At 69.7% G+C, this 55,564-nt stretch carries 53 protein-coding genes and 1 pseudogene (2 of these 54 only partly in view); 29 read left to right on the forward strand and 25 right to left on the reverse strand.

Annotated elements, in window-relative coordinates; translation table 11 throughout:
* Positions 1 to 89, reverse strand: the start of a protein-coding gene (mraZ, locus tag ACIA5C_RS05605; protein WP_396051558.1) for a division/cell wall cluster transcriptional repressor MraZ. It extends 343 nt beyond the left edge of the window; only the first 89 of its 432 coding nucleotides appear in the window; its start codon is at positions 87 to 89; its stop codon lies beyond the left edge, outside the window.
* Positions 90 to 551: 462 nt separating this feature from the next.
* Between mraZ and ACIA5C_RS05610 the strand changes: the two genes are divergently transcribed.
* The 4 genes from ACIA5C_RS05610 (at position 552) to ACIA5C_RS05625 (ending at position 5,715) form a co-directional block, all read left to right on the forward strand.
* Positions 552 to 1,541: a TolB family protein gene (locus ACIA5C_RS05610; protein WP_396051560.1), complete on the forward strand. Its 990-nt coding sequence runs from the start codon at positions 552 to 554 to the stop codon at positions 1,539 to 1,541.
* Positions 1,542 to 1,628: 87 nt separating this feature from the next.
* Positions 1,629 to 2,021, forward strand: a complete 393-nt coding sequence (locus ACIA5C_RS05615) for a hypothetical protein (protein WP_396051562.1) — start codon at positions 1,629 to 1,631, stop codon at positions 2,019 to 2,021.
* Positions 2,022 to 2,039: 18 nt separating this feature from the next.
* Positions 2,040 to 2,705: a tRNA (guanosine(46)-N7)-methyltransferase TrmB gene (trmB, locus tag ACIA5C_RS05620; RefSeq protein WP_396051564.1), complete on the forward strand. Its 666-nt coding sequence runs from the start codon at positions 2,040 to 2,042 to the stop codon at positions 2,703 to 2,705.
* A 1,006-nt stretch (positions 2,706 to 3,711) separates the two neighbouring features.
* Positions 3,712 to 5,715, forward strand: coding sequence for an ATP-binding protein (locus tag ACIA5C_RS05625; protein WP_396051566.1), 2,004 nt, complete (start codon positions 3,712 to 3,714; stop codon positions 5,713 to 5,715).
* 69 nt (positions 5,716 to 5,784) lie between these two features.
* On the opposite strand, the gene ACIA5C_RS05630 is transcribed toward ACIA5C_RS05625, so the two are convergent.
* Positions 5,785 to 6,006, reverse strand: coding sequence for a hypothetical protein (locus tag ACIA5C_RS05630; RefSeq protein WP_396052066.1), 222 nt, complete (start codon positions 6,004 to 6,006; stop codon positions 5,785 to 5,787).
* On the opposite strand from ACIA5C_RS05630, the pseudogene ACIA5C_RS05635 reads away from it, so the two are divergent.
* Positions 5,918 to 6,483, forward strand: a pseudogene (locus tag ACIA5C_RS05635) (methyl-accepting chemotaxis protein); the annotation flags it as partial. The gene ACIA5C_RS05630 and the pseudogene ACIA5C_RS05635 sit on opposite strands and share 89 nt — an antisense overlap.
* Before the next feature lie 271 nt (positions 6,484 to 6,754).
* Here ACIA5C_RS05635 and ACIA5C_RS05640 read toward each other — a convergent pair.
* Positions 6,755 to 7,522: an abortive infection system antitoxin AbiGi family protein gene (locus ACIA5C_RS05640; protein ID WP_396051568.1), complete on the reverse strand. Its 768-nt coding sequence runs from the start codon at positions 7,520 to 7,522 to the stop codon at positions 6,755 to 6,757.
* Between the two features lie 207 nt (positions 7,523 to 7,729).
* On the opposite strand from ACIA5C_RS05640, the gene ACIA5C_RS05645 reads away from it, so the two are divergent.
* The 3 genes from ACIA5C_RS05645 (at position 7,730) to ACIA5C_RS05655 (ending at position 9,206) form a co-directional block, all read left to right on the forward strand.
* The gene (locus tag ACIA5C_RS05645) at positions 7,730 to 8,284 is read left to right on the forward strand and encodes a Uma2 family endonuclease (RefSeq protein ID WP_396051570.1); all 555 of its coding nucleotides are present in this window, start codon (positions 7,730 to 7,732) and stop codon (positions 8,282 to 8,284) included.
* 215 nt (positions 8,285 to 8,499) lie between these two features.
* Entirely contained in the window at positions 8,500 to 8,895 is a 396-nt protein-coding gene (locus ACIA5C_RS05650; RefSeq protein WP_396051572.1) for a type II toxin-antitoxin system RelE/ParE family toxin, read from the forward strand.
* Positions 8,892 to 9,206 (forward strand): helix-turn-helix transcriptional regulator, encoded by a 315-nt coding sequence (locus tag ACIA5C_RS05655; RefSeq protein WP_364098406.1) that lies wholly within the window; start codon positions 8,892 to 8,894, stop codon positions 9,204 to 9,206. The genes ACIA5C_RS05650 and ACIA5C_RS05655 overlap by 4 nt, the downstream gene beginning before the upstream one ends.
* Before the next feature lie 257 nt (positions 9,207 to 9,463).
* On the opposite strand, the gene ACIA5C_RS05660 is transcribed toward ACIA5C_RS05655, so the two are convergent.
* Genes ACIA5C_RS05660 through ACIA5C_RS05670 form a run of 3 tightly spaced genes read right to left on the reverse strand, consistent with a single transcriptional unit; the run spans position 9,464 to position 11,413 of the window.
* Entirely contained in the window at positions 9,464 to 9,790 is a 327-nt protein-coding gene (locus ACIA5C_RS05660) for a hypothetical protein (RefSeq protein WP_396051573.1), read from the reverse strand.
* Positions 9,783 to 10,166 carry a hypothetical protein gene (locus ACIA5C_RS05665; protein ID WP_396051575.1) on the reverse strand — a complete coding sequence of 128 codons (384 nt, stop codon included), beginning with the start codon at positions 10,164 to 10,166 and terminating at the stop codon, positions 9,783 to 9,785. Before ACIA5C_RS05665 ends, ACIA5C_RS05660 begins: the two co-directional genes overlap by 8 nt.
* A gap of 11 nt (positions 10,167 to 10,177) precedes the next feature.
* The gene (locus ACIA5C_RS05670) at positions 10,178 to 11,413 is read right to left on the reverse strand and encodes a putative T7SS-secreted protein (RefSeq protein ID WP_396051576.1); all 1,236 of its coding nucleotides are present in this window, start codon (positions 11,411 to 11,413) and stop codon (positions 10,178 to 10,180) included.
* 295 nt (positions 11,414 to 11,708) lie between these two features.
* Here ACIA5C_RS05670 and ACIA5C_RS05675 point away from each other — a divergent pair, with 295 nt between their 5' ends.
* The 3 genes from ACIA5C_RS05675 (at position 11,709) to ACIA5C_RS05685 (ending at position 13,769) form a co-directional block, all read left to right on the forward strand.
* Positions 11,709 to 12,005: a type II toxin-antitoxin system Phd/YefM family antitoxin gene (locus ACIA5C_RS05675; RefSeq protein ID WP_396051578.1), complete on the forward strand. Its 297-nt coding sequence runs from the start codon at positions 11,709 to 11,711 to the stop codon at positions 12,003 to 12,005.
* Positions 12,002 to 12,403, forward strand: a complete 402-nt coding sequence (locus ACIA5C_RS05680; RefSeq protein WP_396051580.1) for a type II toxin-antitoxin system VapC family toxin — start codon at positions 12,002 to 12,004, stop codon at positions 12,401 to 12,403. The genes ACIA5C_RS05675 and ACIA5C_RS05680 overlap by 4 nt, the downstream gene beginning before the upstream one ends.
* A 634-nt stretch (positions 12,404 to 13,037) precedes the next feature.
* Positions 13,038 to 13,769 carry an Ltp family lipoprotein gene (locus ACIA5C_RS05685; RefSeq protein WP_396051582.1) on the forward strand — a complete coding sequence of 244 codons (732 nt, stop codon included), beginning with the start codon at positions 13,038 to 13,040 and terminating at the stop codon, positions 13,767 to 13,769.
* A 200-nt stretch (positions 13,770 to 13,969) separates the two neighbouring features.
* Here the strand turns inward: ACIA5C_RS05685 and ACIA5C_RS05690 are convergent, their stop codons facing one another.
* Positions 13,970 to 15,274 (reverse strand): ATP-binding protein, encoded by a 1,305-nt coding sequence (locus ACIA5C_RS05690; RefSeq protein ID WP_396051584.1) that lies wholly within the window; start codon positions 15,272 to 15,274, stop codon positions 13,970 to 13,972.
* 294 nt (positions 15,275 to 15,568) lie between these two features.
* Here ACIA5C_RS05690 and ACIA5C_RS05695 point away from each other — a divergent pair, with 294 nt between their 5' ends.
* The 5 genes from ACIA5C_RS05695 (at position 15,569) to ACIA5C_RS05715 (ending at position 21,883) form a co-directional block, all read left to right on the forward strand.
* Entirely contained in the window at positions 15,569 to 16,513 is a 945-nt protein-coding gene (locus ACIA5C_RS05695) for a sodium:calcium antiporter (RefSeq protein WP_396051586.1), read from the forward strand.
* A 44-nt stretch (positions 16,514 to 16,557) separates the two neighbouring features.
* Entirely contained in the window at positions 16,558 to 17,898 is a 1,341-nt protein-coding gene (locus ACIA5C_RS05700; protein ID WP_396051589.1) for a DUF2254 domain-containing protein, read from the forward strand.
* Positions 17,899 to 18,046: 148 nt separating this feature from the next.
* Positions 18,047 to 19,702 carry a serine/threonine-protein kinase gene (locus tag ACIA5C_RS05705; protein ID WP_396051591.1) on the forward strand — a complete coding sequence of 552 codons (1,656 nt, stop codon included), beginning with the start codon at positions 18,047 to 18,049 and terminating at the stop codon, positions 19,700 to 19,702.
* Between the two features lie 53 nt (positions 19,703 to 19,755).
* Positions 19,756 to 20,433: a hypothetical protein gene (locus tag ACIA5C_RS05710; protein WP_396051593.1), complete on the forward strand. Its 678-nt coding sequence runs from the start codon at positions 19,756 to 19,758 to the stop codon at positions 20,431 to 20,433.
* Positions 20,434 to 20,539: 106 nt separating this feature from the next.
* A complete protein-coding gene (locus ACIA5C_RS05715) occupies positions 20,540 to 21,883 on the forward strand; it encodes a carboxypeptidase regulatory-like domain-containing protein (RefSeq protein ID WP_396051596.1) in 1,344 nt (447 codons plus the stop codon).
* Positions 21,884 to 21,913: 30 nt separating this feature from the next.
* Here ACIA5C_RS05715 and ACIA5C_RS05720 read toward each other — a convergent pair whose 3' ends face one another.
* On the reverse strand, positions 21,914 to 25,090 hold the full coding sequence (locus ACIA5C_RS05720; RefSeq protein ID WP_396051598.1) for an ATP-binding protein: 3,177 nt from the start codon (positions 25,088 to 25,090) through the stop codon (positions 21,914 to 21,916).
* Positions 25,087 to 25,710, reverse strand: coding sequence for a hypothetical protein (locus ACIA5C_RS05725; protein WP_396051600.1), 624 nt, complete (start codon positions 25,708 to 25,710; stop codon positions 25,087 to 25,089). The genes ACIA5C_RS05720 and ACIA5C_RS05725 overlap by 4 nt, the downstream gene beginning before the upstream one ends.
* Before the next feature lie 347 nt (positions 25,711 to 26,057).
* Between ACIA5C_RS05725 and ACIA5C_RS05730 the strand changes: the two genes are divergently transcribed.
* Both ACIA5C_RS05730 and ACIA5C_RS05735 read left to right on the forward strand, forming a co-directional pair.
* Positions 26,058 to 26,552, forward strand: a complete 495-nt coding sequence (locus tag ACIA5C_RS05730) for a DUF2975 domain-containing protein (RefSeq protein WP_396051602.1) — start codon at positions 26,058 to 26,060, stop codon at positions 26,550 to 26,552.
* Complete coding sequence (locus tag ACIA5C_RS05735; protein ID WP_396051604.1) at positions 26,552 to 26,770, forward strand: helix-turn-helix domain-containing protein; 219 nt, start codon at positions 26,552 to 26,554, stop codon at positions 26,768 to 26,770. The genes ACIA5C_RS05730 and ACIA5C_RS05735 overlap by 1 nt, the downstream gene beginning before the upstream one ends.
* A 42-nt stretch (positions 26,771 to 26,812) precedes the next feature.
* Here ACIA5C_RS05735 and ACIA5C_RS05740 read toward each other — a convergent pair whose 3' ends face one another.
* Positions 26,813 to 28,573 carry a CocE/NonD family hydrolase gene (locus tag ACIA5C_RS05740; RefSeq protein WP_396051606.1) on the reverse strand — a complete coding sequence of 587 codons (1,761 nt, stop codon included), beginning with the start codon at positions 28,571 to 28,573 and terminating at the stop codon, positions 26,813 to 26,815.
* Positions 28,574 to 28,727: 154 nt separating this feature from the next.
* Here ACIA5C_RS05740 and ACIA5C_RS05745 point away from each other — a divergent pair, with 154 nt between their 5' ends.
* Positions 28,728 to 29,372 (forward strand): DedA family protein, encoded by a 645-nt coding sequence (locus ACIA5C_RS05745; protein ID WP_396051608.1) that lies wholly within the window; start codon positions 28,728 to 28,730, stop codon positions 29,370 to 29,372.
* Between the two features lie 42 nt (positions 29,373 to 29,414).
* On the opposite strand, the gene ACIA5C_RS05750 is transcribed toward ACIA5C_RS05745, so the two are convergent.
* The 4 genes from ACIA5C_RS05750 to ACIA5C_RS05765 all read right to left on the reverse strand — a co-directional run bounded on the left by ACIA5C_RS05750 (position 29,415) and on the right by ACIA5C_RS05765 (position 36,512).
* Positions 29,415 to 31,199 (reverse strand): gamma-glutamyltransferase family protein, encoded by a 1,785-nt coding sequence (locus tag ACIA5C_RS05750; RefSeq protein ID WP_396051610.1) that lies wholly within the window; start codon positions 31,197 to 31,199, stop codon positions 29,415 to 29,417.
* A 53-nt stretch (positions 31,200 to 31,252) separates the two neighbouring features.
* Positions 31,253 to 33,175: an ABC transporter ATP-binding protein gene (locus tag ACIA5C_RS05755; protein ID WP_396052038.1), complete on the reverse strand. Its 1,923-nt coding sequence runs from the start codon at positions 33,173 to 33,175 to the stop codon at positions 31,253 to 31,255.
* A gap of 2 nt (positions 33,176 to 33,177) precedes the next feature.
* A complete protein-coding gene (locus tag ACIA5C_RS05760; RefSeq protein ID WP_396051612.1) occupies positions 33,178 to 34,956 on the reverse strand; it encodes an ABC transporter ATP-binding protein in 1,779 nt (592 codons plus the stop codon).
* 92 nt (positions 34,957 to 35,048) lie between these two features.
* Positions 35,049 to 36,512, reverse strand: coding sequence for an alpha/beta hydrolase (locus ACIA5C_RS05765; RefSeq protein WP_396051614.1), 1,464 nt, complete (start codon positions 36,510 to 36,512; stop codon positions 35,049 to 35,051).
* Between the two features lie 260 nt (positions 36,513 to 36,772).
* Between ACIA5C_RS05765 and ACIA5C_RS05770 the strand changes: the two genes are divergently transcribed.
* Positions 36,773 to 37,888 (forward strand): PQQ-dependent sugar dehydrogenase, encoded by a 1,116-nt coding sequence (locus ACIA5C_RS05770; protein WP_396051616.1) that lies wholly within the window; start codon positions 36,773 to 36,775, stop codon positions 37,886 to 37,888.
* Positions 37,889 to 37,930: 42 nt separating this feature from the next.
* Here the strand turns inward: ACIA5C_RS05770 and ACIA5C_RS05775 are convergent, their stop codons facing one another.
* From ACIA5C_RS05775 to ACIA5C_RS05790, 4 genes are all read right to left on the reverse strand, one after another.
* On the reverse strand, positions 37,931 to 38,113 hold the full coding sequence (locus ACIA5C_RS05775) for a hypothetical protein (protein ID WP_396051619.1): 183 nt from the start codon (positions 38,111 to 38,113) through the stop codon (positions 37,931 to 37,933).
* Between the two features lie 153 nt (positions 38,114 to 38,266).
* Positions 38,267 to 38,545: a hypothetical protein gene (locus tag ACIA5C_RS05780; protein WP_396051621.1), complete on the reverse strand. Its 279-nt coding sequence runs from the start codon at positions 38,543 to 38,545 to the stop codon at positions 38,267 to 38,269.
* 10 nt (positions 38,546 to 38,555) lie between these two features.
* The gene (locus ACIA5C_RS05785) at positions 38,556 to 40,229 is read right to left on the reverse strand and encodes a sodium:solute symporter family protein (protein WP_396051622.1); all 1,674 of its coding nucleotides are present in this window, start codon (positions 40,227 to 40,229) and stop codon (positions 38,556 to 38,558) included.
* 76 nt (positions 40,230 to 40,305) lie between these two features.
* Positions 40,306 to 40,965, reverse strand: coding sequence for a TetR/AcrR family transcriptional regulator (locus ACIA5C_RS05790; RefSeq protein ID WP_396051624.1), 660 nt, complete (start codon positions 40,963 to 40,965; stop codon positions 40,306 to 40,308).
* 72 nt (positions 40,966 to 41,037) lie between these two features.
* On the opposite strand from ACIA5C_RS05790, the gene ACIA5C_RS05795 reads away from it, so the two are divergent.
* Positions 41,038 to 42,207 (forward strand): FAD-dependent monooxygenase, encoded by a 1,170-nt coding sequence (locus ACIA5C_RS05795; protein ID WP_396051626.1) that lies wholly within the window; start codon positions 41,038 to 41,040, stop codon positions 42,205 to 42,207.
* Positions 42,208 to 42,302: 95 nt separating this feature from the next.
* Here the strand turns inward: ACIA5C_RS05795 and ACIA5C_RS05800 are convergent, their stop codons facing one another.
* Positions 42,303 to 42,956 (reverse strand): HAD family hydrolase, encoded by a 654-nt coding sequence (locus tag ACIA5C_RS05800; RefSeq protein ID WP_396051628.1) that lies wholly within the window; start codon positions 42,954 to 42,956, stop codon positions 42,303 to 42,305.
* Positions 42,953 to 43,825 (reverse strand): LLM class F420-dependent oxidoreductase, encoded by an 873-nt coding sequence (locus ACIA5C_RS05805; protein ID WP_396051631.1) that lies wholly within the window; start codon positions 43,823 to 43,825, stop codon positions 42,953 to 42,955. The genes ACIA5C_RS05800 and ACIA5C_RS05805 overlap by 4 nt, the downstream gene beginning before the upstream one ends.
* Positions 43,826 to 44,058: 233 nt before the next feature.
* Between ACIA5C_RS05805 and ACIA5C_RS05810 the strand changes: the two genes are divergently transcribed.
* Complete coding sequence (locus ACIA5C_RS05810) at positions 44,059 to 45,423, forward strand: glycosyltransferase (RefSeq protein ID WP_396051633.1); 1,365 nt, start codon at positions 44,059 to 44,061, stop codon at positions 45,421 to 45,423.
* A 6-nt stretch (positions 45,424 to 45,429) separates the two neighbouring features.
* Here the strand turns inward: ACIA5C_RS05810 and fgd are convergent, their stop codons facing one another.
* Together fgd and ACIA5C_RS05820 are read right to left on the reverse strand one after the other, a co-directional pair.
* Positions 45,430 to 46,428: a glucose-6-phosphate dehydrogenase (coenzyme-F420) gene (gene fgd, locus ACIA5C_RS05815; protein ID WP_396051635.1), complete on the reverse strand. Its 999-nt coding sequence runs from the start codon at positions 46,426 to 46,428 to the stop codon at positions 45,430 to 45,432.
* A gap of 10 nt (positions 46,429 to 46,438) precedes the next feature.
* Positions 46,439 to 48,253 (reverse strand): sigma-70 family RNA polymerase sigma factor, encoded by a 1,815-nt coding sequence (locus ACIA5C_RS05820; RefSeq protein ID WP_396051637.1) that lies wholly within the window; start codon positions 48,251 to 48,253, stop codon positions 46,439 to 46,441.
* 215 nt (positions 48,254 to 48,468) lie between these two features.
* On the opposite strand from ACIA5C_RS05820, the gene ACIA5C_RS05825 reads away from it, so the two are divergent.
* Both ACIA5C_RS05825 and ACIA5C_RS05830 read left to right on the forward strand, forming a co-directional pair.
* Positions 48,469 to 49,611 carry a PP2C family protein-serine/threonine phosphatase gene (locus tag ACIA5C_RS05825; protein ID WP_396051640.1) on the forward strand — a complete coding sequence of 381 codons (1,143 nt, stop codon included), beginning with the start codon at positions 48,469 to 48,471 and terminating at the stop codon, positions 49,609 to 49,611.
* Positions 49,612 to 49,671: 60 nt separating this feature from the next.
* Positions 49,672 to 50,139, forward strand: coding sequence for a MarR family winged helix-turn-helix transcriptional regulator (locus ACIA5C_RS05830; RefSeq protein WP_396051643.1), 468 nt, complete (start codon positions 49,672 to 49,674; stop codon positions 50,137 to 50,139).
* A gap of 19 nt (positions 50,140 to 50,158) precedes the next feature.
* Here the strand turns inward: ACIA5C_RS05830 and ACIA5C_RS05835 are convergent, their stop codons facing one another.
* Positions 50,159 to 50,506: an Lsr2 family protein gene (locus tag ACIA5C_RS05835; RefSeq protein WP_396052040.1), complete on the reverse strand. Its 348-nt coding sequence runs from the start codon at positions 50,504 to 50,506 to the stop codon at positions 50,159 to 50,161.
* Positions 50,507 to 50,704: 198 nt separating this feature from the next.
* Between ACIA5C_RS05835 and ACIA5C_RS05840 the strand changes: the two genes are divergently transcribed.
* Positions 50,705 to 51,136, forward strand: a complete 432-nt coding sequence (locus ACIA5C_RS05840; protein ID WP_396051645.1) for a hypothetical protein — start codon at positions 50,705 to 50,707, stop codon at positions 51,134 to 51,136.
* Positions 51,127 to 52,443, forward strand: a complete 1,317-nt coding sequence (locus tag ACIA5C_RS05845; RefSeq protein WP_396051647.1) for a D-alanyl-D-alanine carboxypeptidase family protein — start codon at positions 51,127 to 51,129, stop codon at positions 52,441 to 52,443. Before ACIA5C_RS05840 ends, ACIA5C_RS05845 begins: the two co-directional genes overlap by 10 nt.
* Here the strand turns inward: ACIA5C_RS05845 and ACIA5C_RS05850 are convergent.
* Positions 52,388 to 52,876, reverse strand: a complete 489-nt coding sequence (locus ACIA5C_RS05850; protein WP_396051649.1) for a DUF456 domain-containing protein — start codon at positions 52,874 to 52,876, stop codon at positions 52,388 to 52,390. The genes ACIA5C_RS05845 and ACIA5C_RS05850 overlap by 56 nt on opposite strands.
* A gap of 190 nt (positions 52,877 to 53,066) precedes the next feature.
* On the opposite strand from ACIA5C_RS05850, the gene ACIA5C_RS05855 reads away from it, so the two are divergent.
* On the forward strand, positions 53,067 to 53,984 hold the full coding sequence (locus tag ACIA5C_RS05855) for a sigma-70 family RNA polymerase sigma factor (protein ID WP_396051652.1): 918 nt from the start codon (positions 53,067 to 53,069) through the stop codon (positions 53,982 to 53,984).
* A 276-nt stretch (positions 53,985 to 54,260) separates the two neighbouring features.
* On the opposite strand, the gene ACIA5C_RS05860 is transcribed toward ACIA5C_RS05855, so the two are convergent.
* Positions 54,261 to 54,449, reverse strand: coding sequence for a hypothetical protein (locus ACIA5C_RS05860; protein WP_396051654.1), 189 nt, complete (start codon positions 54,447 to 54,449; stop codon positions 54,261 to 54,263).
* Positions 54,450 to 54,703: 254 nt separating this feature from the next.
* On the opposite strand from ACIA5C_RS05860, the gene ACIA5C_RS05865 reads away from it, so the two are divergent.
* Complete coding sequence (locus ACIA5C_RS05865; protein ID WP_396051656.1) at positions 54,704 to 55,546, forward strand: helix-turn-helix domain-containing protein; 843 nt, start codon at positions 54,704 to 54,706, stop codon at positions 55,544 to 55,546.
* Positions 55,536 to 55,564 carry the beginning of a DUF397 domain-containing protein gene (locus tag ACIA5C_RS05870; protein ID WP_396051658.1) on the forward strand. 217 nt of this gene lie beyond the right edge of the window, so only the first 29 of its 246 coding nucleotides appear in the window; its start codon is at positions 55,536 to 55,538; its stop codon lies off the right edge, out of view. The genes ACIA5C_RS05865 and ACIA5C_RS05870 overlap by 11 nt, the downstream gene beginning before the upstream one ends.

Genomic DNA, 55,564 nt, shown 5'->3' on the forward strand with positions numbered 1-55,564 from the left:
ACACCTCCCGCCAGTTCGTCGCGGAACTTGGCCGGAAGGATCAGCCGCCCCTTGTCGTCCAGGCGCGGGGTATGAGTGCCGAGGAACATCGGCCCAACCCCCCTGCCCCGGCGGCTCGCGGTGCCGCCTTGTCAACTCGGGCCGGCAGGCCCCCTGGTCCAGCTCCTGTTTCGCCAGATCAAACTTGACCCTGCCACTGCGCTCCACTCTACTCCACTTCCCTCCACCCGCAACCCGAATGGACGCTCTCGCGAACCGGATTCGCAGATGAAATCCCTGTTCAAGGCGGGTGACCGCAGAGTGGAGCGGTCCACCATGATCAACGACGTCCGGTTTCCGACATCCTCTGACCGCCTGCCGCAAAATGGTGTGAAACACACCCAAAACTCCAGTGAGCAAATCGTGTCAAGGCCCGCCGGGGAGGAAAGTGGAGAGCGCGGATGCCGGTTTCCGTAACGGAAGTTCTTAGGTGCAGGTTGGTTGCACCGATCTGCTCGGTGACACGCGGTCCACGGGGGCGGACCGGGTCGACGGCGCGGGGGGCGTTCGGGATGAAAGCGTTCGGTCGGTGGTTCGGTCTGGTCGGCATCGTCGCCGGCGGAATGGGTTTCGCGACGCCCGCCGCCGCGGCGGCGGCATCCGGGGGTACGGCGGTGGCCGCGGCGCTGCCGAGCCTCGTCGCCTACGTACGCGGCGGCGACATATATGTGAGCCGCGGCGCGAGCGAGAAGCGGCTGACCACGGGCGGCGGCTACGCCCGGCCGCGCTGGTCGCCCGACGGCAAGCAGATGGCGGTGCTGCACAACGGCCAGCTGTGGACCATGCGGGCGGACGGCAGCGCCAAACGCCGGCTGACCACCCGCCCGGCCGCCGGACCGTCCTGGTCACCGGACGGTAAGTGGCTGGCCTTCTCCTCTCTCTCCTGCACCGGCGGCCCCGGCGTCTACCGGATCGCGGCGACCACGGCCACGGCCACACCCGAGGTGCTGTTCCCGCGCGACTGCCGCGGCCAGGACCTGCCCACCGAGCAGCCGGTCGCGCCGAAGCAGAGCGGATCGCTCACCGACCGCCTGCGGGTCGACGACGCGGTGGCCTGGTCCCCGGACGGCAGCAAGGTGGCGTTCCGGGGCGGCGACTGCGACTCGGTCTACGACGCGTGCCTGAGCATCGGGACGGTCGCGACCGGCGGCGAGAAGACGGTCGCGGCGTACGGCGGCGGCAGCCTGGAGACCAGCGGCTTCGCGGTCGTGCCGAACTGGCGCCCGGACGGGGCCCGGCTCACCTTCACCGCCTACCAGAAAGGTGAGACCACGGCCGACGACCAGCCGGTCCACCAGGTCGAATACGACCCGGCGACCGGCACGAAACGCACGGTCGGCGGGACCCTGGACCGCGAGATGGCGTACGTCGACACGGCCCGCGGCGTCCTCACCGGCCAGCACGCCGGCGGGTCGTGGATCGTGGCGGTCGGCCTGGCCGACGGCACACGCACGCTGCTGCACGCCGGCTCGCAGCCCAGCGTGCAGCCGCCCCAGGGCTAAGCCGAGCCCAAAAGTCTGCCGATAAAGGTTCCAGAGGGTGGCAAGACGGTTGCCATCCCGAGCCTTCCTTCCTCGGGGAGACACGAGATGACCGTTTCCGGCCTGGGCACCTCTTATCCCACCGTCGTCCCGCACCCGCCGGCCGCGCCACCGGCGCGCCACGAGCGGGCGGACCGCACCCGCACCGGCTTCGACCAGCTCACCGAAGCGGACCGGAACCTGATCCAGCACGTCACCGGCCAGCGCATCACCGCCGGCTTCGACCCGGCCAAGGAGCCGGTCACCGCCTTCGCCGCCACCCTGGCGGCCGAACGCGCGGCCGACCGCCTCTCCCCCGGCCAGGAGGTCACGCCGGTCTACCTAAAGGACCTCGACCGCCGCCTGCAGCGGACCGGCCGCAACCCGATCGGCCCGTACCTCGACAAGGCCGTCAGCTTCCTGCAGGGCGCGGGCCCGAACCACTTCGACGTCTCGGCGTGACCGTATCCTGGGGTCGCCATGGAGACCCACCCGCCGATCCGCACCTTCCACCCCCGCCGCGGCCGCATGAGCAGCCGGCACCACGATGCGCATGAGGCGCTCTGGCCCGCGTACGGCATAACCGTGACCGACGGCGACCGCGACCCGCTCGATCTGCCGGGGTTGTTCGGGCGCTCGGCGCCCGTCGTGCTCGAGATCGGCTTCGGCATGGGCGACCTGACCGCGACCATGGCGGCCGCCGACCCGGACCGCGACTTCCTCGCCGTCGAAGTACACACGCCGGGCATCGGCAACCTGCTCGCCCTGATCGGCGACGCCGGCCTCACCAACGTACGCGTCGCCCACGGCGACGCCATGCAACTGGTGCACCGCCTGGCGCCCGGCTCACTCGACGCCGTGCACGTCTTCTTCCCCGACCCGTGGCCGAAAGCCCGGCACCACAAGCGCCGGCTGATCAGCCCCGGCAACGTCACCCTGCTGCGCGAACGCCTCCGCCCCGGCGGCCGGCTGCACTGCGCAACCGACTGGCCGGCCTACGCCGAGGCGATGCGGGAGACCCTCGAGGCGGACCCCGGCCTGCGACACACGACCGACAGCCGCGAAGGCCGCCCAGAGACAAAATTCGAGCGCCGCGGAACGGCGGCGGGGCGCCCGATCACGGACCTTATTTACGTACGCGCGTGAGCAGGCGGCGCGTGGGCGCACGGCCAAGAGCACCCGGCCACGCCACCTGGCACCCGGCAGCCGGCACCCGGCATCCGGCAGCCGGCACCCGGCATCCGGCAGCCGGCACCCGGCATCCGGCAGCTGTCAGCTGGCAGCTGGCAGCTGGCAGCTGGCAGCTGGCACTCGGCAGCTGGCACTCGGCAGCTGGCACTCGGCACCCCGGCAGCTGGCATTCGGCACGGCCTCCCCGACACCCAGCGCTCAACACCCGGCAACCGGCCCCAGCACCCGGCCAGCCCTCAACGCCCAGCACCCGGCTACCCAACCCGGCACCGGCCATCCCCAGCAGCCAACACCCGGTGCGCGCGTAAGCGCGCTCGCCGTCGGTGCGCATGAGGGTGACCCTTGCTGAAAAGGCCGGGACGGGGGCCGTGCGGTTGGGGACTGCTTGCCCGCGTACCTCTTGTTTTGGCGGTTTTTGGTTTTTGCCCCCTTTACCCTTATAGGTGGAGGTCAAGGCATGCGGCGGAACGACCCCGGGCTGGATGCCGGGCGGGTGCGGAGCGACCGGGGCGCGGGCGGCCGGACCGGCTCCGCGGGGACTCCTGTGCGCCCTCCGCAAAGCCCGAGGCCCGAGCGACCTGTCCGGTCCGAGCCAACTCCCGGATCCGACACGCCTGGGGCCGACGCTCCCGGATTCGACTCGACCGGCCCTCAAGCGCCACGGTCTACCGCGCAAGGAGCCGACGGGCACGGCGTCGACGCACCTCAAGCGGTTGCGGGCAGAGCCGACAAGCTACACGCCAACCCGCCGGCAAGCGACGGGCCCGCAGCCGACGCGAGCCGGGACGACACGGGCCCGGACGACACCGGCCCGGACGACACGGGCCCGGACGACGCGGGCCCGGACGACGCGGGCTGGGGGGCGTCTGGCGAGGGGACTGAGCCTCGGGACGGGCGGCCGCCGGCTGGGATTTTGCGGTGGCGGCCGGGGCTTGGTGACGGCAGTGAACTGCATCGGGGGGTGCTGACCTCGGGGGCTGCCGATCAGCTGGCGGCGCTCGTGGCCCGGGCTGCCGACGCCCCGGCCGGGCTCATTCATTTTGCGCAAGGGGACCGGCTGCGGCTTTACGGGGGGTGGGGGCTTTCGATCCCGTGGGACACCGTGGCTGACGTGCCGGTCGGTGACGCGCTGGCCGGCGTTGTGCTGCGGACCGATGCGCCGCTGATTATCAACGATGTTGCCTCCGACGCTCGGGTGCCGGGGGGCTGGGCGGCCCGGTCGGAGAGCTCGCGGGGCGCCTACCTGGGGCACCCGGTCCGCGACCAGACCGGGGCGGTGCTCGGCATCTGCTGCGCGTTCGACCCGCTCCCCCGCGAGTGGTCGGGTGCCCAGATCGCCGCGGTCGCCGAGGCGGCGCAGGTGGCCACGTTGCTGATCAATGAGCAGCTGGCGCGGCATGAGATCGACCAGCAGCGGCGGTTCCTCGACGCGGTGCTCGACAGTCTGCACGACGGCGTGACCGCCTGCGACGCCGACGGCAAGGTCGTCTTCGTCAACGAGCGGATGCGGCGGATGCTACGGGCGAACGGGCAGACCGGTGACCAGCTCGACGGGGTGACCGACTCGGCCGGCAATCCGATCAAAGGCGATCAGCTGGGCCTGTTCCGGGCGCTGCGTGGTGAACATATCCGCGACGAGGAAGTCGTCTGGCACGGGCGGGGGCGGTCCCGGCACTACCTGGTCGACGCGCAGCCGATCGCCGGGCCCGGCGGGCGCACCGCCGGGGCCGTGCAGGCCGTGCAGGACGTGACCCGGCGGCGGCGGGTCGAAGGGTTCCGGATCTGCGAGCTGACCGTGGCGGCCGCGCTGGCCGAGGCGCCGAGCATCGAGGCGGCCGGGCCGCGGGTGCTCGAAGCCGTCGTCAGCACCCTCGAGTGGGCGCACGCCGAGCTGTGGCTGGTCGACGAAGCGGCCGGGGTGGTACGCCCGGTCGCGCGGTGGAGCGCGCCCGGCGCCAACGCGGTCGAGATCCCGGACGACCTGCCGTTCGGGCAGGGGCTGGCCGGCCGCGCCTGGCAGGTGGGCAAGCCGCTGTGGATCCGGGACGTGGGCCGCCCGCAGAGCCTGATCTCCCGGGAGACCGCCGAAAGCACCGACCTGCACGCGGCGCTCGCCATCCCCGTACGGGAAGGTTTTGAGACCCTCGGGGTTCTGACCGCCTTCTCGGACGGGATCGAAGGTGCGGAGGACGAGGTGCTCGCCCTGATGGCGGGCATCGCCGCGCACATCGGGCAGTACCTGGAGCGCAGCCGGATCGCCGACCTGGAACGGCAGCTCGACCGGAGCAAGAACGAGTACCTGGCGCTGGTCGGGCACGAACTGCGCACGCCGCTCACGTCGATCAGCGCCTACACCGAGCTGCTCCGCGAGGCCGACGAGAAGACGCTGGTCGCCGACGGCCCCCGGCTGATCGAGGTGATCGAGCGGAACACCACCCAGCTGCGAGCGATCATCAACGAGCTGATGGAGCTGTCGGCGCTCGAAGCCGGGCACGCCGACGTGCAGATCAGCCCGATGGATCTGGCCGCGGTGGTGCGCGACTCGGTCGACAAGACCCGCGACGCGATCCACGGCGCGCCGGTGGTGATCGACGCCGAGATGCCGGCGGAACTGGTGCTGCCGGGCGACCGCAAGCGACTGCGCCAGGTCGTCGACAACCTGCTCGGCAACGCCGTCAAGTACAGCCCGGACGGCGGCCACATCGGTGTCACGCTGCGGGCCAGCGGGCGGGCGGCCGAGCTGGCAGTCTCCGACACCGGCCGGAACGTTTCGACCGACGAGCGGGAGAAACTGTTCACCGGCTTTTACCGTACGAGCCGGGCCGCCGACCGCGCGATTCCCGGCAGCGGCCTCGGGCTGACGCTCAGCCGGGCCGTGGTGAGCCGGCATCACGGCAGCATCGAACTGGTCGAGGAGGGCGCGGGCACGACCATTCTCGTGCGGCTGCCGATGGACGCTCGTTGATGAGGACGGCGATCGCCCTCACCGCCTGAGCCGGGGCGCGTTCCCTCATGTCGGGTTCTCTACTGACGATCAAGGACGCACCTGCCGCCCCCTCGCCGACCTCAGCGTACGTACCAAGATCTTGTCCCGCGCCGCCATCGGCGGCGCCGCCGCCGCGACCATCGGCATCACCGGCCTGGCCGGCCTCGCCAAGGCCAGCGACTCCGCCGACGCGGTCACCCTCACCACCAGTACGTCGACCACAATGAGCGCCCTCGGCACCTCGTCCTCCGAAATCAGCGACGTCATCAAGACGATCACCGCGATCGCGGCGCAGACCAACCTGCTCGCTCAACGCGACCATCGAGGCGGCCCGCGCCGGCGAAGCGGGCAAGAGGTTCGCGGTCGTCGCCTCCGAGATGAAAGAACTGGCCCAGGAGACGGCCCGGGCCACCGAGGACATCTCACGGCGGGTCGAGGCCATCCAGGCCGGTACGACCGGCGCGGTCACGGCAATCGAAGAGATCTCCCGGGTCATCTCCCCCATCAGCGACTTCCAGACGACGATCGCGTCCGCGGTCGAGGAGCAGACAGCACGACGAGCGAGATGAATCGCGGCGTGGGTGAGGCAGCGGCGGGCACCAGAGACATCTCGTCCAACATCACGGGTGTCGCCGATGCTGCTCGATCGACCAGCGAGGGGGTGGCCAAGCCCAGCAGTCCAGCGGAGATCTGAGCCGGATGGCGCATGAGCTGTCGGATCTGGTCGCCGGGTTCCGGGTCAGCTGAACGGGCCGTCGCGGGCTTCCTGCGGGTGGCGGGGTGGAAGCCTGGGCGAGGGAGCTTGGTGGTCGTCGGTTCGGCTTTCTTGTTTGGGGTTTTCCCAGCGCCGCGGCGGCGTCGACGCTACGGAGGCACATCGGGTTCGAGTCCCGCTCGGCCCACCATGCTTTCCTGGGGGCGACCCCCAGACCCCACGTTAGGGTGGTGGCGCTGGGCGGCCCGCCGCCGGGCCGCCGTTGTTCGCGTTTCCGACGGTTTCGGGCTTTCAACTCGTCGCTCAGTCGGCATTCGGGAAAGGCGTTGCGTCTCCCTTTCTTACGCCGGCCAGTGCAGCGATCGTCCGTTCCAGGCCCCAACGCGGGTCGATGATCGCCCGCTCACCCCACTCCTCGTCTATGCCGACCAACTCGCTAAGAAGATCGTCATGATCCGTTTCGGGTGCCAGGACGGCAACAATCCGCGGAATCTTGATCCAGTAACCGCCGATATGACGCCACTCGCGTTCCCACCAGAATTCCTTACGGCGGCCGTTACCGATCGGTCCCATCTGTTCGAAGTACGGTGTGAGGCGAAAGATTGGATCCGCAGAAAGGATGTCGGCGTCGATCTTCCCTCCCGCGGTCGTGGCTCGCCGCACCGCGTCCTCGACCATCATGTTGATGACCTTCGCCGGCCAAGTGCGCCCACGCACAGTGATGTCGGTATACCAGACGGGGTTGCAGCCGGTCTTGCGAGCGGTCGCCTTGGTGATGGCAAATCCGTATGGCCTAAAGCGGACCGCGCGGCCGCTAATATTCTCCAGCATCATCCATGCGTGCTCTAAAGGCGTTTCGGTAAAGCAAACACTCTTCTGAGACGCCGCACCTGTCAGAAACGGCTCGTATTGTGCAGCTGACCCGAATGGCGTCCGAGCCTCGATGAACAGATTCTCGGACATGGCCAGCAAGTTTTCTCGTGCCGTGCCGTGTGGGCTGTTGCGCGTCAGATGAACGAGGAAGGTCGACAGGTCTGTCCGGCGGCGGAGTAGATCGTCGATCGTGGTCATCAGCTGCCACCTCCGGCCAGGGCGGAGTGTTTGCGCCGCTGAGGGGTTGCGGCAGCGCACTCCAACGATGCTCATGTATCGACCTTATGGCTACATAGGGAACTCAAACAACTACTTAGAGTCGCATCCGTGCTTGCCTCGCCTGGCGGTGTCGGTACGGCGCCATGAACCTTCCTGGCCCAGCGCATGTTCTCGTACGATGGGCGCATGAGCGCGGAGACCGTTGGCATGCACATGCCCGCCATGGTGACGCTCGACGACCTGGCGGCGATGAACGCCTCAGATCCGAACGGCCACCGTTACGAGACCAGCCCTGAGGGAGTGCTGTCCGTCATGCCCCCCGCGGACTCGGAACACGCTCAGATCGCCAGCCGCCTTTTCGCTTGGTTGCTCATGGCGGGCTGGCCGGCCGAGCAAATACTTCAAGTTGCAGGCATCCGCGTTCCGGGCACCGGCCGAGACGGAGGCCGGATTCCCGACATCAGCGTGTGGGGCAAAGCTCCGTCGCGCGCGGTCTGGTTGGCTGTCGCCGAACTGCTCCTGGTCATTGAGATCGTTTCGCCCGGCTCGGAGGCGATGGACGAGGTCACCAAGCGTCGCGAATACGCGGCCGCAGGCATTCCTCAATACTGGGTTGTCGACCGCGACGACGCTCAGACGGTGACGCTGTATCAGCTCGCCTCGGAAGCTACCTATGCCGAGCGCGCGAAGATGCCGCTGGCCTGGCTGCTACAGACCAGCCCCGGCGACCACCTCGACTGACAAGTCTGCCGGCCGCGGGGCCTCACAGGCATCTGCGCCCTCGCCTGCGGGAATATGCCGAGCGCCGGGGCAATGGATGACCGGTGACCGTTACCCAGCGGTTCGCATGGTGCAACGTCCGGTCCACCTTCATGCTGGCCAGCGGAGGTGTCTCCGGCGATAGGTGCAGTGCGCGAACCGCTGTCGTTCATGTTTAGCCCGAGCTATAGTCGGTCATGCCTCAGGATGCACCTCGTCGCTGGTCGATCAAGACCACGTCTGACGTGCGATCCTGGCTACGAGCGTTGCGTCAGGCCGATCCGGATGTATTTCGGTCGGTCAACGTCGCCATCGACATGCTTGCGGAGACCGGCCCGGCGCTTGGCCGCCCGATGGTCGACACGCTTCAGGGGTCGGTGATCGGCAACCTCAAGGAGTTGCGGCCTCGTTCGGGCCGGGACATCGCGATCAGGGTGTTGTTCGTGTTCGATCCCTGGTCGCAGGCGATCCTGTTGGTGGCGGGAAACAAGGCCGGCGATTGGAGCCGGTGGTACAAGACGGCGATCCCGGTCGCCGAGGGCGCCTACGAGAAGTGGCTGGCCGAGGAGCGTAAGCGGAGGGAGGACTCGTGAGCGAGTTCGAGGACTGGGAGGACCTCCGTGCGGAGCTGCACGACGGGGACGATGACGCCTTGGCGGCGGAGCGGGCGCGGACCGAGGCGTGGATAAGCGCCTACCATCTGGCCGAGGAGCGGAAACGGCTGGGCATGACACAACGGCAGGTCGCCGAGCTGATGGGCGTCTCGCCCGGCCGGGTCAGCCAGATTGAGAACGGCGATCTCGACGTAAACGAGGTCGCGACTCTGAGCCGGTACGCGCGGGCGCTCGGTGCTCGGATGCGGATCATCTTCGACTACGGCAACGACCTTCGACAGATCGCCTGACCGACCGAACCGGCTCACCGCGCAGCCGATAGCCGAAGTCTGGCCATCATTTTCGCCGCGAACTGGCCAGATGTCCGGGCAACGGCATCCCGGCGACGATCGCCGAGCGGTTCGCATGGTGCAACGTTCGGCCCACTCCACTTACCTGGGGGCGACCCCCAGACCCCACGGTGCGGTGGTCGCGCTGGGCGGTCTGCTCACGGCCTGTCGCGCTCGGCCGCAGGAGATGCGATGGCTGGCAGCACAAGCCGTAGCCCTCAGTGCTCAGCGGGATCGAGGCCGGTCGGCTTGGCGTAGACGCCGTCCAAGCGCCCCTTGGCCGCCTCGTCGGCGGTCACGTAGGCGCGGACGCTGTCGGTTAGTCGTTGCGCAATCTCCGTGCCGTCCTTGACCAGGTGCTCGACGCCGATCTCCCAGCGGTCACAGAAGTCTTTGACCGTCTTGGTCAGGTGGTCGTGGCCGTAGTCGTCGGTCTGTCCGGCCAGCTTGTCGACTTTGGTTTTTCGGATGGCGTTGATCGTGAAATTCACCCCGGTTGCGGCGTCCTCCAGCGCACCGAGGTCGACGCTGAAGCCGTCAGTCATGGGAGCCACCTGGGGCGGTCGGAATACGGTCGACGGCCGCGCGGATCTCCTCGAAGTCGAGCCCGGTACGGTAGTAGAGCTCTTTTGGGCTATTACCCTTGATTACCATTTCCGCGACCGGTTTCCACCAGCGCAGCACGGCCGGGGCGAGCGGGCGCTGACCATCTCCTACCGGTTCGCCAGGCTCGACGAATGCAAAGCAGACCCCGGTCGGCGGAACCGGCTTCAGCCGCAGGGCCGTGACCAGTTTCCGCACGTCACCCTCCGTGCATCCGTACGGCTCGAGTCGTGCCGCGCCAAACTGGTTCGCCTCGCCGGTGATCTGCCTGAGAATTTTCAACTCGTCCGGGGCGAAACACACGACCCTGGGGTTCATCCGGCCTCCGTTCATTCCAGTTCGTCGTCGAAATAGGCCTTGCCGTCCTTGGGGGTGAAGACCGTACCGCCGTCGCCGTCCTCGATCACGACAGCCGCCTTGTCCGGATCCCAGTACGCGACCCGGCCCCTGTCCAGATACCGCACATCGAGATTGGGCACCTGACCGTCGATGACACCGTCAACATACTCGGCCAGGGCATTCGGGTTGACACGCCGGACGTAGTGCGTGCCGTTCCCGTCCGGGCGCACGGCTTCCTCGTTCGCATGTTTCGCAATGTTGCGAGAAACGTCGTCCGTTAAGTCCGGGCCCGGATCGGTGGAGCCGTCGCCCGCGGTGTGATCGGTGGATGCCGGGGACACCTCGTCGTCGCCTCCGGCGTGCGCGCTCACGTCGCGGGCGCCCGCCATTGCCATCGTGGCTCCGGCGCCGACCCCGAGTACGGAGACTCCGCCGAGCGCGACGCCGGCCGGCGAAAGCACGACGGTGGCGTCCAGCAGGCCGCTGGCCCCGACACCGACCACACCGGCCGCAGCCAAAAGCGCGCCGCCGGCCATCTCGGCGACATCTCCTGGGTGGTGCAGCATCGCGTTTCCGACCGATGCCAGCGCGTTGACGACCTCCCCGCCGGCGTTCTCCAAGTCAGCGCCGATCTCGTCTGCGACGTGGCCGACCTTGCTCCAGAACCCCGGCTTCTCGGGCGCCCGATCGCGGGCCGTGCCGACCGTCGCGGCCGCGGTGTTGCCCGCGTTCTCCAGGTTGGTCCGCGCGTTGTCCAGGATCTTCTTGGCCGCGGCCCGCCCGATCTCGCCCGGGTCCTGGAACGGCTGCGTACCTCCCTGCTGCTGGTACGTCTGATATTGCGCCTGTGCGTTCTTAGTCGCCGTCTGCGCGGTGTTCCACGCGTCGATCGCCTGCTGGGCCTGCCCTTGGGCCCAGGTCAGGGTCGACGCGTACGTGTCCAGTGCGGTCGCCGCGTCCAAGAAGGAGTCGCCTGCGGTCAACCAGCTGCTCGGCTGACCGTGGAACTTGCTCCGGAACGCGTCACCGGCCGGGCCGCTCCACCCGTCGGTGGTGTCGATCCGGGACAGACCGACGCCCGCCTGCTCCAACTCGCCGGCCCGGGTGCGCAGAGCCTGAGCCGTGGCGGTGATGTTGGCGGCGTTGCCGGGCACCAATTGATTGGGGTCAGCGGTCTCACCGAGCTCGGCCATGCGGATCCCCGATCGCGTGGCTTCTGACGTCATGAGCGGAATGTGCGTGACTTTCTCGAACGCTAACCCCTCGGCGCAAGCCAGCCGAGTGGTGTGCACATGCTGTGCTCCACGACTATCGGCGACCGCACCGACACAAGCTCACCGGGCCCGCGAACGGGTCAAACGCCCTGGTAGTGGCCTACCGGAGACGAACGCGAGGCGGTTCGCATGGTGCAACGTTCGGCCCACCGGCGAAGCCATGGTGGAGACCGTGGATCGGAGCAGCCCAATCCAGCGTCATAGGAGCCCATCGTGTTGTGTCACAAATTTGTGATACCTTTCCGGTGTGACGACTCTGAGTGAGCACTCTGTGGGCCTTCGGGAGCTGCGGCACAACACCAGCGAAGTGCTTGCTCGGGTGCGCCACGGAGAAACGATCGACGTGACGGAGTACGGAAGGCTGGTCGCACGGATCGTGCCGGTTGACGATCGTCAACCGACGCCCGCGCTGGACCGCTTGGTAGAGGAGGGGCGGGCGCGCTTGGCGGTCCGTCCCGGGTTCCGGCCGCGGATGCGCACTGCGGACGGAACGGACCGGCTCGGTGACGCCCTTGCGGCGCTGCGCGACGAGGAGCGGTGGTGAGCCTTTACTACGTCGACACCTCTGCCGCACTCAAGTTGCTGGCCGAGGAGAGCCACTCTCGCGCGTTCGCCAAGTTCTACGACGACAGTGCGGGGGCTTCGTGGGTCAGTTCGACGTTGCTGCGCATCGAGGTGATCCGGGCTGTCAGTCGGGCCATGCCGGCAGCCCTGCCGGACGCGAGGTCTCTGCTGCAAGCCTTCAGTTACGTGAGCATCGATGACGAGGTCGTGGATGCCGCGATGAACGAGCCCGATCGGATGCTGCGTTCACTCGACGCCATCCACCTCGCGACCGCACGGGTGCTCGGCCCGGATGTGGACGGCCTCGCCACGTATGACGATCGGCTCGCCGCTGCGGCCAAGGACGCGGGGATCACGGTGATTGACCCACGAGATTGACCTGGCGTCGGCCCAGGCGCCGCGAGGCTTCCTCATCCGCCGATCGGCCGCGCGTCGGTCAAACTTCCGTACCCGGAACGGTCGTTGAGTGGTTCGCATGGTGCAGCGTTCGGCCCGCCCATAGTTTGGGCTGAGCAAACGTAAGACTGCTGTTGGCGGTGCGCGGACCTCGTCGGTCGATGGGCGACCCCACCGCACGGATTCCGTCGGTCGCGATGCGCTCGTCCCAGCCCCCCGACGTCAGCGCGGAGCTGCCACAGTTCGCCGACGCGGTCGCGCGGGAAGCGATCGACGTACGGGCGCCGCTCGCCGAGGCCACCCAGGCGTGGACCGCCGACGGACGATCGGATCGTCCTTATGCCGTAGGCGCCCAAGCTACGACGCCCGCGTCGACGAGGGGTTACCGGCAGCCACCGTCGCTTAAGGAGCGAGGGCAATGAGTGGACGGTTGCCGGCGGTCGCCAATCGACTGCGAATGGTGTCTTAAGTCCTGATAGGACTGGCCGGCGAGAGCATGGAAGTGGCCGAATGGCTCACCCGTACCGACTGTTGATTCGCTTAAATCTTGAAGCGGCGATGACTGCGGACGGTGGTCCGGCGTCACGCGAGATGTGTTTCCGTCGGAAGGATGACGATGTCTTACCCGGGCCCGTCCGCGAACGAGCAGCCATTCGACCCCGACCGCCCCAACCCGCAGCCGCCGCCCGGCTGGTCACCGCCGCCTGCCGGGTACCAGCCGGCCGGGGTGCCCGGTCAATCGGTGCCGCCCGGCTACACGACTTTCCCGCCGCCGGTCGCGCCGCCGAAGAAGAACACCGGAAAAATCGTGCTGGCGGTCGTGGGCGGGCTGGTCGGACTCTGTTGTATCGGTGCGGTGGCCACCCTGGGCCACGACGACGCGACGAAGGACACCGCCGCCACGACGACGGCGACGAGCGCGACGACTGCGACGAGTGCGACGACGACTGTAGCCACGAAGGAGCCGACCACCGGACCCGCGGCCGGGGTCGCCACCAAGGCCGCTACGGAGGCGACCAAGGCCCCGGTGAAGGCGACCACCAAGGCCGCCAAGAAGCTGACCGTCTCCCAGGAGAACGCCGTGGAAAAGGCAGCCGACTACCTGGACTACAGCGCCTTCTCCCGCTCTGGACTGATCAAGCAGCTGAAGTACGAAGGCTTCTCCACCAAGGACGCCACCGTCGGCGTGGATGCGCAGAAGGCCGACTGGAAGGAACAGGCCGCCGAGAAGGCCAAGGAATACTTGGACTACAGCTCGTTCTCCCGTTCAGGTCTGATCAAGCAGCTCGAGTACGAAGGATTTACCGTCGCGCAGGCCACCTACGGTGCCACGAAAGTCGGTCTATAGCTCGCACGTCGAGTCCCTGGAAGGGGCTTAACGGACATCTTTGGTCGCCCTCCTGCGCTGGCGAAACGTACTGGCAAGGGGTCCTCGCGAACGGGGATATGGCGGTTCGCATGGTGCGACGTTCGGCCCACGATGGGGCGACCCTGGGATACCCCACGGTGCGTGGTCGCGCTCGGCGCGGCGTTCCATGGTGGCTTTCGTCAGTGGTTCTTGTTGGTTTGGGACGGTTCGCTGATCTGGGTCCAGAGCCGGTCGATGGGCATGATGTGGATGCGGTCCTCGTAGGTGAACGAACGTAGTCCGGTGCTCAGGGCGACGCCGGCGATGAGTCTGTCGCCGAGGGCGTCGCGTAGAACTCGAAGGCCCTTGAGGTCGGCGCCGGAGACGCGCTCGTTGGCTTTGACCTCGAAGGCGAGGACGCGGCCGTCGTCGAACTCGATGACGTAGTCGACCTCGTCGCCGTCGTGGGTGCGCCAGTGCCCGGTGGTGACCTGCTCATCCAGCCACGACACCTGCTTGCGTAACTCGCCGACGACGAACGATTCGAGCAGGTGGCCGAACTCCGAGAGCGAGGTCGGTTCGAGGGTGGCCAGCTTGGCGGCTGAGACGCGCATGAGCCGGGCAGCGACTCCGGTGTCGACGACGTGCACTTTCGGCGATGCCGCGGCTCGCGCCCGCAGGGTTTTGCCCCAGGCGGGTAGGCGGTCGAGGAGGAAGAGATCCTCGAGGAGGCGGACGTATTCCTCGATCGTCTTGCGTTCACCGGTCAGGCCTTCGGACACTTTCGTCAGGTTCAGCACCTGCGCGGTGCGCCCGGCCAGGCGACCCAGCAACTCGCGCAGCATGGTGCGCTGGCGTATGCGGACGAGTTCTACGGCGTCGCGTTCCAGGGATTGGCGGATGTAGTCGTCGAACCACCGATCTCGGGCGGTGCCCCGGCGGCGCAGCGCCAACGGAAATCCGCCCGCGCAGAGCCGCTCGACGTAGTCCTTCCGGGAGGTTGTCGAGGTGGGCCGGGCCGCGACAGCTGCGTCGGGTTCGGCCCGGAGCGCGGGGAGGAAGTCCTCGATGACGCCGCCGATTTCGCCTTGGGACAAGGGCCAGATGGTCATGGTGTGCAATCGGCCGGTGAGTGCTTGCGCGGTGCGGCGCAGCGCGTCCTGCCGGGTCGACCCGGTCAGTACGGCCGTACCGGCGAGGGTGCCTTCGCGATTGAGCCGGGCCTTCAGCGCGTCGAGGATAAGTGGAGCGTGCTGGTATTCGTCCACGCATAGCAGGCCCGGCGTCGCGACTGCGGTCTGCGGGTTGGCCTCTACCGCGTCCCGGGTGCCTACGTCGTCCAGATCCAGAACGGGTACCCCTCGGGCTTCGGCCAGGGCACGTAGCACCGTGGACTTGCCGACCGAACGCGGGCCGTGCAGCGCGATGACCGGCTCCGTCGAAAGCAGATCATCGAGCAGGGCAGAAACACGCCGTGTCGCAATCCCCGCGAGCGGTTCCGCCACGCTTGCCTCCGTACCGGTCCTGAAAGGGATAGATCAGAACACCCAAACTACCAAAATCAGAGAGTCTCAACTACCAGATTTTGAGCATACTAGGTGACCAATCCCGAGCGGGGATCGTCGCGGACCCGCCATGGCGGTTGGGCCGGCCGGGTCGGCCCTCACCACCGCCGTGGCTGCCATTCGGCGCCGAGCCACTGGGCGGGCACCGCGGTGAGCTCGGACCAGATATGGTGGTCGATGGAGTGCCGGGAAGCCTGGTCGGCGTGATGATGCGCCGTGGGCTGGGGGCCTTCCGTGATTGTTCATCTTCTGCTCGCCGCCGTCGGATTGGCTCTGCTGACTTGGGCGGCACATCATCTGGTCCTTGGTTCGTCCCGGCTCGGTCGCTTGTTGCGGGTCAGCCCGGTGGTGATCGGGATCGTCGTGATCGGGCTCGGCACGTCCCTGCCTGAGTTCCTGGTGTCCGGTCTCGCCGCGGCCCGGGGTGACACCGGGCTCGCGATGGGCAACATCGTGGGGTCGAACATCCTCAATCTGAGCCTTCTCCTCGGCGTCGCCGCCTTGATCGCCCCGGTTCCGGTTGCCGCCTCGGTGATTCGCCGGGAGGTCCCGCTGGCGGTCGGTGCCGTACTGCTGTTCGGTCTGCTCGCCCTCTTCGGCCTCGGCGTTCCCGCCGCTGCCGGGCTGGCTGCCGCCTGTGCCGCCGCGCTGTGGCTGCTGATCCGGTGGGCGCGATCGAACCCGCCGGATCCGGTGCTGGCCGCGGAGGTACGAGAAATGACCGGCGCTCCCGGACGGTGGTGGATCGAAGCGATTCGTGCCCTGGTCGGTTTGGCCGGTGTGCTGGCGGGCGCCCAGATTCTCGTGGTCGGCGCCTCCACGGTGGCGGCCGCGCTCGGTGTGTCACAAGCCGTCATCGGCTTCACGCTGGTGGCGATCGGCACCTCGCTACCGGAACTGATGACGACCGTACAGGCGCAGCGCCGAGGCGAATCGGACCTGGTGATCGGGAACCTGTTCGGCAGCAACATGTTCAACAGCCTGGTCGGCGGTGCAGTGATCGGGTTCGCCGACCGTGCCGGGCCGGCACGGGGCGGGACGGTTCTCATTGTCGTCATGGTGTTGGGTGCGCTTCTCGCCGGAGGTCTGCTCCTCGACGGTCGTCGCCTCACCCGGCGGCACGGCGTCCTGCTCGGCCTGGCCTACGTGGCGACCATTCCCCTGCTCTTTTCCGCCTGAGCGGCACCGACCGTGGCGGCGGTCCGGCGGATAGGGTCCCGGTCGTGGACCAGGACACCGAGGAAAGTATCGCGCCGTCGGTACGAAAGCTCAGGCAACGTGCGATCAGCGACCGGCTGCGGGAGAGCCTGCTCTTCCTCCCGGTGGTGCTGCTGGCCGGCGGCGTGGTCCTGGAGGCCGCCGCCCGGGAGATCGATCAACACGGGCGGCTGGGCTGGCTCGGCCTGTTCGCGATGAGCTCGGACGCCGCGGTGACCCTGCTCTCCACGATCGCGGGAGCCACCATCACCACCGCCGGGGTCGTGTTCTCCCTGCTCGTGGTGTCGCTTCAGCTAGCCAGCGGCCAGTTCTCCCCGCGTGTGCTGCGGACCTTCTGGCGGGACCGGGCCGGCCAGATCCTGATCGGGCTGCTGCTGGCGACGTTCGCGTTCTGCGTGCTCGCGCTCGGTCACGTCGACAACCAGGGCGCGCAGGCGCCACGGCTGACCATGACTGTCGCGATCGTCCTCACGCTGGCCTCGGTGCTGGCCATCGTCGTCTTCCTCAACCGGATCACCCGGCAGCAGTACGTGGGCCGGATCATGGAGAGGATCCAGGGTGAGGCGATCGAGCTGATCGAGGACCTGCCGTACGGATCCCGCATGGGAGGTCGGGTCGGCGAACCCGTCGCCGCCCCCGACATCTCGGAGTTCGGCACCGCGCTGGTGATCCGGGCCCCGTCCGACGGTTGGGTTCAGCAGATCAGCCAGCACGCGATCCTGGCCGCGGTGCCATCCGGCAGCACCGTTCGTCTGGAGACGCGCGTCGGCGCGTACCTGATCCGCGACGAACCTCTCGCCCGGATCTGGCCGCGGCCCGATGCCGCGACCGGGCGCGAAGCGGCCCGGCTGATCGCGGAGGCCGCCATCATCGGGGCGACCCGCACGATGCAGCAGGACATCGACTTCGCGCTTCGCCAGCTCAACGACATCGGGTTGCGCGCACTGTCGCCGGCGGTCAACGACCCGACCACGGCCATCGAGTCGATCCTGCGGGTCTCGTCCATCCTGCGGCCGCTGCTGCAGGCCGAACTTCCGGCGCAGGCCCATCGCGACGACCGGAACCGGACCCTGCTCACGCCGTGGGACCTCGACCACGCGGAGTACGTCCGTCACGCGTACGGCCAGATCCGCCTCTACTCCGGCAGCCATCCGCAGGTGGCTCTCACGCTGGTCCGGGTGCTGCGGATGCTGCGCGACACGCTCGACGACCGCGCCGACCGTGCGGTGACGCTCGAGGAGATCGACCGGCAGCGGGACGCGGTCATCGACGACGCGCTGCGGGCCGGCCTGCCCGACTCAGAACTGGCGCCGCTTCGCGAGGCGGCCCGGCTGCCGCAGGAATAGCCGCTGCTGAGCAGCGGTTTCCCCCGAATTCCGACACATCCGGCGGCCGTCACATCGGCGATCGCCCATCCGGTCGGTGAGAGCAGCCGTTGCGGGGATGCCCGGCAGTTGCGGCGCGACCAGAATGGTCGGTCGTGGAGTGCCTCGAATGAGCGGCTGGCAGCCGTCCGGCTACACGCCTGTTCGTCCGCTCGGCGCCGGCGCGTCGGGCAGCGTCGTGCTCGCCACCCACGACGGGACCGGAACTCCCGTCGCGATCAAATATCTCGTACGCGACCTCGGGGACGACGCTTCGTTCCGCGCTGCCTTCCGGGAGGAGGCGCGGCTGCTCGGGGAGATCGACGACCCGAACGTCTGCCGGCTGTACGAATACGTCGAGTCCGCCGACGGCGCGGCGATCGTGATGGAGTTGGTCAACGGGGTGACGCTGCGGCAGGTGCTGCGCGAGCACGGTCCGACCACCCCCGAGTCGGCGCTCTGTGTGCTGAAGGGTTCCCTCGCCGGGCTCGGCGCGGCGCACGCTCACGGTGTCGTGCACCGCGACTACAAGCCAGAGAACGTGCTGGTCACGGAAGTAGGGCTGAGCAAGCTGGCCGACTTCGGCATCGCCGTGCCGGTCGGCCGGGGAGCTGACACCATCGTCTCCGGCACGCCCCGCTACATGGCCCCCGAGCAATGGACGGGCGCCCCGGCGACGCCGGCCTGCGATATCTACGCCGCCACTGCGACCTTCTTCGAGTGCCTCACCGGCAAGCCGCCGTACGACGGACCGAACCTGTTCGCCCTGCACGAGCAGCATGTCAACGCGCCCATTCCGACCGACCCGGCCCCGGTGCCGGTGCACGACCTGCTCCGGCGCGGGATGGCCAAGCAGCCCGCCGACCGGCCCCAGCACGCCCTTGCCTTCCTCGACATCCTCCAGCGGGTCGCCGACGAGGCGTACGGCGCGGACTGGGAGGACCGCGGGCTGCAGGACCTGGCGCGCCGGGCCGCCCTGCTCGCCGCGCTGTGGCCGTTTCCGGACGGCACCTCGGGTGCCACCAGCCTCGCGTCGACGACGTTCGGCGACTCCGCGCCGGGCGGTCGCGGCGGCTTTCTCCGTGGTCGCAAGCGGACCGCGCTGACCGGTGCCGCCCTCGTCGTGGCCCTGCTGATCGGCGGGGTGGGTTATCGCTTCGCCGCCGCGGACGAACCCGCGGCCGTCGCGGCAGGCGAAGCGAGCCCGCTCACTGCCGGTCCGCCGGCGGCCGGGTCGTCCGGCGGGATTCCCACGGCAACGCCGGCCGCCTCGACGACAACGCCGGCCCCGCCGACCCCGACCGGCTCGGTGACGCCGACCGCGACGACCGGCCCGACGCGGCCGGCGAATCCCGGTCAGTCCCCGTCCGCCTCGTCCACCAAGACGCCCTCCGCGACACCGTCGACCAGTACCTCGCCGACGTCTCCGCCCGATACCAGCGCCCCCGCGGTCGGCGCCGTCAGCGCGAGCCAGTCGTCGTTGGAGGCGGAAGGCTGCCGGTACGGCTATCGCACCAGCAACATCACGGCCACCGTCACCGACGACCGGAGCGGCCCGGCCGCGCTGAAGGTCAGTTTCCGCTATGTCCTGGGCGGCACCACTTCGACCGTCACGATGAGCGCGGCCGGGAAGGGCGTCTTTGCGGGAACGCTCGGCCCGCTGCCGATGCCTCAGACGACCACCCGCATTCCGGTCTCCGTCGTTGCCGCCGATGCCGCCGGCAACTCGGCCAAGTCGGCGTCACCGGCGTACGTGTCCCTCCAAAACTTCTGTACCCCCGGTTAGGAGCACACCGTGCTTGCTGCACAGAGGCACATGTCGGCGCGGGGACGGCCGGCGTGACCGGGCCGGGGGAACCCGTCGACGACCGGGCGCTGCCGCCGCCCGCCGATCCGTGGGCGACCATCGACCGCCCCGCCGCCACCGTGCACCTCGGGGGTCCGGACACGACCGTCAACTTCGGGCCGGCCGACCGGACCGCGCGTCTGGGTTCACCGGGGCCGACCGTACGCGTCCACGATCAGCTGCGCTTCGGGCCCGGCGTGCCGGTGCCCGCGGCGGCCGCCCCCGGCTGGCCGGCCACCACCACGGCCGGACGCCCGCGCCGGCGGTGGCGCCGGCTGGTGTCGTTGCTCTCCGGCCTGCTGACCCTCGCGCTGCTCGTGGTGGCCGGCCTCTACCTCTGGCAGCGGCTCAGCCCTCTCGTGGTGGAAGGCGCCCAGGTCGCCGTACCCCGGCCGGCCGGTAACCGTTGCAACGTCACCGTCGACGTGGTCGCGACCGTACGCACCAACGGCCGGAGCGGCGTCATCCGCTACCAGTGGTTCCGCTCGGACGCGTCGCCCGGCGCCATCCTCACCGAGCAGGTCGGCCGGGGTCAGCGCACCGCCACCCTGACCCTCAAATGGGCCTTCAGCGGTGTCGGCACCACCACCGAGACGGCCACCGTCAACATCACTGAACCGACGCCGGTCCAGGCCGGCACGCAGGTCGCCTACCGCTGCCGGCGAGGCTGACCGCCCTGACGGCCCGATGGGCCGGCCGGGCGGAAAAGCTTATGGCCAAATGCCGTACGGAACTGTGATACTCCTCGAATCAATCCGGTCCAGAGTGGAGTGACGCATGCGTGCACGGGGGCGTTGGTTGGTTGCCGTGGTTCTGTCGGCGGCCGTGATGGGCTGGCCGTCGGCGGCTACCGCCGGGGCGCGAGGAGGTTCGCCGGGCACGGCGCCGGACCGCCCGGCGCAGCAATCGTCGGACGGGACCGCTTGCGGAACCGGCGCGGCACGGCCGTACGTGCTGACGACGACACCTACCCTGGCGGCCCGGCAGTCCGACCCGGATGCCGGCCGGCAGAACCTGACCACCACGTTCGCCTGGTGGCGGATCGACGGAACCCCGGGCGGCGCGGGCCGGGCCACCCAGTCCTCGGGCAATCCCTCGGCGGTCTCGGCCGTCATCCCGGCCGGCCTGCTGGCCGACGGAGGCACGTACGCCTGGCGGGCGCGGACGTTCGACGGCACCCGGTACGGTCCGTGGTCGGTCCGGTGCGAGTTCACCGTGGACACCACGGCGCCGGAACCGCCGGCGGGTGTCACGTCCACCGACTACCCGGCCGACGGCCCGCACGGTGGCCCCGGTGTGCCGGGCGAGTTCGTGATCAGTCCGCCGCAGGTGCGGCCGGAAGAGGTCATCGCGTACGCCTGGACCGTTGACGGCGGGATCGGGCCGGCGAGCGCCGACGTCGTACCCGCCGACCCGAGCACCCACGGGGCGACGCTGACCTTCGCGCCGGCCCGCGACGGAATCCTCACGCTGCACGTCTGGTCCAAGGACCGGGCGGGCCGCTTCTCGACCCCGGTGACCTGGACCTTCTTCGTCAAGGCGGCGACTCAACCGCAACCCGTGCGGCCGCTGACCCCGTCGATCTCGTTCCCGGACGGGAACACCACGGTCCAGGGCGGCACGTTGTCCCTGCGGCTGGACGCCAACGGCGACGAGAGCGTCACGCAGTTCCGCTACAGCGTTCGTTCCGCCGCCCTCAACTTGACCGCCACTCCGAACCAGCCGGGCGGGTTCGCGATCGTGCAGATCCCGGTCGGAACCCTCAGCGGCACGTCCAACGTGTACGCCGTGGCGAACAACGGCACCACGGACAGCCTCATCACGGTGGGCAGCTTCGAGGTCCAGAGCCTCACGAGCCTGACCGGACTGGTGCTTGACGGAGAGACGTTCCTCCCGGTCGGGGGTGCGACGGTGCGGGTGGAGCCGGGCGGACACCAGACCACGACCACCGCCACGGGCGAGTTCTCGTTCCCGGCGGGCGACCTGCCCATCGGGGACTACACGGTCAGTGCCTCGTACGGTGCCTGCTCCGCGGAACAGCCGGTCTCGGTCTCCGGTGGGGGCGACTACGTCGAGCTGTACTTCTTCCCGGGCGGATGCGGGACCGGCACGGATCAATAGGTCGGCCGCTCGTCTCGGCCCCGCGCAGGTTCACGCCCGGGCGCGAGCCAGCACCTCTTCGGCGCTCAGAGCGCTCGTCGGGTGGTACGACAGGCACATCGGGACGGAGACCTTGCGGAACGGAGTTCCCTCGCCGACCGTGTAGAACTGGCCGGCCTCCAGGCGGGAGATCTCGAGTACCGCACTGCCCTTGGCGGCGGCCACCTCGCGCGCCGCCGCGATCTGGACCGGGCTGTTCAGGAAACCGTAGAACTGGGTCGCGGCATTGCCGATGATGCGGTTGTGGATGCCCTTCGGCGCCTGAGTCGCGAAGATCAGGCCCAGTCCGTACTTGCGGGCCTGGCTGGCCAGGGCGAGGGTGCTCTCGGTGCAGGCGGTCAGCGGCCCGGACGGGACGAAGGTCTGTGCCTCATCCATCACGAACAGCCCGCCGAGCGGACGGTCACCCGCGGGGTGCCGTTTGATCCAGGCGAACAGCGCCATCTGGAGCTGGTTGACGAAACTCTGCCGGTGTTCGTCGTTCGGAAGACCGATGAGGCTGATGACCGAGATCCGGGCGCGCTTGCCGGCTGCCGGCGTCAGCAGTACGGCCGGGTCGAGCGTTTCGCCGGCACCCCCGAACATCGGGTCGTTGACCATCGCGGCGCGCAGCGTCTCGGCCATGTCGGCGGCCAGTTCGTGCGCCCGGCCGAGCGACGCCGCGCCCTCCGGCAGGTTGCCGAGCATGCTGACGAAGCCGGCCAGGTCGTTGTTACGGGTCCGCGCGAAGTAGTCCAGCGCCTGGCGGAGGACGGCACGCCCGCGGTCGGCCTTCGCGGTGTTCCCGGCCATTCGCGCACGCGGGGCGAGCGCCGCGACGGCGGTGTCCAGGGCGAGGCCGAACTCGTCCGGCTCGTCCAGCACCGCCGCGAAGTCCGGCAGCGGCTGGAAGCTGACCGGCCGCCCGGCGGTCCGTCGCGGGGTCCAGACCACCACGTCCGTTCCGTCCAGGTAGGTCTTGGCGAGCGCGGCGTCGCCCGGCCGCCACGTCGCCGGCGGTTCCGGCCATGCGTCGCCGAGCCGCGCGAGGTCGTTGTTCGGATCGAGCACGATCGCGGAGACGCCGTTCAGCGCGCACTCCTCGATCAACCGCCGGATCAGGACGGTCTTGCCCGAGCCGGAGCCGGCGAAGATCACCGCGTGCTTGCGGAGGGACACCAGCGGCACGCGTACGGATTCGCCGGACTCCACCGCGGTCCCGAGGCCGAGGCTCGGGGTCTCCGGCCCGGCTTCCGCCTCGCCTTCCGTCTCGACTGGCACCGACGAGCCGGCCGGTCCGTCCGGTCCGGCCGCCTCGTCGGGCTCGGACTCCCGGATCGGCCCGTCGTTCGGCGGTGGCCCGAAGATGGTGGCGAAGAGCGCCGTGTTGCCGGCCGGACGCCGCGCCCGCAGCCAGTCAGGCAGCGCCGGATCGTGCTCGTCGAGCAATGCCGCAAGTGCGGCGAAGGTGCGCAGATCGTCGGCCGACACCGTCGTGAGGATCCCTCCGCGGTCGAGGAAGTCCTGCCTCATGCGCTCGCTGACCTTGCCGTTCGGCCACGGTGAGTTGCGCAGGAGCACCGCGCGGCGCTTCGGGATCGCCGGGTCGAGGTTGACGAAGCTGAGCAGCCGCCGCACCCGGGCCTGGACGGCCAGCGGGTGGGAGTGCGACAGGGCCCGTATCGACCAGTGGGCCTCGTCCTCGGTGTCCTCGTCCAGGGTCTCCCGCAGCCACGCGTGCATCGAGGGGTTCCCGTTGCCACCGTCCTGAACGTTGTACCGGCCGCGGCGGTCGCCCTGCTCGATGATCCAGGCCCGCAGACCCGCGACCAGCAGGCGAGACATCGCTTTGTCCTCGGTCGCCGGCGTCAGCGCCGCCTCGACCGCCGCCTGCTCATCCACCTGCTCATGCAGCCGGGCCAGACGGTCGTCGAGCACGGTCAGGCGGCCGGCCGGCGGGGGCGGAACCGGGCGTACGGGTGCGGGCCGCGTCTCGGCCAAGTCGGTGAGCGGCACGATCTCGTCCGCCTCGAGGCACACCCGGACGTGCTCGTCGACCCGTTGCAACAGGCCGCGCGGAGTGAACCCGGTGGCGTCGCGGAACGCCTCGGGAACGACCGGCCAGGTCGGGTACGGCGGCGTGAATTCGGCGATTTCGAAGAACGGCTCGAACCGTGCGGTGATCAACTCGGCGGCGACCTCCGCGGACGGGATCCGGAAGAGCCGGGTCTCGGTGCGGAACCGTCCGGCCGCGGAGGCGACGGCGTTCCGCTCGATGAGGGTCCAGGAGTTGGACAAGCACGCCACGACCGTGACGGTGCGGCTCAGCACCTCCCGTAGCTGCATCAGACCGCCACCGAGGTCGGCGGCGAGCTCGACCGGCTCGTGCACCGTCACACCGGAGCCGTCGTCGACCGTGGAGGTGCGGGCCTGCGCGAAGACCGGGTCGATCTGGTCGACGGCGAAGAGTGTGGCCCCGGTGCAGGCGATCAGGCGGGAAAGCTCAGCGGCCACCTGTTGCGGGTGCTTCACCGTGGCCGGAATGCCCCAGCGCTCCAGCCCGACCGAGGTCTCTTCCTGCGCCGACGACAGCCAGTTCTCGGCGAGGTCGTTCGCGTACTCCTCGGACGAGGCCAGCATGACCAGGGCGCGCAGCGTGTGCCGGCATTCGCGGGCCACCTCGGGTGCCGCCCGGCGGAATGCGGAAATGAATTGATCCAGAGCTTCGGGCGTCAGCGGGTTGTCGCCGCGCACCCGCAGGCGGAGATCATTGGATATTCCGGCGATCTCGACGAGCCGCTCCAGCAGCACCGCGAGCTGCGGATGCCGATAAGATCCGGATCTGTGCAGACCGCGCAGAAATGCGGAGACCACGTTCGGCCAGAATGATTTGCCGTCGGCGATTCCCATCAGGAAGAAATAGCCGTGGTGGCGCTGCTGGACCTGTTCGCGGGCCCACCGGATCATGTGCGTCTTCCCCGCCCCGTGCCGGCCGTGAATGACCAGACCGACGGGGCTGCCACCGGCGCTGTTCTCCGCGGTCTCGTAGGCCCGGACGATCGCGGCGCCGACTTCCCCGTTCAGCCCTTCGATGTGGAAGTCGAGCCGGGACCAGACGTCGTCCTGGGTCGGCGCCCAGTCCAGCCGGCGCAGTTCGCCGAGCGCACGCCGCTCGTGCGGCTCGATCATGAGCGACCGATCGTGATCAGATGCATGTCCTCTCCGCCGAGCGGGATCGCGGCCGCCTTCGCACGGTCGCTCAGAGCTATCCGGTGCGGGTCGGGTTCCAGCTGGATCGCGCGTTGGCGGTCCAGCTCGAGCAGGGCGTCGTCGAGGCTCTTGCGCGGGATGTCCGGCAGTTCGTCGCGGAGCCGGGCCAGGCTGACCAGCTCACCGGGTTCGCGCGCCAGTTCGCCGTACGCCTGCCGGATCCGGTCGGAGGTGGAGAGCGGGCCGGGGTCCTGACGGGCGAACACGTCGGCGAGCTGATAGCCGTTTTGGATCATCAGGCCGTGTAGGTGACGGAACGTGCCGTAGAGCAGGTGCCAGGCGGCGCCGACGCCCTCCGGCGGCGCCAGCGTCAACTCGTCCCGGCCACGGACCCAGCCCTCGTCGGTCAGCTCGTGGAAGATCGCGCCGCGTAGCCCCTTTTTCCAGGTGATCAGCTTCTCGCGAGTCAATTGATCACGCGCGGACTTCTCGATCGAGACGTGATACAGCTTTCGAAGATCGGGATTAGAGGCCTCGGTAACGTGCAGCATCAAGGCGACGAGGGCCTGCCGGGCCGACGTACTCAGGACAACAGACATGGCGATGATCTTCCGAGTCGGGAGTGCGGTCCGGACGCCGCAAGAGCATCATTGCCGGATCGGTGAATTCGCGCGAGCCCCCGAAAAGGCCTGGCATTCCCGAGTCGATGTCTGGTAACCGATATTCGCGGGATCCGCGCCAAGCCCGGCATCGGACGGCACCTGGAGAACGGCCGGACGGCGAGGCGGTCCGCGCGTACCGCAACCAGACCGGCGTCGGCCTGGTCGAGGCCGGACAAGCGGTCGACCGCATCGCCGCCCAGCCCGGGATTCCCCACGGCAGGCTTGCTCGTTCGATCGCAAAACGATAGCTTCCTGTCGTAAGTCGATCGGCCGGGTGAGGGGCTATGGGGAAATTCGCGGTACTTGCGCTGCGGGTGGTGCTGGTGGCACTGCTCGCCGGATCTCTGTTCGTTCAGACGGTGATGGTGGTGCTCCTGAGCCGCGACCTCGAGGACATCCCGGAGCTCGCGTACGGGCCCGGCCCGATCCTGGTGATCGTCGTGCTGGGCATCCTCGCGGCTCAGGTGGTGCTGGCCTGCGTCTGGCAGCTGGTCAGCATGGTGCGGCGCGGGACCGTGTTCTCGCCCGCCGCCTTCCGGTACGTCCACGTCATGATCGGCGGGTTCGTGGCGGCGGCGCTGCTGGCGTTCGCTCTCGGCGTCGTGCTGGCACCCGGCGAGGCCGTCGCTCCCGGGGTGGTCCTGTTGATCGGCGGCATCGGACTGGCCATCCTGGGGGTCGCGCTCGTCGTGGTGGTGCTGCGGATGCTGCTCGCGCAGGCCGTGGCCCGCGACGTCGAGGCGGCTCAGATGCAGGCGGAGCTGGGAGAAGTGATCTGATGCCGATCACCGTCGACATCGACGTGATGATGGCCAAGCGCAAGATGTCGGTGGGCGAACTCGCGGACCGCATCGGCATCACGCCGGCCAACCTGGCCGTACTCAAGAACGGCCGCGCCAAGGCGGTCCGCTTCACCACGCTGGAGGCGCTGTGCGAAGCGCTCGACTGCCAGCCTGGTGACCTGCTGCGCTGGCAGCCCGCAGGCGATCCGGCTTGAGGCGCGGACCGGCCGGACCGGTCCGCGCCTGTCGCCGTGTCGTCAGTGGAGGGTGAGGCGGAAGGTGCCCGCTCCGACGCCGGTGAGCGTCCGGGTGTACTGGCGGAGGTAGGTGTCGAGGAACGGTGACCGGTCGCCCTGGGTGGGCCGGTCGTACCGGGGGTTCTGCAGCGCGAGGTTGAGCCGGGCGCGGGTGACGTCGATCGTGTTGCCGCTCGGGGTGTCGAGCCAGCCGCTGCTGCCGATCGTGCCGATCTGGACACCCAGCTGGTGGCCCTGCTCGAAGGTCCAGTCGGTGGCCTTCAGGTCGAACGCGACCCGGCCCGCTCGTTCGATCAGCGCCACGTTCTCGTCGAACATCACCGCGGTGCCGCCCGGGGCGACGTCCCACAGGCGCACCATCACGTTGCCCGCCGCGCCCGCGTTCAGCGTGATCGACGGCGTGGCGGTGATCCGGAGGCGGGAGGTCGTCGGGGTGGACCAGGTGAAGTAGCTGTGCGCGTCGCCGGCCGCGGGGGCGAAGGCGGCGGACGGGGCGGGATCGGTGTAGTGCTCCATGTCCCACCCGGCCGGCGCGGCCAGCGTCGAGGCGACACCGTCGTCGGCATACCGGCCGTTGGCCAGGCCGGCCGCGGTGTACGACGACGGCTGGGGCCAGCTGGATTGGGCGCGCCACACGCCGGTGCTGTCCTCGATGGCGAACGCGGGATCGTGGATCTTCGGTGCGATGCCCTTCAGGAAGAAGTCGTAGAAGCGCATGACCTCGTCGAAGAACCCGGCCCGGCCCTGGAGCAGTTGCCCGGCGGCGTTCCTCTCGTTGCCCCGGACGTGCTCCCACTGGCCCATCCAGCCACGCTCGACGCCGTGGTGGTTGTCGAGGAACTCCTCGGTGTCCTCCGGCTTCGTGTTGTTCTCGATGAAGCCCTGGGTGATGAACAGCGGGGTGCTGGTGCCCTTGGCCTTGGCCGCGAGGTTGCGGGCGCGCCAGTACGCCGAGTCCAGGTCCGGGTTGTTGTTGTTGGTCAGGTTGTCGGAGAGGCAGGAGGGGTGCGAATCCTCGTACGCCGCGGCCGCCCGGTAGCGGGCGGTGTCGTCGGGCAGCGGCGCCATCGTGGCGATCCCGTTGTAGGCGTTCGGGGTGCCGGTCACGTTGGGCCGGGGGACGCCGTTGCTGAACAGGTAGTTGTACATGTTCCACACCGGCTCCTGCGCCACCACCGCCTTCAGCGCGGGTTGCCGCAGGTCGTTGCCGACGAGACCGGTCACGGCGTCGTACGACTTGCCGTACATGCCCACCTTGCCGGTCGACCACGACCGGGTGGCCGCCCACTGGATCGCGGCCTTCACGTCGGCCTGCTCGCCCGGGCCGACCCAGTCGAGGCAGCCGGTGCTTCCGCCGAAGCCGCGCAGGTCGACCATGACGTAGGTGTAGCCGCGGGCGAACAGGCCGGTGCCGCTGGTGAAGTCCTCGAACCGGTTGGACGGGCCGGTCCGGGTCCACCCTTCCGGCCCGGTCTGGCCGGCGTGGCCGAAGTACGGGCCGACAGCGAGGATCACCGGCGTCCGGGCGTGGGGCGACAGGTTCGCCGGCCGGAGGACGTCGGCGTGCAGTTCGACGCCACTGTGGTCGGCGGACGGGAAGTAGGCCTCGGTCCAGACCGCGCCCTCCGGCACGCGCGGGTTCTGCTCGTGGGTGACGCCGGGCGGCGCGAGAGCGGCGGCCGCCGGCGTGCCGTTCAAGGCGAGCGCCGCTACCGTGATCAACGCCCCGGCCGCGGCGGTCAGTCGTCTGCGTGTGGTCATCCGATCTCCCCTAGACATAGATCAACGTCTAAGAAATAGACGCTAGCGTCTCCCGCGGGAAAGCGGTGGTGTTGATCTCACCGAGGTTGCGAAGGGCAGCGGCATCGCGGCCGGGCCTGCAAGATAGGGCGCCGGACGGACGAGAGGTCACCAGATGCTCCACTACCTGATGCCACTGATCTCGTCGCCGTGGCTCTACGTGATCATGTTTCTGCTGGTGGCGTTCGACGGCTTCGTCCCGGTCGCCATGTCCGAGGCAATCCTCATCGGGCTCGCCGCGGTCTCGACGACCGGCTCGCCCAACATCGCCGCCCTGGCCGGATCCGCCGTCGCCGGAGGGGTGGCCGGCGACCGGTTCTCCTACTACGTCGGGCGCAAGGCGGGTCCCCGGCTCAGGAACGCCAAGCTGGCCCGGGCCAAGGCGGTGGCCGAGCGCGCTCTGCTGCGGCAGGGTGCCGCCGCCATCGTCATCGCACGCTTCATTCCGTACGGGCGGACCGCCAGCACCCTGACGGCCGGATCGGTCGCGCTCGCGCTCCGGCCCTTCTACCTGGCCAGCGCGGTGTCGAGCGTGCTCTGGGCCGCGTACTCGATCGGCCTGGGCCGCCTCGGCGGCGCCGCCTTCGCCAACTCCCCGATCCTCGGCGCCGCCCTCGGCATCGCCCTGGGCCTCCTGCTCGCCGGCCTGCACAGCGCCGGCAAGCGCCTGCGCGCCCGATTCCGCCCGCCCGTCGCCCCCGCCGAAGGGACCGGCGCCGAGCGCCCCGCCCTCGCCGGCATCGTCGAAGAGGTCGGCTGACCGCCACGACGAACCGGCGCGGACGAGGCGCCCGGGACGGGGTTACGACGTCGGGTGGACCACGCCGGCGGCGCCGCTCCCCCGGCGTACGGGCTCGGCGGCGGCCACCAGGCCGCCGTGGCCGGTGAATTCGATGCCGGTTGCCGCGCCCAGCTCGGGGCTGTCCGCGCCGAAGGTGTGGCCCAGCGCCTCAAGAGCCGGCCCGTAAGCCGCGTGGAAGGCCGGCTCGGCCTGGATGCCCGCGGTGTTGCGCTGGGACGCCCGTGGGGCGGCGATCGCCTCCGGGAGGGACATGCCGAGGATCAGGCGGTTGACCAGGATCTGCAGCACCGTCGTGATGATGGTCGCGCCGCCGGGTGAGCCGACGGCCAGGAACGGCTTGCCGTCCTTGAGCAGGATCGTCGGGGACATCGAGCTGCGCGGGCGCTTCGACGGGCCGGGCAGGTTGGGGTCGGGGGCGGCGCCCTGGGTGCCGGTGAAGTTGAAGTCGGTCAGCTCGTTGTTGAGCAGGAAGCCGCGGCCCGGCACGACCATCGCGTTGCCGCCGATCTGCTCGATCGTCAGCGTGTATTCGACGACGTTGCCCCACTTGTCGGCCACCGTGAGGTTGGTCGTGCTCCGGCCCTGCTCGGTGGGCTTGGCCGACGCGGCGGCCGGGGTGCAGCCGGAGGCGTGGATGTCACCGGGCGCCACCGGCGGGACGAAGGCCTTCGTCGGCGAGATCTGGCAGGCACGCTGCCGGGCCCACGAGTCCGAGGCGAGGCGGGAGAGGACCGGCTGCGGCGTGTAGGCACCCACGTAGCGGCCGCGGTCGGCGAAGGCCAGCGCCGACGCCTCGAGGTAGTAGTGCAGCACCTTGGTCATGTCGGCCGGCGAGAGGTGGAACTGCTCGAGGATGTTCAACGCCTCGGAGACCGCGGTGCCGCCGCTCGACGGGGTCGACATGCCGTAGACGTCCAGGCCTCTGAAGTCGGAGTGGGTCGGGGCCGGGGACCGGACCCGGTAGGCGGCCAGGTCACGCTGGGTGAGAACGCCGGGCCGGATGGGGTACGCCCAGGTGCCGATCGGCTTCGACGCCAGCGGCGGGTGCTGGACCGTCCGGACGATGTCCGAGCCGATCGCACCCCGGTAGAAGTCGCCGATGCCCTTGCGGGCCAGCTCGCGGTAAGTGCGGGCGAGGTCGGGGTTGCGCTGGGTGGTGCCGACCGCGGGCGGGCGGCCGCCGGGCAGGTAGAGCTTGGTCGTCGACGAGAACTGGCCGAACTGGACCGCGTCGGCGGCGATCTGGGAGTTGAAGGTCGGGTCGACCCGGAAACCCCGGTCGGCGACCTCGGCCGCGTCGTTCAGGGCCGAGGCCAGCGGACGCGTGCCCCAGTTGCGGGCGGCCGCGTCCCAGGTGGCGAGCGAGCCGGGCACCCCCGTGGAGAGGCCGCTGTAGACGGCCTCGGGGAAGTCGTACGGCTGCCCGTCGGCCGGGTCGATGAAGTAGGTGGAGGTCATCGTGGCCGGGCCGGTCTCGCGCCCGTCGATGGTCGAGACGCGATGGTGCCGGGCGTCGTAGTAGACGAAGAAGCCGCCGCCGCCGATGCCCGAGCTGAAGGGTTCGGTGACGCCGAGGGTGGCGGCCACGGCCACGGCGGCGTCGACCGCGTTGCCGCCGCGGCGCAGGACGTCGAGGCCGGCCGCGGTGGCGGTGGGGTCGACCGAGGCGACCGCCCCGCCGTAACCGCTGGCGGTCGGCCCCGGCGTTGGCGGCGAGGCCGCGGCGGGCGCCGCGACCAGGGCCACCGGGAGTAAGGAAGCTGCTAGAACCGGCAAGATCCGCATCGATCCTCCGAAGTAGGCAGAGCTGTCCGTCAATACCCTGCCTACCAGAGAAACTAGGCGTGCGCCGCCCATGTCTCGAACATTGCCGCGTAACGTCCACCGGCCGATACCAGCTCATCATGGGAACCGGACTCGACGATGCCGTGGTCGTCGACCACGATGATGCGGTCGGCACGCATCGCGGTGGAGAGCCGGTGGGCGACCAGGATCGCCGTCCGCCCCTGCAGAAGCGCGTCCAGTGCGGCCTCGACCCGCAGCTCGGAGTGCAGGTCGAGGTTGGAGGTGGCCTCGTCGAGCACCACGACCCGGGGTTCGGCCAGGAACGCGCGGGCCAGCGCCAGCAGCTGCCGTTCCCCCGACGACACCGACTGGCCGCGCTCGTGCAGCTGGGTGTCGAGGCCGTCCGGTGAGCGTTCGACCAGGTCGCGCAGGCCGACCTGGTCGACGGCGGCCCAGACCTCCTCGTCGGTCGCCGAGGGGCGGGCGAAGGCGATGTTCTCGCGCAGCGAGCCGACGAACAGGAACGGTTCCTGCGGCACCACGCCGATCTGCGAGCGCAGCGACGAGAGGGTGACGTCCCGCAGGTCGTGGCCGTCGATCAGGATGCGCCCCGCGGTCGGGTCGTAGAACCGGGTGACGAGCTTGGCCATCGTCGACTTGCCGGCTCCGGTCGGGCCGACGCAGGCGACGGTCTCCCCGGGCGCGATCCGGATCGACACATTCCGAAGAACCGGCGACGCGGGCAGATATCCGAAGCTCACGTCCTCGAAGACGATCTCACCGCGTACCGGGGGAAGCGCGGTCGCCGAGGGCGACTGCCGCACCGAAGGCCGGGTCGTGAGGAGGCCGCGGATCTTCCCGACCGCGGCCCGGGCCTGCTGGTATTGCGTATAGAGCTGCACCAGTTGCTGCACCGGCTGGAAGAACGAGTTGATGTAGAGGACGAACGCGGTCAGCTCGCCGATCGTGAGCTCGTGCCGCAGCACCATCCGGCCGCCGATCAGCAACATGATCGCCATCGCGATCAGGCCGACGACCGAGGTGCCGGGCCCGTAGATCGCGTTGATCCGGCCGGTGTAGTTGTTGGTGTCGGTGTAGTCGCCGACCACCTCGCGGTGGTCGACGATGTTGCGCTCGCCGCGGTTGTGGGCGATGACCACGCGGATGCCGTTGAGGCTCTCGGCGAGGTTGCCGAGCATGAACGCGATCGCGTCGCGCTGCCGGTTGTAGCCCCGGTCGGCGGCGCGCCGGAACCACAGCGACATGATCGTCAGCGGCGGCACGACCAGCGCGAGCGTGATCAGGGCCAGCATGGGGTCGTAGTGGATCAGCACGGCGGTGACCACGACCATGGTCAGCGCCTGGATGCCGAACTGGGCGAAACCGTCCTGGAGCAGGTTCTGCAGGGACTCCACGTCGGAGGTCATCCGGGTCAGGATGACGCCGGCCTTCTCCTCGGTGTAGAAGTCGAGCGACAGCCGCTGGAGGTGGGCGAAGATGCGGATGCGCAGGTCACGGGTGGCCGAGGCGGCCAGCCGGGCGGTCTGCCGCATGCGGGTCGCGGTGGCGAAGCCGGTCGCGACGACCGCGGCCACGAAGATCGCGGTCGCCCACACCAGCACGGTCATGTTGTGGCGGGCGATGCCGTGGTCGATGCCGATCTGCACCAGCGCCGGACCGGCCTGCAGCAGGGTGGTCTCGACCAGCACCGCAATGCCCGACGTGATCAGGTAGGCCGGGTGGCCGAGCAACAGCCGGCCGAGTGCGATCTTCCCGCCGCGGTCCTGAAGGGGGTCGTAGTGGACGTCCGGGTCGCCGTGGTCGGGTTCGCTCGCCTCGAGCTTGGCCACGCCGGCCGCGAGGTCGGCCGGGATGCCGGCGAACGGCAGCCCGTTGCCGCCGCCCCCGCCCCGACCGGCCGCGCCGACCGCGGAACGCCCGCCGGCGTGGAAGCCGCCGAAGCCGCCACCGAACATGCTCACGCGAGAACCTCGTCTTCGTCTTCCAGGGACAGCGACGCCAGCACCCGGCCGTAGCGCGGCTCGGTGGCCAGCAACGACGCGTGCGTACCGTCGGCGACGACCCGGCCGCCCTCCATCAGCACGACCCGGTCGGCCAGGCTGATCGTGGAGAGCCGGTGCGCCACGATCAGCGTGGTGCGGCCCTGCATCTGGTTGCGCAGCGACTCGTGGATGCGCTGCTCGACGGTGACGTCGATGGCGCTGGTCGCGTCGTCGAGGATCAGCACCGGCGGGTTCATGACCAGGGCGCGGGCGATCGCGATGCGCTGCCGCTGGCCACCCGACAGGGTGTAGCCGCGCTCGCCGACCACGGTGTCGTAGCCGTCCGGCAGGTCGCGGATGAACCCGTCGGCGCCGGCCGCCCCGGCCGCCGCGATCACCTGGGCGCGGCTCGTGTCCGGCCGCCCGTAGGCGATGTTGTCGTGGATCGACATCGAGAACAGGAACGGCTCGTCGGGCACGATGCCGACCTGCTCGCGCAGCGAGGTCAGCTTCAGGTCGCGGACGTCGTGGCCGTCGATGGTCACCCGGCCGCCGGTCACGTCGTAGTAGCGGGCGGCCAGCCGCCCGAGCGTCGACTTGCCGGAGCCGGTCCCGCCGACCACGGCCACCGTTTCTCCCGGCCGGATGCGCAGGTCAAGGCCCTGCAGGGCCAGGGTCCCATTCGGGTACGCGAAACAGACGTCAACGAACGCAAGCTCGCCGCGCAGTTGAGTTGCACTCGCCGAGGGCCGTTCCACCACGTCGGAAGGCGTATCGAGGATCTGGTAGATCCGTTGCGCCGAGGCCGCCGCCCGCTGACCCATCATGATGATCATGCCGAGCATCCGGAACGGCGGCTGGAGCATCAGGACGTACGAGTTGAACGCCACGATCGTGCCGACCGTCGTGTGCCCGTCGATCGCCATGATCCCGCCGAACAGCAGCACCAGGGCGAGCCCGAGCCGCGGCAGATTGTCCATCACCGGGCTCCACCGGCTGCTGATCCTCGTGTCGGTGATGTAGGCCCAGCGGAGCCGGTCGGCGGTCTCGGCCAGCGTGCGCAACTGGCGGCCCTCGGCGGCGAACGCCTTGACGATGCGTACGCCCTGGATGTTCTCGTCGACCACGGTGGCCACCTCGGCCAGCCGGGACTGGATCAGCCAGGACACCGGGAACGTCTTCTTGCGCATGACCACGCCGAGCACGCCGACCACCGGCATCGTGAGCATGGCGACGATGGCCAGCGGCACGTTGATGGTCAGCATCAGCACGAACGCGACCACGGCGATCGTGCATTGCACGAGGATCGACGGCCCGAACGTCAGGTACATCTGGATCGAGCGGATGTCGGAGTTGGCCCGCGACATCAGCTCGCCGGTCTGCACCCGGTCGAAGAAGCCGAACGACATCCGGTTCAGGTGGGTGTACATGACGTTGCGCAGGTCGTACTCGAGTTCGTACGCGGTGCGCAGCAGCAGGAACCGCGCGGCAAAGTTGATCAGGCCCTGGACGACCGCCAGCGCGATGATCCACCAGACGTACCTGGCGAGCGGGTCGACGTGGGTGCTGACCGCCTTGTCGATGCCGATCCGCACCAGATTGGGGATCTGCACCTGCACGATCAGCCCGGCGAACGACAGGGCGAGCGAGGTGAACAGCAGCGCGCGGTGAGCCAGGACGAGTGGCAGCGCGCGCCGAAGCCAGCTGAGCCGGACGTCCGCGTGAATGGACGCCTTGGGGGCGCGGCGACTCAAGGCGCCTCCTGGATGCACAGAGTATTTAGCTTGGCTAACGATACTCCGTGGTCACCGCGACGCCAGCGTGACGAGAACCACCCCGCCGGCCGTCACCCCACTCCGAACGGCTCCGGCTCGACCGGTTTGCACGTGGTTCCCGGGGCAGGGGTGTCCAGGGTGATCAGGTAGTGGTCGACCAGGCCGCTCACGCACTTGGTCTTGCTGTAGGCGACGTGACCCCAGCCCCGATAGCGCAGCAGCACCGCCTTCGGGCCCAGCTCCCGGGTCACGTGGGCCGCCCAGGCGTAAGCGGTCGCCGGGTCGTGGGCCGCGTTGACCAGCAGCGTCGGGATCGGTGACGGGGTGAGCGGGGCCTGCGGGGCGGCCGGCCGGTTGGGCCAGCCCAGACAGCCCGAGGTCGCCGTCACGGCCAGCGGCGAGGCGAGGATCTGCGGCGCCCGGGCGGCGAGCGCGCGCAGCCGGGCCTGGTAGTCGGTGAAGCCGCCGGCCGGCAGCTTCCAGTCGGCGCAGAAGACGGCCGGGAAGCTGTGATCGGTCAGGTCGGGGGTGGCCTTCCGGCCCTCCGGTCTGAGCGCCTGGGCGTCCCGCAGGTAGTAGGCGAACGAGTACCACTGCGGGTCGTAGAACGCGGCGAAAGCGGCCGCGAGCAGGTCGGACAGGCGCAGCTTGTGCAGGTGGTCGTACGGATCCAGCAGCGTGCCGGCCCGCGCCCGCGCCATCAGCCCGGCCCACAGCGCGCGGATGTCCTGGCCGCGCACCACGCACCGGACGTCGCGGGAACACCAGGCGATGAACTGCTCGAACGAGTCCTGGGCGGCGTCGGTCTCCTGGGTGAGGAAGTCGTCCACGCCCACCGAGTGGTCCATCACGCTGTCGAGGACCAGGGCGCGCAGCCGGCCCGGGAACATCTGGTTGTACTGCTCCCCGAGCAGCGTGCCGTAGGACGCGCCGTAGAAGCTGATCTGGCCGGCCTTCAGCGCGTTCCGCACGGCGTCCATGTCTCGCGCCACGCTGGCCGTGTCGACGTGGGCGAACACCGGGCCGGTGTGCTGCGCGCAGTCGGCGGCCAGCTTGCGGTTGTACGCGACGGTGTCGTCGTACGCCTTCTTCGTCTCGATCAGCGGCGAGGGTGCCGCGTCGACGAGGTCCTGCGAGCAGAGCACGGGTGCGCTGCGGCCGACCCCGCGCGGATCCATGCCGACCAGGTCGAAATACCGGGTCAGCGTGCTGGTGAAGAAGCCGGACGCGTTGAGCACCATGTCGACCGCCGAGCCGCCCGGACCGCCCGGGTTGACCAGCAGCTCGCCGATGCGGTGGGCGGGGTCGGTTGCGGCGCGGCGGGCGATCGCGATCGAGGCGGTCGGGCCGCCCGGATCGGACCAGTCGGCCGGCACCTTCATCGTGCCGCACTGCACCTTGGCGTCCTCGGGACACGCCTTCCACGAGATGACCGGGGCCAGGGCCGCTTGCGCCGGGGTCTGGGGCACGCCGTACGCCAGAACGGTCGTGATCGTCAGCAGCGCAACCGGCAACGGCCGCGTCCAAGCTCGCACCGGTTCGTCTCTCCGCCCTGCGGCCGCCGGACCGCGCGGCCTCATCTTCGAACGGGGGGCCGGGCCGAGTCCGGCAAACTGTGTTTATGCGCTCGATCGCTGTATTTATGCGCACTGTGCCTCTGCGCTCGATCGCGCGTGCGCCGCTGGGAGTTGATGAGTTCAGGATGCGCCCGGCGACGGCTTCGCCGGCGGCGGTCACAGCCTGAACTCATCAACGCGGCAACGCGCTCCTCGCTGGGGCGTGGCACGGTGGATGGATGACCTCACGCTTGCGCACGTGCCTGGTCGTCCTGGCGGCCGGTGTTCTCGCGGCCTGCTCATCGGGCTCACCCACCCCGGACGCCGCGCCGACGACCCCGTCGACCCCGGCGCCCGCGCCCGTCTCCGGTTCCTCGGCTGGCAAAACGGGAACGCCCGATTTGTCCCGTCCGCAGACCGTTGCTGACGGCCTTGGGGTGCCGTGGGGGCTTGCCTTCCTTCCCGACGGCTCGGCGCTGGTCAGTGAGCGGGAGAAGGCTGACATTCTGCAGGTTTCGACGGACGGGGGCACGCCGAAGAAGGTCTACCGGATGCCCGGGGTGGACCCGGCCGGCGAGGGCGGCCTGCTCGGCATCGCCGCTGACCCGCACTACGCGCAGAACAAATGGCTCTACGCCATGTTCACCGCGAAGGACGACAACCGGATCGTCCGGTTCAAGCTGGACGACGGCGGCAAGCCTCAGGTCATCCTGAAGGGGATCACCAAGAACGTGATTCACAACGGCGGGCGGCTGGCCTTCGGCCCCGACGGTTTTCTGTACGCGGGGACGGGTGACGGCGGCACGGGCGGCGGCCCCGCGCAGGACAAGACGGATCTCAACGGCAAGATCCTGCGCCTGACCACGGACGGCCGACCGGCGCCCGGCGACCCGTTCCCGGGCTCGCCGGTCTTCAGCTACGGCCACCGCAACGTGCAGGGCCTCGCCTGGGCGTCCGACGGCACGATGTACGGGATCGAGTTCGGCCAGAACACCTGGGACGAGGTCAACATCATCAAGCCGGGGAAGAACTACGGCTGGCCGGACGCCGAGGGCAAAACCGGCAACCCGAAGTACGAGGACCCGATCGTGCAGTGGCACACCGACGACGCCTCCCCGTCGGGCGCCGCGATCTCCGGCCGCACGCTCTACGTGGCCGGGCTCAGGGGCGAGCGGCTGTGGACGGTCCCGCTCGACGGCGGACCGCCCAAGGCCGAGTTGACGGGCAGGTACGGCCGCCTGCGCACGGTCGCCATCGCACCGGACGGCGCACTCTGGCTGACCACCTCGAACCAGGACGGCCGCGGCGACCCCAAACCGAACGACGACCGCATCCTGCGGTTCCCGGCCGCCTGAAACTGAAAGGGCCCGGATCATCGTTGATCCGGGCCCTTCGCATCACTTGCGCTTGGGTGGGATTTCGGGCAGGGCCGAGATCGCGGTGGCGTACTGGGCTACCTTCCGGCCGTTGGGCACCACTCCGACTGCTCGGAGCTGATCCTGGATCGCCTGCGCAACCGCATCCTCGGACTGGCCGCGGTGCGTCTGCGAGACCTTGTTGACGACGTAGTCGACGCGCACTTGTTGTTGCCACCCGGCGGTGCGACTGCCGCCCGCGGTAGCGAAGCTGACTGAGGACAGGGGTTCCATGCCCCGTGTAATCGGAAGGTCAGACCGCAACCCAACATATGAGGAAGCTGTGCAACCCGGTCGCAACCGGGTCACACCGCTTCGTCAATCAGTTGGCCCGGCGTCGTCCGCTTCATCGGCCCCCGGTTCGGGCGTGGGCAGCGGGTTGAGGCGCAGCCAGAGCAGCATCAGCAGCCCGACCACGAGCATGCCGAGGCCCATCCAGAGGTTGATCCGTACGCCCTGGGCCTTCTCGATCTCGGAGTGGTTGTCGAACAGCCCGATCAACGTGACGATCACGCCGTAGATCGTGAACAGGCCGCCGATCACCAGCCGGACGTCGAAGAGCCGCGCCGCCTTCTTGGTTTTGGTGTCTTGCGCCATGACTGCTCTCCTACCAGATCGGGATGTACAGGGCGAGGGCGATCACCACGGCGATCACGCCGAGGACCACCGGGTTGCGCCACCACGTCGTGCCCTCGGCCAGGATGACCTCGCCGCTCGGGGTGCTGCTGCCCAGGCCGTAGACCAGCCCGCGCAACTCCGACTCGTCCTTCGCCTTGGTGAACATGGTGACGATCACCGCGACCACGACCGCGACCACGAAGGCCAGGCCGGCGCCCCAGAAGCTCTCCTCGAGGTCGGAGCCGAACTTGAAGACGTCGGACAGGTAGCCGACGTACAGCACCAGCGAGGCGAGGAAGCCGAGGACCAGCGAGTAGAACCCGGCCCACGAGGACATCCGCTTCCAGAACATGCCGACGATGAACGTGGCGAACAGCGGCGCGTTGAAGAGCGAGAACAGCGCCTGGATGTAGTTCTGGATGTTGGAGTAGCCGGACGCGATGAACGCGGTACCGATGCCGATCAGCACGCCGATGATCGTGGCGATCCGGCCGACCCGCAGGTAGTAGTCGTCGCTGCGGTCCTTGCGGACGTAGGACTGCCAGATGTCGTACGTGAACACCGTGTTGAAGCCGCTCACGTTGGCGGCCATGCCGGCCATGAACGAGGCGAGCAGCCCGGTGACCGCGACGCCGAGCACGCCGTTCGGCAGCAGGTCGCGCATCAGCAGCGGGATCGCGTTGTTGTACTGCAGGTCGCCGTTCTTGGCGCCCAGCCCCTTGACGGTGACGACGGCGATCAGGCCGGGGATCACGGTCAGGAGCGGGATGAAGATCTTCGGGAACGCGCCGATGATCGGCGTACGCCGGGCCGCGTTCATGTCCTTGGCGCTCAGCGCCCGCTGCACCTCGGCGAAGTTTGTCGTCCAGTAGCCGAACGACAGCACGAAGCCGAGCCCGAAGACGATGCCGATCCAGTTGGCTCCGAGCGGGTTGTGCGTCGAGCCGGTAACCGACCAGGTGTGCAGGGCGGCGTCGCCGAGCTTGGTCGCCCGCACCTTCTCGGTCAGGCCGTGCCAGCCGCCGACCTTGACCAGGCCGATGATCGTGATCGGGATGAGCCCGGCCAGGATCACGAAGAACTGCAGCACCTCGTTGTAGATCGCCGAGGAGAGCCCGCCGATGCTGATGTAGGTCAGCACGATCGCGGCGCCGATGACGATCGACAGCCAGAGCGGCCAGCCGAGCAGCGCCTGCAGGATGAGGGCCAGGGCGTACAGGTTGACGCCGGCGATCAGCACCTGGGCCAGCGCGAAGCTGACCGCGTTGAACAGGTGGGTCGAGTTGTTGAAGCGGCGGCGCAGGAACTCGGGAACGCTGCGTACCTTCGAGCCGTAGTAGAACGGCATCATCACGATGCCCAGGAACACCATCGCCGGCACCGCGCCGACCCAGTAGTAGTGGACGGTGAGCAGGCCGTACTGGGCGCCGTTGGCCGCCATGCCGATGATCTCGAGGGCGCCGAGGTTGGCCGAGACGAACGCCAGCCCGGTCACCCAGGCCGGCATGGAACGGCCGGAGAGGAAGAAGTCGGCACTCGACTTGATCGCTCTTCGGGCCGCGAACCCGATCCCGAGCACCGTGACGAAATAAAGCGCGAGGATCAGGTAGTCGAATATGTCGAGATTCAGCCGTAGGCCACTCGCCGCTGCCAGTTCCTGCACGGGCACCTCCTCCGAGCGAAGTCGGCAGCCGACTACCCCGCGCGAGGATCTTTCACACCTGAATGCGTCCTGATCGCTACCGGCCGCGAATCAGCACCTCAAGGCCGTCCAGGATGCGTTCGAGCCCGAACGAGAACGCCTCGTCCGTACCGCCGCTGACCGCGATGTCGGCTATCGCCGCGGCGACCGCCGGGAAGCGGTCAGCATGCTCGGACATGGCCCGCAGCAGTGACTGCTCGGGGGCCTTCTGCACGTTCTGACCGGCGATCATGCGGACGTGCCCGGCCACGGTGGCCACGGTATCCATGCGCTCGGCGCCGGTCAGGGCCGGCGGGAGTACGCGGAGTGCCTGTTCGGTCCAACCGAGTTCGTTCGGGCCGATCGGGCGGGATCCGGTCGTCGCCTCCTGAACCCACGCGCGCCCTTCGCAGGCCGTCAGGAGCGCCCGCGCCCACGCCTGGAGCCCCTCGCGCCACGGCTGTTCCCCGATGACCGGCGGCTCGCCGATCGCGCGTTCGATCATGGCCGCGACCAGCTCGGCCTTGCCCGGCAGATAGCGGTAGAGCGACATCTTGGTGTAGCCGAGGTCGGCGGCGACCCGCTGCATCGAGACCGCGGCCAGGCCCTCGGCGTCGGCGATCGCGATGGCCGCGTCGGCGATCTTGTCGAGCGTCAGCGCCGGCTTGGGCCCGCGGGTCGGCCGGGCTCGCTCCTGCCACAAGAAGTCGCCTGTCATCTTGCGCTCCCTTCAAACCGTGTCTACCGTACACAGAAGTAATTGAGTCCACCGGACACAGTTGGAGTCGACATGCGGATCCTCATTTCCGGCGCAAGCATCGCCGGGCCTGCGCTGGCCTACTGGCTCGGCCGCTACGGCCACCAGCCGACGATCGTCGAGATCGCCCCGGCCCTGCGCACCGGCGGCAGCGCGGTCGACTTCCGCGGGCCGCTGCACATGAGCGTGCTGTCGAAGATGGGCATCCTCGACGCGCTGCGGGCGGTCGAGACCCACGGCACCGAGATGCGGTTCGTCGATGCACAGGGGGCGACGTTGATGGCGTGGCCGGCCGGCCTGGCCGGCGGCGACCTCGAGGTGCAGCGCGGCGACCTGGCCCGCATCCTCTGCGACGCGGCCGGCGACCGCACCGAATACCTGTTCGGCGACCGCATCGCGGCCATGACCGACACGCCGGCCGGCGTCGAGGTGACGTTCGCGAGCGGCCTGCAGCGCCGCTTCGACCTGGTTATCGGCGCCGACGGGGTGCACTCGGCGGTGCGCCGGTTCACGTTCGGGCCGGAGGAAGAGTTCGTGAAGCACCTCGGCTACTACGTGGCCGGCTGGGAGGTGCCCGCTCCGCTGGGCCCGGACGACGCCCTCGTCATGCACAACACCCCGGGCCGCATGGCCGGCGCCGGCCGCGGGGGCGCCACCTTCTGCTTCCGCTCACCCAAGCTGTCGTACGACCGGCACGACCCCGTGGCGGCCCGGCAGATCCTGCGCGACCGCTACGCCGGCATGGGCTGGCTGACCCCGGAACTGCTCTCCCACCTCGACTCGGCCGACGGCTTCTGGTTCGACCAGATCTGCCGCGTCGACAACCCGGCCTGGACGCGCGGCCGGGTGGCGCTGGTCGGCGACGCCGCCTGCGGGGCCACCATCGGCGGCCAGGGCAACGGCACCGCACTCGTCTCGGCGTACGTCCTGGCCGGCGAACTCGCCGCCGCCGGCGGCGACCACACCGTGGCGTTCCCCCGCTATGAGCAGCGGATCGGCAAGTTCGCCCGCGGCACCCAGAAAGGCGGCGACACCACCGGCATGTTCCTCGCCCCGAAGACCGCGACCGGCATCCGCCTGCGCAACTACGTCAACAACCAGAAGTGGTTCCTCGACCTGACCTTCAAAATCGCCGGACACCGCAGCACCAACCTGACCCTGCCTGCTTATGCGCTCGATCGCGCGTGCGCCGCTGAAAGTTGATGAGTTCAGGGCGCGCCCGGCGACGGCTTCGCCGGCGGCGATCGCGTCCTGAACTCATCAACGCGGCAACGCGCTCCTCGCTGGTGATGCCCTGATCAGCGTAGCGCGGCGACCGCGTCGGCGGTCAGGGCGTCGATGCCGGTGACCGTCAACGACGCCATGGCCAGCGCGTCGGCCGCCGGTGGATAGACCCCGTGCGGGACGGCGATCACCGCCGTCCCGGCCGCGCCGGCCGAGCGGAGGCCGTTGCTCGAGTCTTCGATCGCCGCGCACTCGGCCGGTGGCAGTCCCAGCTTGTCGGCCGCGGTCAGATAGACGTCGGGCGCCGGCTTGCCGCGCGGCACCTCCTCGGTCGACAGGGTGACCGCGAAGGCGTCGGTCAGACCGGCGGTGGCCAGCACCTGGTCGATGAGGATGCGCGCCGACGAGCTGGCCAGGGCGAGCGTGAACCGCTCCCCCAGCCGGCGGACGGCCGGCACCGCGCCCTCGATCAGCGGCAGGTCGGCCCGGTAGCGCACGGCCATCCGGGCCAGCACGTCGTCCGCGACCTGCGACGGTGTGCGCGGGACGCCGACCTCCTCGGCCAGGTGCCGGGACCACTCCGGGGTGCTCATGCCCATCATGCGGTCCTGGCTGTCGGGGAGGAACTGCTTGCCGTACTCGGCCACGTAGCCGCGCCGGACCTCCTCCCAGACCTCCTCGGAGTCGATGATGACGCCGTCCAGGTCGAAGATGACCGCCCTGATCACAGGCCCTCGATCGCCGGGATGATCTCCTTCTGGAAGGTCTCGAACTGCTCGGTGACCCACGGCCGCTTCACGCCGCCGTGCGCGACCGTGAAGCCCATCGCGGCGAGGTTGCGCAGATTGGTGAGGATCTCGCCGACGTTTTCACCGTTCTCCCCCAGGTCGAACCGGAAGAGCACGGTCTTCTCGATGTCGTCGTAATTGCGGCCGACGTCGTCGCAGTGCTGCTTGAGCACGTCGAGCTTGTGCTGCACCTCGGGTGTCGGGAAGAGGTTGCAGGCGTCGGCGTACTGGGCGACCAGCCGCAGCGTCTTCTTCTCGCCCCCGCCACCGATCAGGATCGGCGGGTGCGGGCGGCTCAGCGGGAGGGGCGAGTTGAGCAGCCGGCCGAGCTGGTAGTGCTGACCCTGGAACGGCGTCTCGTCGCCGTGGAACATCTGGAGGCAGATCTTCAGCGCCTCTTCGAGCCGCTCGAAGCGTTCCTTGGTCGGCGGGAACAGCAGGCCGAGCCCGCGCGACTCCTCCTCGTTCCACGCCGCGCCGATGCCGAGCATGGCGCGGCCGCCGGAGAGCACGTCGAGGCTGGTGACCGCCTTGGCGAGCAGCCCCGGGTCGCGGTAGGTGACGCCGGTGACCAGGGTGAGGAGCTTGACGTTGCGTGTCCTGGCGGCCAGGTAGCCGAGGGCGGTGTAGGCCTCGAGCATCTCGTGCTCGGGCGGGCCGTTGACCCCGATCTGCCAGAGATGATCCATCACGCTGACCCGGTCGAAACCGGCCTCGTCGGCCGCGGCGGCGATGTCGCCGAAGACGGCGCCGAGCCGGGGAGCGCCTTCGGGCCAGGTGAAATCGGCGATGTGCAGACCAAGCTTCACTGCGACAGTTCCCTTCGTCCGTGACAAAACAAACCCTACCCCCAAAACCCCCTTCTTGTACGCAGAGTAATCGCCCAACAAACCGCAAACCGGGCCGTCGCCGTATTTTCCGGGCGGCATCGGCCGCGCCCGAAACGAACCGCTGAGCCGAGGCCCCTCCACCGTTCCGGCGGGTTGCCGGACGGGTGCCGACCGGTAGCTTCGAAGATCGAATCAACGCGAGGAGCACCGCCATGCCTCCCTCACCGCCCGACCGGCCGCCCTACCGGCGGCCCCACCGGCCGCGGCGATCGTCACTCTCCGTAAGCATCGTGATCCCGGTCCGGGACGCGGCCGGTCTGCCCCCGATGCTGCGCGCGCTACCCGCCGCCGACGAGCTGATCGTCGTGACCGCCGCCCCGGTGCCCGAAGCGGTGGTGCTCGCCGCGTACCCCGGCGCCGTCCTGGTTCGCCAGACCCGCGCCGGCCTCGGCAACGCGCTCGCCTGCGGCGTGGCGGCCGGCACCGGCGACGTGGTGGTCATCCTGGACGGCGACGGCGCGACCGACCCCGGCGAGCTGCCGCGCTATGTGGACGCGCTGGTGGCCGGCGCGGACGTGGCCGCCGGTTCCCGCTACCGCGAGGGCGGCCGCGACCTGACCACCGGCCGTTTCCGCCGCGCCCTCAACCTCGCGCTGGTCTGGCTCCTCAACACCCTCTACCGCGTGCGCCGCACCGACCCCGGTTTCGGCTACACCGCCTTCTGGCGCGACGCCGCGGACCGCCTGGCCCTGCCCGACCCGTCGGCCACACTCCCGGTGTGGGGCGACGGCCCCGAGATCGAGGCCCTCCTCGCCGTACGCGCCGCCGCCCGCGGCCTGACCGTCACCGAGGTTCCCGGCGTCGCCTATCCCCGCCTGCGCCGCAACTCCCGCCACAACCGCACCACCGTCCGGCACTGGCTGCGTGCCCTCCGGACCGAGTTCCGCACCCGCACCCGTCACCCACCCCGCCACTCGGCCCTGCCCGACCCGGAGTTCGCTCAGCAGTCCAACCGCGCCGCCGTCGCACCGGCGCCGGACCGCCACTCGGCCCCATCCGGCGCCGACTTCACCCAGCCGTCCACCCACGCCATCACCCCACCCCGGCCGGACCGCCACTCAGCCCCGCCCGGCGCCGACTTCGCCCAGCCGTCCACCCACGCCATCACCCCACCTCGGGCGGGCCTCCGCGCTGTGCCCGACCGGCGGGTGCCGCCCGCGGATCGTCGCGCCGCCGGAGAACAGGGCGGTCCCGCCGAGCCGATCTGGGGGCCGCCGCGGCGCAACCCGGAGCCGGCTGACCTCTGGCTTGCCGACATTCCGGCTCCGCTCGACCGTCCGGCGTACCCGGCGAGCGCTTCGGGGCCACGTACGGGAGACGTGCGCCGGGACGGCGAGGATGCGGAGGAGCCGCCGCGTGAGGTCGGCACGCGGCGCCGGCACCTCGAGGGTTATCGGCAGCGGCCCGACCTGCGGGTGATCAACGGCGAGGGGACCGAGAGCGGGCTCCCTCGCAGCGGCCGGCTGCGCGCCGTGCCGCCGCGGGAGATCACTGGGGGCCGGCCCGGTCCCCAGTGACCGTGGTCAGCCGCGGTCGCGCAGCTGGGGCAGGATCTGCTCGGCGTAGAGGCGCAGGAAGCGCTCCTGGTCGGGGCCCGGCGCGTGGAAGACCAGGTGCTTGAAGCCCATGTCGAGATATTCGCCGACCAGCCGGGCGTGCTCGGCCGGGTCGGACGAGCAGATCCAGCGGGTCACGGTGCGCTCGACCGGCAGCGCGTCGGCCCGTCGCTGCATCTCGATCGGGTCCTCGACGCCGGTCTTCTCGTCCGGCGAGAGGGCCAGCGCACCCCAGTAGTGGGTGTCGTTGCGGGCCTTGTCGATGTCTTCGTCGAAGGACACCTTCACCTCGATCAGCAGGTCGAGGTCGTCGAGCTTGCGACCCGCCTTCTCGGCACCTTCCTTGACCGCCGGGAGCAAGGTTTCGGTGTAGAGGTCGTGGCCCTTGCCGCTGGTGGTGATGAAGCCGTCGGCGACCCGGCCGGCCAGGCGCGTCGCGGCCGGGCCGGAGGCGCCGATGTAGATCGGCACCGGGATCTCCGGCTTGTCGTAGATGGTCGCGACCTCGGTCGAGTAGTACTGCCCCTCGAAGCTCACGCGGTCCTCGGCCCAGAGCTGCTTGATCAGCTGGACCGACTCCTTGAGCCGGGCGAACCGCTCCTTACCGTCCGGCCACGGGATGCCGAGCGGCACCTCGTTGAGCGACTCGCCGGAGCCGACGCCGAGCACCACGCGGCCCGGCGCCAGCATGCCGAGGGTGGCGAAGGCCTGGGCGACCACGGCCGGGTGGTAGCGGAAGGTCGGCGTGAGCACGCTGGTGCCGATCATCACGCGTTCGGTGCGCGCGGCGAGCGCACCCAGCCACGGCAGCGCGGCCGGCGCGTGCCCGCCGTCGTGCCGCCACGGCTGCAGGTGGTCACTGACGAAGACGGAGTCGAAGCCCAGCTCCTCTGCGAGCACGCCGTAGTTGAGCAGTTCGGTCGGCGGGAACTGCTCCGCCGACGCCTTGTAGCCGAACCGAATCATGTTCAGAACACTAGCCCGCGGCTTTGTACGCCTTACCCGCGTCGGTGGGAGTGTCCCCGTCTTTGTAGAGGCCGAACGGCACGCTGTCGCCGACCGCCGGGAGCGCGAACCACGCGTAGCGCTCGACGTACGAGCGGCTCTGCAGGCCCTTGGTGGTGCCCGTGATGAAGGCGACCTCCTGGGCCCCGGTCGGGTATTTGGGCGAGCCGGAGAAGTTCTGCAGGCCGTACTCGGTGATCCAGATCGGCTTGCCGTAACGCTTGTGCACGGCGTCGACGTAGCCGAGGAACTGGTTGACCGCGGCGTCGCTGAAGTCGGAGCCGTACCAGTGCAGGGTGATGAAGTCGACGCGGTAGCCCTTGCCGGCCGCGCCGGTCATGAAGCGGTCGAGCCAGCCGCCGGCCTGGTCGCCGCCGTACGAGACGGCCGGGCTGCCCAGCCGCATGCCGGTCGCCTCGAGCTTGGGCCAGGCGGCGAGCGCGTCCTCCACGCTCATGTTGGCCTGGCCGCCCTGGTCGGGCTCGTTGAAGCCCAGCAACTCGGTGCCCTCGCTCTTGGCCTGTTTCAGGGTGGCGTCGGTGACGTTCTGCTTGCCCCAGATCATCGGCACGAACTCGACGCCGGACGGGCCGGGTACGTCGTTGTTGTTGGACGCCCAGTTGTAGTACCAGGTGGCGCCGACGTCGTGCAGGGCGTCCTTGAGCCCGGTGAACTTCCAGACGCTCACGCCTTTCTTGCCGCTCACCTTGGCCGTGACGACGACCGGCTTGGTGGTCTTCTTCCGCGTGGCGGTCGGCGACGGGGAGAGCGAGGGCGACGCGGACGGCGACGACGGCGCGGGCACGGCGGCGCGGGCGACGGGCCGCTGCGTCGCCACCGCGACGGCGGCGGCCGGCTTGGTGGGGGTGTCCTGGTGCTGATAGACCACGACCGCCGCACCGGCACCGGCGACCGCGGTGGTCGAGAGCGCCGCGGTCAGCACCCGCCGGGAGATCCCAAAACTGATCTTGGCCGCGAGATGACCGGCGGCCGCGTGGCCACCGGCGCCGGCCGCTGCCGCCTTGACCGTCAGGCCGGCCGGGATCGGCACCAGGGCCATGCCGGCGAGCAGCCGCTCGGCGGCGACCAGACCGTTCCACTGCGGGCCGCACCACTGGCATTCCCGGGTGTGCCGGGCGATCCGCTTGCGCCACAGCGGTCCCGGGCGCCCGTCCCACTCCTGCGTGATCGTCTGGAGCTCGGCGCAGGGCGGCACCGCGGCCAGCACCCGCACGACCACGCGGGCGGTCTCCAGCTGTCCCTTCATGCGCTGGATGCGGACGGCGGCGTGCTGCCGGGTCACCCCGGTCGCGTCGACGATCTCGTCGCGGGTCAGCTCACCGGACGCCTCCAGCCACCACAGCGACAGCAGTTCCCGGTTGTCCTCGTCGAGCCAGCGGGTGGCCTCGGCGGTCTCCCGGCGCTGGCCGGACAGTTCGAGACGGGTGATGGCGAGGTCGGTGAAGTCGGCCCCGGGGTCGCGTACGTCCTCATGGACCAACGCCTCGGGTGCGCCGCGCCGGGCGCGGAACCGCTCCCTCACCTGGCGGACCGTGATCGCCACCAGCCAGGAGCGGAAGGCCTCGGGCTCGCGGAGGTCGTGCAGGTTGCGAAGGACCCGCAGCATGACGTCCTGCACCACGTCGTCGACGTCGGCGTGACCCTCCAGGGAGCGTCCCACGATCGTGTAGACCAGCGGCAGGTAGCCGGCGACCAGCCGGTCGACCGCGGCGTGGTCGCCGGCCCGGGCCGCGATGACGGTCGCGATGTCGGCCTGTTCCGCCATGTTGGTGCCTTCCGTGTCGCCCTGTCGCGGCCGTTGTTGACCGCCCGAGTATGGGGGACGGGCCCGCCTTCCTCGGATAACACGTTTTTCGCGGTCGATCGGATGGGCGGTGACGGCGCGGATCGCGGTTGGCGGCCGGTGCACAGATCCCGATGACGGGCGCCTATCATACTTGCTCTCTGGCAACTATTGCCGTTCAGCGAAGGGATGGTCCAGTGTCCGACCGACCGTTACCAGTCGGCTCGCTGCTGCGTACGGCGCCGCCCGACCGCCTCCCCGAGGTCGCGGCCGCCCACCTGCGCGAGACCTCCGGTGCGGAGCGGGTCGAGGTGCTGCTCGCCGACCTGACCATGAGCACCCTTCGCCCCGTTCTCGACCCGGCCGGCGACCCCGGCGGCCCACTCGAACAGCGCTGCTTCGGCAGCCAGCGCCCGGTCGTCGAGTCGGCGCCGGGCCGCCTCACCCGGGTGCTGCTGCCGCTCAGCGCCTGGGGCGACCGGACCGGAGTGCTGCGCATCGAATTCGGCCGGCCGGTCGACCAGGAACTCACCGAGCAGCTGGCCGACATCGCCGACGAACTGTCGGTCGCCATGCGCGCGGCCGACAAGGACACCGACCGCTACCGCCGCATCCAGCGCCGGCAACGGCTCACCATGGCCGCCGAGCTGCAGTGGGATCTGCTACCCGGCCGGTCGCTCTCGGGTGACCGGTTCCAGCTCGCGGCGGCGCTCGAGCCGGCGTACGCGATGTACGGCGACCACTACGACTGGGTGGTCACCGGCGACCAGCTGACCGTGACCGTGCTCAACGGACACGGCGACGGGATCGAGGCGGCCCTGCTGACCACGGTCGCGGTGAACGCGATGCGCAACGCGCGCCGCTCCGGCGCCGGAATCGTCGAGCAGGCCGAACTGGCGTCGGACGCGGTCTATGCGAAGTACGCCGGAAACGCCCACGTGGCGACCCTGCTGCTCGAGGTCGACCTCGAGTCGGGAGAGGTCGCGGCGGTCGACGCCGGCTCGCCGCGCGCGATGATCGCCAGGAATGGCGAGATTCGCACGGTCACCCTCGACCAGCAACTGCCGCTGGGCATGTTCGACGACGGACGCTACGAGATCCAGCGCTTCCGGCTCGGCGCCGGCGAACGCCTGCTGGTCGTCAGCGACGGCGTGCACGCGGCAACACCGGGCGGACGGCCGCCCTACGGCACGTCGGCCCTGCTCACCGCCGTACGCCGGACGCGCCTGCAGCCGCCCACCGAGGCGGTCGGTACGGTGATACGCGGCCTGCGCGAATACCACGACGGGACCGACCCCGAGGACGACGCCGTGGTGGTCTGCCTGGATTGGCAACGCTGAATCGGCATGATCCGCTGACCGCCGGGGTACGGGCATCGCGCAACGAGCCCAGGAAGGCACATGTCCGGCTCAGATCCAGTGTCCGAGATCGCCACGGCCGTCGAAGCGACCGCCGAGGCGCTCATCGGCGTGCTCGACGCGGCCCGGCTCGCCCAGGTGCCGGCCATCCCCCCGGCCCAGCTGCGGGTGCTCACGATCGTCGCGACCAACCGGCACACCAACATGAGCCGCCTCGCCGAGGCCCTCGAGGTGGTGCCCTCCTCGGCGAGCCGCCTCTGCGACCGCCTCGAAGCGACCGGCCTGCTGCGCCGGGTGCCCGACCCGCGCGACCGGCGCGAGGTCCGGCTGCTGCTGACCACGTCGGCCCGGCGCCTTCTCGACGATCTGCACACCCGGCGGCGGGACGCACTCGCGGCGGTATTGGAACGGATGACGCCGGCCGCGCGCGAGGAGTTGGTGCGGGCGCTACGCGCCTTCCAGGTCGCGACCGGCGAGGACGAGGCGGCGGGCGACCTGCGCACCGCCTAGTTTTTTTCAATTGCGCCTATTAGCGGCCGTTGGCCGCACGGTAGGCGTCGCTCACGCCCTGCGGAATGCGCCCGCGCTCCGAAATCTGGTGCCCGTTGGCCACCGCCCACTCGCGGATCAGCCGGTTTTCGTCACGGGAACCCGCGGTGCGGGCCGGTCCGCTGCGCCGGGCCGGGATGCGGCCGGCCGAGCGCCCGAGCCGGGTGCCCGCATTGATGTACGGGTCCAGCGCCTTACGCAACTTTCCGGCATTGGTCTCGGAAAGGTCGATCGTGTAGTTCACCCCGTCCAGACTGAACTCGACGGTGCGATCGGCCTTCTTTCCATCCAGATCGTCGATCAGGGTAGTGATTACCTGCCGCGCCATAATGACTCCCGAGTGTCCGATCAACCGCGCACAGTCTCGCTCCTTACCGGCTTCTCGCGCAACTCTTCCGGCTGATTTCGCATTTCTTTTCGCACCACCACCCGATCGGAATTCAAATGGCGGGACGTCATTCACCAGGAAACGATGCGGAAAGATGCGGGTGGAAGGGCCGTCCGCGGTCGCGTTAGGGTCCTGAGCATGGACGACGAACGCGCGGCCTGGCAGGAGCAGCGGCGGCGGGCGGTCGCCGGGCACGCGGCCGCGCAGGACGCCGACCGGGCGGCCGAAGCCCGTGAGGCGAGCGCCCTGCTGGCCGATTTCGTCCGGCGGGCCGCCGAGCGCGGCCTGGCGCCCCAGCCGCTGTCGGCCCGCACCTTCGACGGCCGGTCGACCTACCGCACCCGCGTCAAGGGGTGGTACCTGAAGTCCAACCGGTCGGTCGCGGTCGGCGAGGACGGCGCCTACTACGTGCTGTCCGTGCCGTCGTCGCTGAGGTCACGCTTCGCCGGGGCCGAGATATCGCCGAGCGTCCCCCGCATGATCGTCGGCGCCGGCGGCGGGGACGGCGAGACGGTGCCCCTGGGCCGCCTGCTCGACAAGCGTCTCGAGCACGGGGTCTCATGGCCGTAATCCCTCGTCTTGCGGCGGCGGCAGCCTCCGTGCTGCTGCCGGCCCTCCTCACCGCCGCCCCGGCGCAGGCGGCCGTCCGCGCACAGGCCGCTCCCCCGCCGGCCGCTCAGGCGCAGGTCGTCGGCGCACCGGCGCGAGCCCGGGCGCAGGCGGAGATCCCCTGCCCGAAGCCCAAGGTGATCGAGAAACCCAAGAACGTCCCTCCACGGCCCGTCCCGCCGCCCGACAACCCGGCCGACACCGCGATCGGCGGCCCCGCCCTGGCCACCCACGGCCTGGTCGTCCCGCTCGGCGCGAAGCCCCCGCCGGCCGTCACCGCCACCACCTGGATGGTCGCCGACCTCGACACCGGGCAGGTCCTCGGCGGCTGCGGCCCGCACGTCCACCAGACCCCGGCGAGCGTGCAGAAGACGCTGCTGGCCGCCACCGTCATGGACAAGCTCGACCCGCGGCAGGTCATCACCGCCGTTCCGAGCGATCTGAAGATCGAGGCGCACTCGTCGGCCGTCGGCATCGTCCCGGGCGGGCGCTACTCGATCGGGACGCTCTGGCTGGGCCTGCTCCTCAACTCGGGAAACGACGCCGCCAACGCGCTCGCCCGGCTGGCCGGGGGCGGCGGCCCGGACGGCGTCGCCCGGACGGTCGCCGCGATGAACGCCGAGGCGAAACGGCTCGGCGCGTTCCAGACCCACGCGGTCACCCCGTCCGGGCTCGACGGCAAGGGGCAGTTCACGAGCGCCTACGATCTGGCGCTGATCGCGCGGGAAGACTTCACGAAGCCGGACTTCCGCCGGTACGTGCTGACGAAGACGGCGTACATGCCGGCCCAGCCGAAGCTGAAGAAGCCCGGATTCCAGTTCCAGAACGAGAACAAGCTGATCTACAACTACCCGGGCGCGATGGGCGGCAAGACCGGATTCACCACGGTCGCCCGCACCAGCTACATGAGCGCGGCCCAGCGCAACGGGCGCCGGCTGGTGGTCACGCTGCTCGGGGCCGAGACCCGGCCGATGCGCGGTTGGCAGCAGGGCGAGGCCCTGCTCAACTGGGGGTTCTCGCTGCCCCGGGACGCCTCGGTGGGCACCCTGATCACACCGGCCGACGTCGCACCCAGGCCGTCGGCCGAGTCGGCAGCCGCGAAAACGAGCGCTGGTCCGGCCGTACCGGAAGCGCGGGCCGCATCCGGCCCGCCGCGCACTCTTGAAATTGCCGCGACCGCCTCGGTGGCCGGGGTTCTGGCTCTGCTCGCCGTCAGGCTGCGAGCAGCCCGAAAACCCAGACCACCGCGACAGCAACCGACGTCGTGAACTCGATCAGCATCGCCAGCCCCGCCGCGGTGATCGCCTCCCGGGTCGACGGCCACGCCCGCCCGGGACCCAGCCGCACCCGCTCGACCAGATAAACCCCGAGCACGAACCCGATCACCACGCCGACCACCGGGATCACGAAGAAGCCGATCAGGCCCAGCGCGCCGCCCGCGAACAGCGCGGAGTTGGGCACGCCCACGCTCTTGAGCCGCTTGCCGGGCAGCAGCCACTTGATGGCCGCGCCGAGCACGGCCACCACGGTCGCGATCGCCAGGACGATCCAGCGCAGGTGACCGGCGCCGCTCAGCAGCGCCCACAGCACCACCCCGAGCCAACTGAGCAGCAGGCCCGGCACCACCGGGATGACCACGCCGACGATGCCGAGCGCGATCACGAGACCGGCGATGACGTCCACCGCGATGTTGCCATTCATGGGTTCATGCTGCCGTCCGGCCGCAACAAACCTCAAGCCGGGGTCCCCGCAGCCGATCGTTCCGGCCAGGAATCCCTTGCAACCGGTACGCACCTTGACGTGACCGAAAGCAGCACCTTCGGACACGCAGAGTTCCTCCTGTCAGCCGGAAGGCCTCACCGGGCCGCCGACTTCAAACGGGGGAAACGACATGACCAGCACCGCCACGACCGCTGCCGACTTCGACGCCGACACCACCGCCGTGACCGTGCTCTCCGCCCGCGAGCAGGAAGAGCTGATCCGCACCCACATGCCGCTGGTCGGCCACCTGGTGCGGGACATGCTCAGCCGCATCCCCAACCACATCCACCGCGACGACCTCACCAGCGCCGGCCTGCACGCCCTGGTGACGGCGGCCCGCGGCTGGGACCCGCAGCGCGGCATCCCGTTCCACCGCTTCGCCTCGACCCGCATCCGCGGCTCGATCCTGGACGAGCTGCGCGCCCTGGACTGGGCGACCCGCTCGGTGCGCACCAAGGCCCGCGCGACCGACACCACCCGCACCCACCTGACCACCACGCTGGGCCGCACGCCCACGCCGGAGGAGCTGGCGCAGGCGCTCGGCACCACGACCACCGACCTGAACCAGACCGACACCGACGTGCAGCGCGCCACCGTACTGTCGCTGCAGGGCTTCACCACCAGCAGCGCCGACGACCTGGTCACCGAGAAGAACCCGGGCCCGGAGGACATGCTGATCCGCCGCGAGCAGATCGGCTACCTGCACCACGCCATCTCCTCGCTGCCGGACCGCCTGCAGCTGGTCATCACCGAGTACTTCCTGCGCGAGCGCCCGATGGCCGACATCGCCGCCGACCTCGGCGTCACCGAGAGCCGCATCAGCCAGCTGCGCGCCGAGGCGCTGGCCCTGCTCAAGGACGGCCTCAACACCCACCTGGACCCGGAGCTGGCCCCGACCCCGGACAACCCGGAGAGCATCACGGCCCGCCGGCGCGCGAACTACTACGCCTCGATCGCCAGCAGCACGTCGATGAACAGCCGCCTGGCCATGACCAACAACCACGGCCACACCCGCTTCGGCGTCGGCATCCCGGCCACTGCGGCCTGACCTCTTTCGAAAAACCAGCGGTGGGTCCGGCATTTGCCGGACCCACCGCTTTTTCCGGTACGCCCTCAGCACCGCCGACCAGCTTCCTCGTCAATCCATTCGACGTCACCGCCGAGGAGGAGACCGCATCGCTCCGCGCTTTCCGCCGAGTAGAAGGTGGTGCCGGTTTTTTCGGGCCACGCAACACAAATAGCCGAACCGCCGGGCAGGCCGAGCCCGTAAGCCACCGGACCCTCCGCCCCGACGAGCCGGAACCGGCGCGGCACCGGATCCTCCTCAGCTTCCGGAGTTCGGCGCCGCACGGGCCACCTCCCCGCCGTTGCCGCAGGAGACGCAGAAGACGCAGGTGACGCACCCGAGCGTGGTGCCGCAGCAGGAGCTGAACCGTGGCCGCTCCGGCTTGGCGAGCAGACCGGCCACCACGCCGAGGACGAGCCCGGCGATGACGCCGACGGTCGCGAGCATCGATCACCCCTTGTGATCACTTGTATCGATTGGGTATAGATGCTCAAGCTGATCGGTGGAGGGGTCAACCACTCATGATGTCTTTTGCGCGGTTGATCTTCCCCGGCGCGGAAATTTCTGGTTGACCGCTCACATCCACGTCCCGGAGGCTTCCACGGTGGAAGGTGCCGGGGAACCACAGCGAACGGAGGCGGCCCCGGATGACGGAAGCGGTCGCAGGCTCGACGATCCCCCGGCGCATTCTCGGCGTCGCGTTGCGGCAGGCCCGGACGCGCGCCGGTAGGACACAGGTCGAGGCGGCCGAGGCCATCGACCAGTCCGAGCAGACGGTTCGGCGCATCGAGCAGGGTACGGTGCCGACCCCGGCCGGCAAGGTCGACAACCTCTGCCGCCTTTACAACTCGCCCGCGCAGACCCGCGAGGCGCTGAAGGCGCTGGCCCGCGAAACAAAGGGCACCGCACGACGGTGGTGGCATTCACGCGGCGACCTGGTGAGCAGCTGGTTCGAGGTGTACGTCGCCCTGGAGCAGATGGCCAGCCGGGAACGATCCTTCGACCCTTTCCTGGTCAACGGGTTGCTCCAGGAAGACGGTTATATGGAACAGTCGATCCGGTACGCCGCACCCGAGCTCAGCGACGAGGACGTGGCCGCGGCAGCCGAGGTGCGGCACTCCCGCCAGCAATTGCTGACCCGGGCATTTCCCGCGCCGCTGCGGCTGGACTTCATCATCGGTGAGCCGGCCTTGCTGACCAGGCTCCCCGAATCAGTGATGCGAGCCCAGTTGTGGAAGCTGCTCAAGGCGACTGAACTACCCAATGTGACAGTGCGGGTCCTGCCCCTGTCGGCCGGACTCCACGTTGCCTGTGTCACCGGTGCCTTCACTCTGCTGGATTTCCCGGGCGACGGTGACAGCCCAGCCGCTCCGACCACTTTCTACAGCGAAAACCGGACCGGGGCGCTCTATTCCGAGGCGCCACCTGAGGTGGCCACGTACGAGGCGGATTGGACAGCTCTAGAGGCGGCCGCCCTCGACGTTGACCAGACGATCGGATTCTTGTCCTGCCTCATGAAGGAGCTAGTCGACCGTGAACGTTGACCTGACCGGCGCCAACTG

Source organism: Actinoplanes sp. NPDC051343 (assembly GCF_044455125.1).
Taxonomy (GTDB): domain Bacteria; phylum Actinomycetota; class Actinomycetes; order Mycobacteriales; family Micromonosporaceae; genus Actinoplanes.

Bases quoted from the DNA above. Each gene is read 5' to 3' on its own strand.
- ACIA5C_RS05810 (WP_396051633.1), top strand. From the start codon at position 44,059: ATGCCTCCCTCACCGCCCGACCGGCCGCCCTACCGGCGGCCCCACCGG.
- ACIA5C_RS05780 (WP_396051621.1), bottom strand. From the start codon at position 38,545: ATGGCGCAAGACACCAAAACCAAGAAGGCGGCGCGGCTCTTCGACGTC.
- ACIA5C_RS05640 (WP_396051568.1), bottom strand. From the start codon at position 7,522: ATGACCACGATCGACGATCTACTCCGCCGCCGGACAGACCTGTCGACC.
- ACIA5C_RS05750 (WP_396051610.1), bottom strand. From the start codon at position 31,199: ATGCGGATCTTGCCGGTTCTAGCAGCTTCCTTACTCCCGGTGGCCCTG.
- ACIA5C_RS05745 (WP_396051608.1), top strand. From the start codon at position 28,728: ATGCTCCACTACCTGATGCCACTGATCTCGTCGCCGTGGCTCTACGTG.
- ACIA5C_RS05730 (WP_396051602.1), top strand. From the start codon at position 26,058: ATGGGGAAATTCGCGGTACTTGCGCTGCGGGTGGTGCTGGTGGCACTG.
- ACIA5C_RS05650 (WP_396051572.1), top strand. From the start codon at position 8,500: ATGCCTCAGGATGCACCTCGTCGCTGGTCGATCAAGACCACGTCTGAC.
- ACIA5C_RS05715 (WP_396051596.1), top strand. From the start codon at position 20,540: ATGCGTGCACGGGGGCGTTGGTTGGTTGCCGTGGTTCTGTCGGCGGCC.
- ACIA5C_RS05645 (WP_396051570.1), top strand. From the start codon at position 7,730: ATGAGCGCGGAGACCGTTGGCATGCACATGCCCGCCATGGTGACGCTC.
- ACIA5C_RS05720 (WP_396051598.1), bottom strand. From the start codon at position 25,090: ATGATCGAGCCGCACGAGCGGCGTGCGCTCGGCGAACTGCGCCGGCTG.
- ACIA5C_RS05735 (WP_396051604.1), top strand. From the start codon at position 26,552: ATGCCGATCACCGTCGACATCGACGTGATGATGGCCAAGCGCAAGATG.
- ACIA5C_RS05835 (WP_396052040.1), bottom strand. From the start codon at position 50,506: ATGGCGCGGCAGGTAATCACTACCCTGATCGACGATCTGGATGGAAAG.
- ACIA5C_RS05860 (WP_396051654.1), bottom strand. From the start codon at position 54,449: ATGCTCGCGACCGTCGGCGTCATCGCCGGGCTCGTCCTCGGCGTGGTG.
- ACIA5C_RS05660 (WP_396051573.1), bottom strand. From the start codon at position 9,790: ATGACTGACGGCTTCAGCGTCGACCTCGGTGCGCTGGAGGACGCCGCA.
- ACIA5C_RS05665 (WP_396051575.1), bottom strand. From the start codon at position 10,166: ATGAACCCCAGGGTCGTGTGTTTCGCCCCGGACGAGTTGAAAATTCTC.
- ACIA5C_RS05705 (WP_396051591.1), top strand. From the start codon at position 18,047: ATGAGCGGCTGGCAGCCGTCCGGCTACACGCCTGTTCGTCCGCTCGGC.
- trmB (WP_396051564.1), top strand. From the start codon at position 2,040: ATGGAGACCCACCCGCCGATCCGCACCTTCCACCCCCGCCGCGGCCGC.
- ACIA5C_RS05610 (WP_396051560.1), top strand. From the start codon at position 552: ATGAAAGCGTTCGGTCGGTGGTTCGGTCTGGTCGGCATCGTCGCCGGC.
- ACIA5C_RS05820 (WP_396051637.1), bottom strand. From the start codon at position 48,253: ATGGCGGAACAGGCCGACATCGCGACCGTCATCGCGGCCCGGGCCGGC.
- ACIA5C_RS05850 (WP_396051649.1), bottom strand. From the start codon at position 52,876: ATGAATGGCAACATCGCGGTGGACGTCATCGCCGGTCTCGTGATCGCG.
- ACIA5C_RS05725 (WP_396051600.1), bottom strand. From the start codon at position 25,710: ATGTCTGTTGTCCTGAGTACGTCGGCCCGGCAGGCCCTCGTCGCCTTG.
- ACIA5C_RS05740 (WP_396051606.1), bottom strand. From the start codon at position 28,573: ATGACCACACGCAGACGACTGACCGCCGCGGCCGGGGCGTTGATCACG.
- ACIA5C_RS05685 (WP_396051582.1), top strand. From the start codon at position 13,038: ATGTCTTACCCGGGCCCGTCCGCGAACGAGCAGCCATTCGACCCCGAC.
- ACIA5C_RS05670 (WP_396051576.1), bottom strand. From the start codon at position 11,413: ATGACGTCAGAAGCCACGCGATCGGGGATCCGCATGGCCGAGCTCGGT.
- ACIA5C_RS05790 (WP_396051624.1), bottom strand. From the start codon at position 40,965: ATGACAGGCGACTTCTTGTGGCAGGAGCGAGCCCGGCCGACCCGCGGG.
- ACIA5C_RS05770 (WP_396051616.1), top strand. From the start codon at position 36,773: ATGACCTCACGCTTGCGCACGTGCCTGGTCGTCCTGGCGGCCGGTGTT.
- ACIA5C_RS05840 (WP_396051645.1), top strand. From the start codon at position 50,705: ATGGACGACGAACGCGCGGCCTGGCAGGAGCAGCGGCGGCGGGCGGTC.
- ACIA5C_RS05795 (WP_396051626.1), top strand. From the start codon at position 41,038: ATGCGGATCCTCATTTCCGGCGCAAGCATCGCCGGGCCTGCGCTGGCC.
- ACIA5C_RS05755 (WP_396052038.1), bottom strand. From the start codon at position 33,175: ATGTTCGGTGGCGGCTTCGGCGGCTTCCACGCCGGCGGGCGTTCCGCG.
- fgd (WP_396051635.1), bottom strand. From the start codon at position 46,428: ATGATTCGGTTCGGCTACAAGGCGTCGGCGGAGCAGTTCCCGCCGACC.
- ACIA5C_RS05845 (WP_396051647.1), top strand. From the start codon at position 51,127: ATGGCCGTAATCCCTCGTCTTGCGGCGGCGGCAGCCTCCGTGCTGCTG.
- ACIA5C_RS05855 (WP_396051652.1), top strand. From the start codon at position 53,067: ATGACCAGCACCGCCACGACCGCTGCCGACTTCGACGCCGACACCACC.
- ACIA5C_RS05830 (WP_396051643.1), top strand. From the start codon at position 49,672: ATGTCCGGCTCAGATCCAGTGTCCGAGATCGCCACGGCCGTCGAAGCG.
- ACIA5C_RS05615 (WP_396051562.1), top strand. From the start codon at position 1,629: ATGACCGTTTCCGGCCTGGGCACCTCTTATCCCACCGTCGTCCCGCAC.